The 42,934-nt window shown below is 64.0% G+C and carries 40 protein-coding genes, 1 other RNA gene and 2 pseudogenes; 18 read left to right on the top strand and 25 right to left on the bottom strand.

The features are described from left to right. Positions 1-633: 633 nt before the first annotated feature. From L0C60_RS11510 to L0C60_RS11500, 3 genes are all read left to right on the top strand, one after another. Positions 634-1,614: a tetratricopeptide repeat protein gene (locus L0C60_RS11510; RefSeq protein ID WP_243092810.1), complete on the top strand. Its 981-nt coding sequence runs from the start codon at positions 634-636 to the stop codon at positions 1,612-1,614. Beyond that, entirely contained in the window at positions 1,611-3,365 is a 1,755-nt protein-coding gene (locus L0C60_RS11505; RefSeq protein ID WP_234508693.1) for an HTTM domain-containing protein, read from the top strand. Before L0C60_RS11510 ends, L0C60_RS11505 begins: the two co-directional genes overlap by 4 nt. Before the next feature lie 293 nt (positions 3,366-3,658). Continuing rightward, positions 3,659-4,081 carry a hypothetical protein gene (locus L0C60_RS11500; protein WP_234508691.1) on the top strand — a complete coding sequence of 141 codons (423 nt, stop codon included), beginning with the start codon at positions 3,659-3,661 and terminating at the stop codon, positions 4,079-4,081. Here L0C60_RS11500 and L0C60_RS11495 read toward each other — a convergent pair. The 8 genes from L0C60_RS11495 to L0C60_RS11465 all read right to left on the bottom strand — a co-directional run bounded on the left by L0C60_RS11495 (position 4,067) and on the right by L0C60_RS11465 (position 10,937). Beyond that, positions 4,067-5,440: a CAP domain-containing protein gene (locus L0C60_RS11495; protein ID WP_243092809.1), complete on the bottom strand. Its 1,374-nt coding sequence runs from the start codon at positions 5,438-5,440 to the stop codon at positions 4,067-4,069. The two genes, L0C60_RS11500 and L0C60_RS11495, sit on opposite strands and share 15 nt — an antisense overlap. A gap of 1,080 nt (positions 5,441-6,520) precedes the next feature. Further along, entirely contained in the window at positions 6,521-8,089 is a 1,569-nt protein-coding gene (locus tag L0C60_RS11490) for a hypothetical protein (RefSeq protein ID WP_243092808.1), read from the bottom strand. 277 nt (positions 8,090-8,366) lie between these two features. Then, positions 8,367-8,927 carry a hypothetical protein gene (locus L0C60_RS11485; RefSeq protein ID WP_243092807.1) on the bottom strand — a complete coding sequence of 187 codons (561 nt, stop codon included), beginning with the start codon at positions 8,925-8,927 and terminating at the stop codon, positions 8,367-8,369. Beyond that, positions 8,921-9,226: a phospholipase D-like domain-containing protein gene (locus L0C60_RS11480; protein WP_243092806.1), complete on the bottom strand. Its 306-nt coding sequence runs from the start codon at positions 9,224-9,226 to the stop codon at positions 8,921-8,923. The genes L0C60_RS11485 and L0C60_RS11480 overlap by 7 nt, the downstream gene beginning before the upstream one ends. 40 nt (positions 9,227-9,266) lie before the next feature. After that, a complete protein-coding gene (locus tag L0C60_RS11475; RefSeq protein WP_243092805.1) occupies positions 9,267-9,848 on the bottom strand; it encodes a hypothetical protein in 582 nt (193 codons plus the stop codon). A 33-nt stretch (positions 9,849-9,881) separates the two neighbouring features. Then, complete coding sequence (locus L0C60_RS11470; protein WP_243092804.1) at positions 9,882-10,088, bottom strand: hypothetical protein; 207 nt, start codon at positions 10,086-10,088, stop codon at positions 9,882-9,884. Between the two features lie 18 nt (positions 10,089-10,106). Then, positions 10,107-10,229 (bottom strand): hypothetical protein, encoded by a 123-nt coding sequence (locus L0C60_RS12850; RefSeq protein WP_279231962.1) that lies wholly within the window; start codon positions 10,227-10,229, stop codon positions 10,107-10,109. Positions 10,230-10,505: 276 nt separating this feature from the next. Next, entirely contained in the window at positions 10,506-10,937 is a 432-nt protein-coding gene (locus tag L0C60_RS11465) for a VUT family protein (RefSeq protein WP_243092803.1), read from the bottom strand. Between the two features lie 463 nt (positions 10,938-11,400). Here L0C60_RS11465 and L0C60_RS11460 point away from each other — a divergent pair, with 463 nt between their 5' ends. Beyond that, on the top strand, positions 11,401-11,577 hold the full coding sequence (locus L0C60_RS11460) for a hypothetical protein (protein ID WP_243092802.1): 177 nt from the start codon (positions 11,401-11,403) through the stop codon (positions 11,575-11,577). Positions 11,578-11,873: 296 nt separating this feature from the next. On the opposite strand, the gene L0C60_RS11455 is transcribed toward L0C60_RS11460, so the two are convergent. Both L0C60_RS11455 and L0C60_RS11450 read right to left on the bottom strand, forming a co-directional pair. Then, positions 11,874-12,089 (bottom strand): DUF4926 domain-containing protein, encoded by a 216-nt coding sequence (locus tag L0C60_RS11455; RefSeq protein ID WP_243092801.1) that lies wholly within the window; start codon positions 12,087-12,089, stop codon positions 11,874-11,876. Next, entirely contained in the window at positions 12,068-12,415 is a 348-nt protein-coding gene (locus tag L0C60_RS11450; protein ID WP_243092800.1) for a DUF6883 domain-containing protein, read from the bottom strand. The genes L0C60_RS11455 and L0C60_RS11450 overlap by 22 nt, the downstream gene beginning before the upstream one ends. Before the next feature lie 322 nt (positions 12,416-12,737). Between L0C60_RS11450 and L0C60_RS11445 the strand changes: the two genes are divergently transcribed. The 6 genes and pseudogenes from L0C60_RS11445 (at position 12,738) to ssrA (ending at position 20,371) form a co-directional block, all read left to right on the top strand. Beyond that, positions 12,738-16,271, top strand: coding sequence for an ATP-binding protein (locus L0C60_RS11445; protein ID WP_243092799.1), 3,534 nt, complete (start codon positions 12,738-12,740; stop codon positions 16,269-16,271). Next, positions 16,268-16,867: a hypothetical protein gene (locus L0C60_RS11440; protein WP_243092798.1), complete on the top strand. Its 600-nt coding sequence runs from the start codon at positions 16,268-16,270 to the stop codon at positions 16,865-16,867. The genes L0C60_RS11445 and L0C60_RS11440 overlap by 4 nt, the downstream gene beginning before the upstream one ends. A gap of 65 nt (positions 16,868-16,932) precedes the next feature. Next, a complete protein-coding gene (locus L0C60_RS11435) occupies positions 16,933-18,153 on the top strand; it encodes a hypothetical protein (protein ID WP_243092797.1) in 1,221 nt (406 codons plus the stop codon). Further along, entirely contained in the window at positions 18,125-18,931 is an 807-nt protein-coding gene (locus L0C60_RS11430; protein WP_243092796.1) for a DUF7281 domain-containing protein, read from the top strand. Before L0C60_RS11435 ends, L0C60_RS11430 begins: the two co-directional genes overlap by 29 nt. An 849-nt stretch (positions 18,932-19,780) precedes the next feature. Next, positions 19,781-20,010 (top strand): annotated as a pseudogene (locus L0C60_RS11425) (IS4-like element ISTth2 family transposase); the annotation flags it as partial. A 20-nt stretch (positions 20,011-20,030) separates the two neighbouring features. After that, positions 20,031-20,371: a transfer-messenger RNA gene (ssrA, locus tag L0C60_RS11420) on the top strand. Between the two features lie 33 nt (positions 20,372-20,404). Here the strand turns inward: ssrA and L0C60_RS11415 are convergent. The 6 genes from L0C60_RS11415 to L0C60_RS11390 all read right to left on the bottom strand — a co-directional run bounded on the left by L0C60_RS11415 (position 20,405) and on the right by L0C60_RS11390 (position 22,867). Next, the gene (locus tag L0C60_RS11415) at positions 20,405-20,674 is read right to left on the bottom strand and encodes a PIN domain-containing protein (protein WP_243092812.1); all 270 of its coding nucleotides are present in this window, start codon (positions 20,672-20,674) and stop codon (positions 20,405-20,407) included. Next, a complete protein-coding gene (locus L0C60_RS11410) occupies positions 20,623-20,868 on the bottom strand; it encodes a hypothetical protein (protein ID WP_243092795.1) in 246 nt (81 codons plus the stop codon). The genes L0C60_RS11415 and L0C60_RS11410 overlap by 52 nt, the downstream gene beginning before the upstream one ends. A 24-nt stretch (positions 20,869-20,892) precedes the next feature. Beyond that, entirely contained in the window at positions 20,893-21,117 is a 225-nt protein-coding gene (locus L0C60_RS11405; protein ID WP_243092794.1) for a hypothetical protein, read from the bottom strand. 564 nt (positions 21,118-21,681) lie between these two features. Beyond that, a complete protein-coding gene (locus tag L0C60_RS12845; RefSeq protein ID WP_279231961.1) occupies positions 21,682-21,807 on the bottom strand; it encodes a hypothetical protein in 126 nt (41 codons plus the stop codon). A 662-nt stretch (positions 21,808-22,469) separates the two neighbouring features. Continuing rightward, positions 22,470-22,691, bottom strand: coding sequence for a hypothetical protein (locus L0C60_RS11395; RefSeq protein ID WP_243092793.1), 222 nt, complete (start codon positions 22,689-22,691; stop codon positions 22,470-22,472). A gap of 17 nt (positions 22,692-22,708) precedes the next feature. Continuing rightward, on the bottom strand, positions 22,709-22,867 hold the full coding sequence (locus L0C60_RS11390) for a hypothetical protein (RefSeq protein WP_243092792.1): 159 nt from the start codon (positions 22,865-22,867) through the stop codon (positions 22,709-22,711). Between the two features lie 149 nt (positions 22,868-23,016). Here L0C60_RS11390 and L0C60_RS11385 point away from each other — a divergent pair, with 149 nt between their 5' ends. Next, positions 23,017-23,352: a ParB/RepB/Spo0J family partition protein gene (locus L0C60_RS11385; RefSeq protein ID WP_243092791.1), complete on the top strand. Its 336-nt coding sequence runs from the start codon at positions 23,017-23,019 to the stop codon at positions 23,350-23,352. 243 nt (positions 23,353-23,595) lie between these two features. On the opposite strand, the gene L0C60_RS12840 is transcribed toward L0C60_RS11385, so the two are convergent. The 3 genes from L0C60_RS12840 to L0C60_RS11375 all read right to left on the bottom strand — a co-directional run bounded on the left by L0C60_RS12840 (position 23,596) and on the right by L0C60_RS11375 (position 24,398). Further along, the gene (locus tag L0C60_RS12840; protein WP_279231960.1) at positions 23,596-23,724 is read right to left on the bottom strand and encodes a hypothetical protein; all 129 of its coding nucleotides are present in this window, start codon (positions 23,722-23,724) and stop codon (positions 23,596-23,598) included. An 84-nt stretch (positions 23,725-23,808) separates the two neighbouring features. Beyond that, complete coding sequence (locus tag L0C60_RS11380; protein ID WP_243092790.1) at positions 23,809-24,102, bottom strand: hypothetical protein; 294 nt, start codon at positions 24,100-24,102, stop codon at positions 23,809-23,811. A gap of 140 nt (positions 24,103-24,242) precedes the next feature. Further along, positions 24,243-24,398 (bottom strand): hypothetical protein, encoded by a 156-nt coding sequence (locus tag L0C60_RS11375; protein WP_243092789.1) that lies wholly within the window; start codon positions 24,396-24,398, stop codon positions 24,243-24,245. 302 nt (positions 24,399-24,700) lie between these two features. Here L0C60_RS11375 and L0C60_RS11370 point away from each other — a divergent pair, with 302 nt between their 5' ends. Next, positions 24,701-25,150, top strand: a complete 450-nt coding sequence (locus L0C60_RS11370) for a type II secretion system protein (protein WP_243092788.1) — start codon at positions 24,701-24,703, stop codon at positions 25,148-25,150. A 1,044-nt stretch (positions 25,151-26,194) separates the two neighbouring features. Here L0C60_RS11370 and L0C60_RS11365 read toward each other — a convergent pair. Next, positions 26,195-27,199 (bottom strand): hypothetical protein, encoded by a 1,005-nt coding sequence (locus L0C60_RS11365; RefSeq protein ID WP_243092813.1) that lies wholly within the window; start codon positions 27,197-27,199, stop codon positions 26,195-26,197. Next, positions 27,196-28,173 carry a hypothetical protein gene (locus tag L0C60_RS11360; RefSeq protein ID WP_243092787.1) on the bottom strand — a complete coding sequence of 326 codons (978 nt, stop codon included), beginning with the start codon at positions 28,171-28,173 and terminating at the stop codon, positions 27,196-27,198. The genes L0C60_RS11365 and L0C60_RS11360 overlap by 4 nt, the downstream gene beginning before the upstream one ends. A gap of 307 nt (positions 28,174-28,480) precedes the next feature. Here L0C60_RS11360 and L0C60_RS11355 point away from each other — a divergent pair, with 307 nt between their 5' ends. From L0C60_RS11355 to L0C60_RS12835, 5 genes are all read left to right on the top strand, one after another. Next, positions 28,481-29,359, top strand: coding sequence for a hypothetical protein (locus L0C60_RS11355; RefSeq protein ID WP_243092786.1), 879 nt, complete (start codon positions 28,481-28,483; stop codon positions 29,357-29,359). 94 nt (positions 29,360-29,453) lie between these two features. After that, complete coding sequence (locus tag L0C60_RS11350) at positions 29,454-29,900, top strand: beta propeller repeat protein (RefSeq protein WP_243092785.1); 447 nt, start codon at positions 29,454-29,456, stop codon at positions 29,898-29,900. A gap of 2 nt (positions 29,901-29,902) precedes the next feature. Continuing rightward, positions 29,903-30,100, top strand: coding sequence for a hypothetical protein (locus L0C60_RS11345; RefSeq protein ID WP_243092784.1), 198 nt, complete (start codon positions 29,903-29,905; stop codon positions 30,098-30,100). Between the two features lie 10 nt (positions 30,101-30,110). Continuing rightward, on the top strand, positions 30,111-32,678 hold the full coding sequence (locus L0C60_RS11340; RefSeq protein WP_243092783.1) for a PD-(D/E)XK nuclease family protein: 2,568 nt from the start codon (positions 30,111-30,113) through the stop codon (positions 32,676-32,678). Continuing rightward, positions 32,675-35,725: a UvrD-helicase domain-containing protein gene (locus L0C60_RS12835; RefSeq protein WP_279231959.1), complete on the top strand. Its 3,051-nt coding sequence runs from the start codon at positions 32,675-32,677 to the stop codon at positions 35,723-35,725. The genes L0C60_RS11340 and L0C60_RS12835 overlap by 4 nt, the downstream gene beginning before the upstream one ends. 338 nt (positions 35,726-36,063) lie before the next feature. Here the strand turns inward: L0C60_RS12835 and L0C60_RS11320 are convergent, their stop codons facing one another. Beyond that, a complete protein-coding gene (locus L0C60_RS11320) occupies positions 36,064-36,240 on the bottom strand; it encodes an MBL fold metallo-hydrolase (protein WP_243092782.1) in 177 nt (58 codons plus the stop codon). Positions 36,241-36,487: 247 nt separating this feature from the next. Between L0C60_RS11320 and L0C60_RS11315 the strand changes: the two are divergent. Continuing rightward, a pseudogene (locus tag L0C60_RS11315) lies at positions 36,488-37,156 on the top strand (transposase). A 559-nt stretch (positions 37,157-37,715) separates the two neighbouring features. On the opposite strand, the gene L0C60_RS11310 reads toward L0C60_RS11315, so the two are convergent. The 3 genes from L0C60_RS11310 to L0C60_RS11300 form a co-directional block, all read right to left on the bottom strand. After that, positions 37,716-39,368, bottom strand: coding sequence for a restriction endonuclease subunit S (locus tag L0C60_RS11310; protein ID WP_243092781.1), 1,653 nt, complete (start codon positions 39,366-39,368; stop codon positions 37,716-37,718). A gap of 453 nt (positions 39,369-39,821) precedes the next feature. Beyond that, complete coding sequence (locus L0C60_RS11305; protein WP_243092780.1) at positions 39,822-41,471, bottom strand: class I SAM-dependent DNA methyltransferase; 1,650 nt, start codon at positions 41,469-41,471, stop codon at positions 39,822-39,824. Then, entirely contained in the window at positions 41,455-42,807 is a 1,353-nt protein-coding gene (locus L0C60_RS11300) for a type I restriction-modification enzyme R subunit C-terminal domain-containing protein (protein WP_243092779.1), read from the bottom strand. Before L0C60_RS11300 ends, L0C60_RS11305 begins: the two co-directional genes overlap by 17 nt. Between the last annotated feature and the right edge of the window lie 127 nt (positions 42,808-42,934).

Below are 42,934 nucleotides of genomic sequence, written 5' to 3'. Positions count from 1 at the left end.
CATAGCGGCCACTATTTTTTCAGATCCAGGGGATAGGTAGCAACTTGGGTTAACTGTAGCCAGGTAAGGCCGGGGGCGTATACCGCTCCTGGGGATTCCATCCTGCGGACCTGGACGGTTAGCGAGCCTGAGGATTGCCCGCCCGGCTACATCGGAACTCGGGTTTTCACGGAGTATTGGCGCACAGTCAGGTACTGGACGCCGAGCGTGGTGGGGGTGTCCTCGAGGGGAACGGGGCGGTTCACGAGCGCCACGCGGGACGAGATGTACGACCGCGCTTTGACGCAAAGCACGTGCACGCCTTCTAACCCTCCTGAGCCTACCTCCTCTACTTCGTCTAGTTCGTCTACCTCCTCTACCTTGACCTCCCCTACCTCCTCTACCTCGTCTACCTCTTACACCCCAGGCTCTCAGGTCAATATTGACATGGGAGTTAGTGGACCGGGAGGTATCTCAGGACCTATAGGCCCGGGAGCGTTGACACGGTGGAAGGGCCAAATAGAAAAGCTCCCAGAGATGCTTTACCGCTTGCCCGAGAGTGTTGGGACTAAGGGCTTCTTCTGACGAGGCCCTCTCATGGTCTGCCGGTACAATGCTCGTTGGGGTGATAGCGTGAGAAGGATCGCTTTTCTGTTGCTTCTGGCGGTTGGAGCTTCTGCCCTGGCCCTTTCCCCTCAGGAGGGCTGGGACCTCGTGGCCGCGGTGGAGAGCGGCAACCAAGAGGCCTACGCCCGCCTCGTGGAGGCCTACCAGGCGGGCGATCCCGAGGCAGGGGCGGCTTTGGGCGTCCTCTACCTCAACGGGGTTGCCTACCCCAGGGACCTGGAGAGGGCCCGGAGGTACTTCGAGTGGGCCCAGGCCAAGGGAAGCGGCTGGGGTAGCTGGGGGCTCGCTATTTTGTACGCCAACGGAATTGGCGTGGCGCAGGACGATCAAAAAGGCTTTCGGTACGCACGGGAAAGCATGGAGCGCGGCTACCCCGGGGGTAAGGCGCTGTACGCCATGTTCCTCATAGGGGGTGGTGCTGGACTGAAGCAGGACATAAACGAGGGCGTCAAGCTCATCCAGGAAGCCGCGGCCACGGGTGACCCTGTTGCCCTCAACGTGGCCGCCCGGTACCTCGCCTCCTCGGACCTCCCCGGTCTTTCCAGGGACCCCAAGAAGGCTCGGGAGTACTGGGAGCGGGCAGCTGCCCGGGGGTACTTCCTCGCCCGAGGCTTCCTCGCCTACGACTTCTTCTTCGGGATCGGGGGTCCACCCGACCAAAAGCGCGCTCTCGAGCTCGCCCGGCCCCTGGTGGGATTCGAACCCGCCGCCACCGCGGTCTGGGCCACCGCCCTCTACTTCGGCCAAGGGGGTCTCGTTCAGAACCGCCCTGAGGCGTGCCGCCTGGCGAAGGACCAAGCCAAGTTACAGGCAGGTGTAGCCACCATCTACGGCCTTTGCATCCTGGAGGGCGTGGCGCCCGGGGAGCGCGCCCTCGGCCTCGCCTACCTCGCCTTAGCCGCCGCTTGGAAGCACCCCCCTGCCCAAAGCCTCCTTTCCGACTGGCAGAAGCGCCTGACTCCTGAGGAGGTTAACCGGGCGAAGGAGCTCCTGAAGAACCTGCCATGACCCTCCGCGGAGGCTTAGGGGTAGATAGCGGGTGGCGGGCTCTTCTCCAGGGCCTCTCGCTTTCGCCCCTAGGCCTCACCGTCTTCCGCGTCCTCCTTGGGGGAACCCTCCTCGCAGACTGGTTCACCCTCGCCCGCTGGTACGAGGCGTTTTTCTCCGAAGGGGGGCTTTTTCGCCGGCACGAAGTCCTAGAGGTTGCGGACGTTTTTCTCCCCTTCTTCCTGGGCGGGGAGGTCTGGAACCGCCTCCTCTTTCTCGCCATCGGGCTCCTCGCCTTCCTCCTTCTCCTGGGGTACCGCCCTAGGACGACGGCATTCCTCCTCGCCCTTCTCCTCATCGCCCTCCAGCAACGCAACCCCTGGGTCTGGAACACGGGCCACAGCCTCATCCCCGTCTTCCTCCTCCTGGGAGCCCTCCTTCCCCTGGAGGCGGGTTACGGGCTCGCCCGCTTCCTCCTGCGGGATCCGGCGCCGGACCGGGTCTTCGCCCCCACCGTCCTCCCTTTCCTCGTTCTCCTCTTCGCCGCCTACTTCACCAACTCCCTGGCCAAGGACGTGGACGCCTACTGGCTCCAAGGGAAGGGGCTCTGGGCGGCGGTGGAGTCCACCCACGGCAAACCCCTGGGGGTGGAGTTCGTCCGGCGCTACCCCGAGTGGGCCACCCTGCTCTCCCGGCTCACCTTCCTCCTCCAGGCAGGGGGGGCTTTCCTCCTGATAGCGCCTCTTTGGCCCCTCAGGCTCCTCGCCATCCTGGGCTTCCTGGGGTTTCACTTCTTCACCTGGCTCTTCCTGGACGTGGGGAACTTCCCCTGGGTCATGGCCGCGGCCCTCCTTCTCCTCTTGCCCCCCGAGGTGGGGATCTGGCTCAGCGCCCGGCTGCGCCGCGGGCTCCCTCAAGCCGTGGTCCACTACGACGGGGGGTGCGGTTTCTGCCGCCGGGTGGCGCAGGCGCTGGTGAGGGCCTTCATGGCCGAGGCGGAGCTGAGGCCGGCGGAAGGAGAGGTCCGGGAGCTCCTGGAGGCGCGGCGGAGTTGGGTGGTGGAGGTGGAGGGAAGGCGGTACCTGGAGGGGGAGGGCTTTCTCGGCCTCCTCTTCGCCTCGCCCTTCCGCTCCCTCGCCTTCCTCTACCGCTTACCCGGCGTTCCCCGCCTCCTGCGTTTCGGCTACCGTTGGGTGGCGGACCGCAGGCCCTCCCCTGAGGCGACGCGCCGCTGGCTTCCCGCCCCCGCCTTCAGACCCTTCACCCGCCTCACGCTTTTTCTCGCTTTGGCGGTGAGCTTGGCCTATGGGGCGTACGCCCTCAACGGCCCGGACAACTACAACAAGGCCCCGGAGTGGCTCGCCTCGGGCTTGGACAGCGTGGGCCTGGCCGTGGCCTGGGGGCACTTCGCCCCTGTGGGCCCCGGGCGGCACGAATGGCCCCTGGTCCAAGGGGTAACCCTCTCCGGGGCCGTGGTGGACCCGTGGCGGTGGCTTATCTCGGGCGACCCCACCTACAGCGAGGCGGTACCGCGGTACTCCATTGAGCGCTCCGGCAAGGAGCATTGGCGCAAGGTCTGGTGGGGGGCGTGGGGAAAGGGAGAGGCCAACGCCCTCCGGCGCAAAGGAATGGCCCGTTACCTTTGCTCGGCGTGGAACCGGACGCACAAGGGGTTTGACCTCTTGGTGTCCGTGACCCTGTACCGCGCCTATGCGAACCCGGGCGAAGGGCGGGCTAGGCGTCTATTGATGGAGCACTACCTATGCATGTAGCCAAAAGGGTCCTGGCGGTTTTTTCCATCCTCCTCCTAGCGGCGGGCGTTGTCTTTGGCGGCTTCATCCTCGCCTCCTACCGACACCCGGGGCCGGGCCTCCCCGCCTGGAAGCTGGGGCGGGCTCTGGGAGTGTTCCCGCCCTTCGTGGCGCAGGCGGTCTGTAGGGGGGACGAGGCGCTCCTTTGCCTTAGGGGCTACTACCGGGCCCATTTGCGGGGGCCTCTGGTGGGGGATGCCACGGCCCCTTGCCGCGGATTGCAAGGCCCAGCAGCCCGCGCGTGCTCTGAAGTCATGGGGTTGCGGCTGTTGGAGGAAGGGGTTTCCCGTCCCCTCACCGTTTGCGGCCAGCTTCCAGACCCCCTGGCCTGCGCGCGCTACGTTGGCCGGGCCGCCTTCACGAGGGGCGGCTTTGAGAAGGGGGAAAACCAAAGCGCCGCCCGCGTCTGCGCCGAGGGGAGGGGGGAATACCTGGCCCATTGCCGCGCGGGGGCGGCCATGGAGGCGGTGGAGCGCTTTGGGAAGAGGATCGTCCCCGCCGCTTGGGAGTTTTGCTCGCCTTACGAAGCGGACCTCTGCGCCTCCGGCATCGCCTCGGCCCTTCGGGCCCACTATAGGGAGAATCCCCAGGAGGCCCTGGAGGCTTGCACCCTCCTTTCCCCCCTGGGGGCAGCCTACTGCGTTCAGTACCTCAAGGCTTCTTCAAAGGGGGACTAGGTTGGTGTCCACCCGGAAGCGCCAGGTCTTCTCCCAGGTGGCGCTCCCGATCTGCCCCCTCACGTAGACCTCGTACTCCGCCCCCGGGGTCAGGGGCTTGTGGGGAATGACGACCAGGGCTCCGTGGGCCTTTAAGTCATTAACTGCCTGTTCCCGCCTGGACTCGCGGTTTTCCCAGTACTGCCGGCTCCCGTAGGCGCAGACGGGGTTCAGGGCCCCGTCGGAGGTGCGGGTGAGGCGGGCTTCCAGGACCTTCGTGTCCATCTTGGCGAAGGTCATCACGGTGATGGGGAAGCCGATGGGGGTCACCACTACTCCGTTTCCGTCGTCCCAGGTGAGGCCCTCCTGGGTCAGGAAGGGGCGCTCGGGAGAAGCGCTGGGGTTGGAGCAGGGGTAGATGGGGTTGGGGTTCTCACTTCCTATGTACCGGTCCAGGGGAACCACCATTCCCGGGCTGGGGAAGAGAACCTCCCGGGTGGGCTTGTCGCTCGTCCAGAGGGAGAGGTTCGGGAGGGTGCTCCCGCTTCGCCCGTAGCTGCCCCCATAGCCAGGCAAGGGTCCGACATCCCAGTAAGTACCCGATCCCACGGTGAGGGGCCAGGGGTAGATGAGGTTGAAGCGGTGGAAGGGCGCGGCGATCCACCGATTGACCGTTTGCTCCTCAGGGGGGAACACGGGTTGCCCATTCAGGCGGTAGAACCGGAGCCATTCGTTGCCCCTTTTCCCCGCTTCCTTTCCCTCAGGGGTACTGAAAGGTTGGGACAGGTCCTCGTCGTGTGGCCGTCGGTCCGGGTAGCTTTGCACCATGTATCGGCTGTGCAGCCACCCCCGCCAGCTCCACTCGGGGTCCTCCTGGACGGGGGGGAGCCCCGCCCGGGTCCGCCAGTCGTTGAGGGCCTTGAGGGCGGACCGGCCCTCGGTGTCCCGGATCTTCAGGTAGAAGGGAAGGGTCCACTCCTTGCCCCCCTCGTCCCGCACCACCACCTCGTACTTGAAGGGCCCCTGGGGCAGGGCGTCCGGGGCCACGGCGAAGGTGAGGGTGGCCTGGGACCGGGTGCCGTCCAGGCGCACGGGCTCCGTGGGGTGGGTCACGCCGGGGTAGCGGCTAGCGTCCCAGCCGGGGCAACTGGTGGTGCCCTTGGCGCAGGGGTCAGCGAGGGCTACCCGCACTTCCACGGACTTTTTGGTTTCCGTCAGGGAGAGGGTCAGGGTGTAGGTGCTCCCGGGGTTGACGTAGGCCACGGGCTCGGAGGAGGTGGGGAGGGAGACCGGGTTGGGCTCGAGGCCCGGCAGGTTGAGGGTACCGCAGGCGGAGAGGGTGAGAAGAAGGACTAAGAGGGCGAGGTTTCTCCTACGCATTTGCCCAACATTCTAACCAATAATCTGAGGAGAAGGACGAGGCTATCTGGGGCAGCATGGGCCCATTCTTCTTTCTTGGGAGCTCTCCCTGACCAGGGGTTTCCACGACCAAGGAGGAATCCGTGCTAAGCCCTTGAAGGCTGGGGACTAGCCGCTGGCGAGCGCTCAAGGTTGGGAGCCTCGAGGCTAGGTGGGGGGCAAGGCCTCACCTTTCTTCATACGGGGGCGTTAACGTGCGAAATAAACCCTGCAGCTTTCCAAACAGGGCTTGGTATACCTTATTTTCGCGAAAGCTCTCTTTCGCGAAGAAGGCCTTTGCGTTTGCGGAGGGGGCTCCGGGCCCCTGAGGCGGGGGCGGTGGCTCCTACGCCTTACCGCCCCCATGCGCCCGTACGTCAGTAGAGGCTTACCCCGGCCCTTTCGCACGCTGCCCGTACCAGTTTCCCCGCGCTATCTATATCCTCACTCTCTAAGGGCCCCTAGCAGGGTTTCCAGCTCCTCGTCCGCCAAGTAGTCCAGCGCCTCCTGTACCTCCACGAGCCTGTCTCATGCGTCCACCCATCAGTCCGCTACCGCATCCCGGGCCGCCTCGAGGAGCCTTTCCCTTTTCACCGTCATGCGCACCTCCTTCTGCCCACGGTACCGGAGCATCCCGTCAGCCAATGTCGTTTTTGCGTGACGCCCATTTCCTTCTCACGCCATCTCCTGCCACCCGTCCACCCGCTGGGGGGTGCGCCTTTAGGCGGGCGAGCGCCCGCTCCTGGACTCCTCGCATTTTCCGAAGGGCGCTGGAAGCGAAAACTAAACCAATAGGCTTTGGGGCTTGGGGCGGGGCGTCTTGCCCCCACGACCGTTTTCTTATCAGTACCGTGGAGGCAAGACACTCTCACCGCCTCCCGCATCGCCTCAGCCTCATTATCAGCGCCCTGGCTTTCACTTCTTCCACCGCCTTCGGGTCCCCCACCTCGAGGGCTGAAGACCCTCCTTGGTCCTCGAGGGCTATTCCCTCTGTCCGCTTCCTTCTGCTTAAGGGAGCGGGTCAGGTCGTTCTTGGTTGTCGGTGGCGTACAGGGGGTCCGGCTAGGGAGAAACGAGGATGGTGCCATCTTCCCCCACCACCACGAACCGGCCTCCACCGTAGGCGGCGGCTTTGAGGGGGCTTAGCACTCCTGAATTCACAGGAAACCAACTCGCTCCGCCTGGGGAAACGAGGATGGTACCGATTTGGCCTACTGCCACGAAGTGCTCCCCGGTGTAGGTGACACCATTGAGGTTCCTCGTCGTTTCTGAACGTGCGTGGGTCCAGCTCACCCCATTTGTGGAAGTGAGGACGGTGCCCTTATCCCCGACCGCCACGAAGCGACTACCGCCATAGGTTACGGCGTTGAGGCGGTTTGCCGTTCCCGAGCTCGCAGGGAGCCAGCCGGTTCCGTCAGGGGAAACGAGGATGACACCATCATTTCCTACCGCTACGAAGCGGTTTTCGCCGTAGGCAACCCCATTGAGGTCCTTTTCTGTTTCTGAACGGGCGGGAGCCCAGTTCATCCCGTCCGGGGAGATGAGGATGGTGCCACCTTCCCCGACCGCTACGAAGCGACTACCGCCGTAGGCAACAGCGTTGAGGTGGTGCGCCGTCCCCGAACTCACAGAAATCCAGTTTGTTCCATCTGAGGAAACGAGGATGGCGCCGTCCTTTCCTACCGCCACGAAGCGGCCCCCGCCGTAGGTGACACCCCGAAGGCCGTTTGCCCATGTACCCACAGAGGCCCAGTTTTCTCCGTCCGGGGAAACCAGGATGCTGGCACCACCAAACCCAACCGCCACGAAGCGACCTTCGCCGTAGGCGACGCTTTCGAGGAAGTCTGTTGTTGCCACCCCAACGGAAACCCAGCTCGCTCCGTCCGGAGAAACGAGGATGCTGGTACCTGCTCCTACCGCCACGAAGCGGCCCCCGCCATAGGTGAGGCCAAAAAGGGAATTCCCCATCCCAAACCGCACACGGGTCCAGTTCACCCCATCCGGGGAAACAAAGATGGTGCCGAGAATCCCTACCGCGACGAACCAACCCCCGCCGTAGGTGACGTTAGTGAAGTAGCTTGGCGTTTCCAAACGTGCGGGGGTCCAGTCCGTCCCGTTTGTGGAGGTGAGGATGGTGTCCCTGGGTCCTACCGCCACAAAACGGCCGTCACCGTAGGCAATAGCGTTGAGATGGCTCGTTGTCCCCGATTTCACGGGAAGCCAGCTTGTTCCGTTTGGGGAAACGAGGATAGTGCCATTTTCCCCCACCGCTACGAAACGACCGTCGCCGTAGGTAACGGAGTTGAGGCTGTTGGTCGTCTGCGAACGCACGGAGAACCAGTCCATCCCGTTCGGGGAGAAGAAGATGGCACCGTCAAACCCCACCGCCACAAACCCATTTCTACCGTAGGCAACGCCGTTGAAGCCCTTTGCCCTTATCAGCCCCAACCTCGCGGGAGACCAGTTCGTTCCGTCCCTGGAAGTAAGGATTGTACCGCCTAACCCCACCGCCACGAAATGACCGTTGCCGTAGGTAACGCCCATGAGAAGAGCCGCCGTTCCCAAGGGCGTGGATACCCAGTTCACGCCATCTGTGGAGATGAGGGCGGTACCACCCCACCCGACCGCCACGAAACGGCCCCCGCCGTAGGCGACGGCGTGAAGCCGGGTGGATACCGTCCGCCATACCTGTCCCGCACCCGGCAGGGGGGTATCCCCCACGCCTCCACCGCCCTGGGCTTGTACCGTAAGGGCTAAACTTCCAGCCAAAAAGACCACCAACCTATGTGCAACCGAGCGCCACATTGGTCCCATGTCTTCACCTCTTGTTCATTAGACTAGCACCTGACACCACTTCCCCCCGTTATTTCCTCTAGTCCCTCCAAGTACGGGCCCGCCATCGCTTCGTTCACCCCTTCCACCACGCGATCCTCCTTCGCCACCAGGGCTTCGCCTCCCCGATGGCCTGAAGGAAGGCTTCCTTTTTCAGGAGGAAGGCCTGGCCGTTCCCGCTGAAGCCGTTGTCGAAGGACTGGAGGGGCACGAGAAAGCCCGCCCGTTCCTTGTCCACCACGAAGCAGGGGATGACTCTGCCGGTGGCGATGTCGGGGGCCTGGATCTCCCGGAACAGCTCCCGCTGCGTGTGGTAGAGGTTGCGCCAGCGGGCGAGGAGGTGGGCCCGGTAGTCCCCGTTAGGCTCCTCGGGGGCGAGGGGGTCTTTGGCGTGGAGAAGGGCAGCCATCGCTTCGGGGGTAGGGAAAGCCTCCTTCAGGAAGAGGAGGAGCAAGTCGGGGCGGACGGTCTTGAGGAGGTCCTCGAGGTCGGTGGAGGCTACCCCTTGGGGGAGGTGCTCGAAGGGGACGAACCAGGACCGGCGCAGGATCTGCTCCTCGCTTCTGAAGTGCTCCAGGTTGGCGGTGAGGACGAGGGCCCGGCGCACTCCAGGGTCGTCCCCTACCCCTTTCACCACCTGGGCCAGGCGGTTCTCCTCGGTGAGGTGGCGTGGAGGGACCTCGGGTCCGAGAAGGCAGCGATCTCGGCCTGTTCCCCCGTCCAGGCGTTCAGGGAAAGGTTCAGGCTCCCGAAAACCGTGCGCACCCCCGCGGGGCCTTCCAGGAGGTAGAGCTTGCTGTGGCTTCCGGGCAGGTACCGCACCTCCAGGCGCCGCTTTCCCCCCATGAGGGAGAGGAGGTCCTGGGCCTCCCGCCAGAGGGCGGAGAGGGAAAGGGCGGCGCTGTAGCCTTCTTCCAAGCCGAGGAGGAGCTCCACCTCCTCCAAAGTTCTCCTGGGGCCCAAACCCGAGGGGCCCTCACCCCAGGTGGAGGACCAAAGCCCTGGCCCTGGCCTCCTCCAAGGCGTCTGGGTCCCCCGCCTCGAGGGCCTCCGGCAGTTCGGGCAAGCGGAGGGCTTTGGCCAGTTTGTGAAGGATCTTCATCTCTCTAGGCCAAGGCACCCTATCGTGGAGCGCGGTGAGCAGGCGTTTCTCTTGGGGAGAAACCGCGGCCGCCTGCACCGCCACCGGGTCGCCCGGCGCCAGGACCTTCGGCGGGAAGCCTTTGGTGAAGGTCCACTCGGGGATGGCCAGGTAGAAGGGCACGGGATTGCCCTGGAGGGAGTAGGGCGGCAACTCGTGGTAGCGGTAGCCCCGCCAGAGCTTTTCCCCGGGCTCCCACCGGAAGACGAGGCCGTTGGCGAAAATCGCGGACCTCAGGAGGCCCGACCAGATCTCCCCGCTCAGGCCAAAAAGGTGGCGCGTCCCCCGCTTGCTCCGAGAAGCCCACCGCTCCCAAAAGAGGTCCCTGCGGAGGGGGTTTTCTCGGCGGGCCTCGTGGGTGTTTTCCGGGAGGCGGAAGCGGAGGGCGCTGGGGTCTAGGGTACCCCCGACCAGCACAGCCGGGACGCCCACGGATACGTAGGGGCCTATCTAGGAGGCCCTGGCGAGGGTCCCATTGGCGTCATGCGCGCTCACTCGCCCATGCACCTCCACCCACCCCGCCAGGGGAAAGCGCTCCAGGGCCCTCTTGGCCCCCTCGAGGAGGAAGTGGAGGAGCTCATCGGGGAGGAGGTTCTTCTTCCCTTCCCTCTGGATGGCATTGAGGATTTCCCTTTTCCGCTCTTGCCAGTTCAGCATGGCAGCCCCTTCCCCGCCCTAAGGGTGGTTTTTCACGGCGATGGGGCCCTTGGGGGTCAGGAGGGCCACCACCTTCCCTTCTCGCGTGAGGGCGTAAACGGCGGGCTCCTCGCCCAGACCCCGGTCAAGGGACCAGGCCATGGCGTCAGGATCGTCTAGCGGGAGGATTACCAGGCGGAAGCGGTCTGGGAGGCGGGCGACGATCTGGGGTTGAGGTAGAGGAAAACGGAAACCTCCGCCCCCGCTTCCATGGCCCGTTTGGCCGCCGGTTCTATCATCATCCTTTCTTCCCGTGGTTGGCGGTGCGGCCTGAGCGTACTAGGCCCGGGGTATGCCCCGGGCCCAGTCCCTAAGAAGAGGATAGCGCTTTTCCCGCGCTTGGGAAGCTCCCCCTCGCCGGGAAGAGGAGCTTGAGCCTCAGCCCGCTTGAGCTTCTTTGAGGGAAGCTCGGATGTGGTAGAGGAGCGGGATGAGGAACAGGCTCGTGGGGAATTTCACCGCGGCTTGGCTCCCTATGAGGGGGAGAAGGGGCGCTCCCGTGCCGGCGAAGGCGGTGGCGATGAAAACCGCGGTATCCAGGAGGATGGAGAGGTTGGAGGCCCTCACCCGCCCGGCCAAGAACCCCCGGGGGACAGGGAGCCCCTTCACCGCCTCCCGGTAGGCGGGCGGGGCCAGGTAGGCCACCCGGCGCTCGTAGAGGCCCAGGAAGGGGATGAGCCTCTCCCGGATGCGGGCGTAGCTGGCCTCGTCCCCCTTTTGCAGGAGGAAGTCGGAGGGGAGGAGGGCGGGGTGCTCTGCGTCCTCTATGGGGACGGGATCGTAGAGGCCGCAGAGGAAGGCGATGTCCACGGGGAGGTGGCGGACCGCCTCTTCCCGTGCGGCAGCGAGCTCTAGTAGTGCAGCAGGCGCGCGAACAGCTACCCTGGCTTGACTTCCAGCAAGAGAGCATAGCCAAGCAGATTCCACCGGAACGTATCCGGGGGATCGCGGGTTCGGGCAAGACAGTGCTGATTTGCCAAAAGGCAGTCCTGATGCATCTCAGACACCCCGACTGGGACATTGCGGTGGTGTTCTTTACGCAAAGCCTTTACGAGCTCATCCAACGTGGCCTCGACCAATGGCTGAGGCGTTTCAGCGGGGGACGAGTCGGCTATAGCCCTGACAACCCAAAACTGCGTGTCCTCCGCGCATGGGGGCCAGACCCGTGAGGGTTTCTACCGTGAAGTAGCTCGCCGCATGGAAATTAAACCTAAAGCTGTGGGGTACGTTCCCGTCGGTGAAGCAGCTTCGCCACTGGAAAAATACGGTTGGGTTGAAGGACCTGCTTCAAGGCCTCGAGGCCCTGGACCTGGCCCTTTTTCCCGGCCGGGAGGTGGGGCGGGTTGAGGAGCAGACCTACGACCCCACGCACTCCAGGCGGTTCTGGTACGAAAGGCGGAAGGACCTCGAGGCATCTCTTCTTAGCTCCAAGAACGATCGCGAAATCTAAACATGTAGCTAGGAAAGCCGGGATGCGATGGAAATCTTAAGCAGAAAGGCGGCTACCCCTCCTCGGCAAGCCCCTCTTCCGGGGCCCTTTCCACCGGCCCATGTCCTGGGAAAGCGGGATGCTCCGGCTCGCTCAGGTGATACGGCTAGAGGGGGCCCCCCTGGGGCACGAGGTGGTGGGCAGAAGCTCGTGCTCCATATGGTGGAGCTCCGGTTGTGAGGGGCGGTAAGTTTCGGGCTTCCGGGCTTCCACGAAGCAACCCCCCCAGCCAAGGGAGCCGGGCGGCGGGCGAGGGCTCAGGCGCTTTTGGCCCGAAGAAGGGCGGGCCCCGTGAGGGGCGCCACCTCCTCCTCGGATAGGTCCAGGAGGGCCAGGGTGTTACCCTCGTGGTCCACGAACTCCACCAGGTAGCCCCCGTGGGGATACACCAGGACCACGGTGCCCACATCCCCCGCCTTCAGGCCCCACGCCTCCTTGTCCCGCTTAAGAACTACCAAGTCGTGCTCCCGCATCCCTTCCCCTTCCAAGGGTACGCCGTTACCAAACGAGCCGCTTCCCCTTCCTCCTCAAGGTACCAGACGCTCTGTACGCACGCCTCCCCTCCGGGGCCCAGTAGGGGTCCCCTCAGGACCACCAGCACGCCTTGACCCTGGAACCCGGGCCGGCGCTCCACCTCCTCCGCTTCCCGGGCATGGCCCAGAAGGGCCGCCTCCAGGACCTCGGGGCGCTCAGGGGCAAAGCCCAAGCCCACGAAGAAGCGGGCCTTGCTCCCTCCCGCCGGGTGCTTGGGGTTGAGCAGGTACTCTGTGAGCTTGGCCCGGGGTACCTGGAAGCGCACGGGGCCAGTATAGTGCCTCGTTTGCCTCCCGTGGGTGACCTTCTCCTACCCCTAAAGGAGGTAGGGTTTTCCCTTCACAGAAGGGAGCTTTCGCGAAGAAGCATCCCCCGGGAAACCTAGCGCCTTTACCCTTCTTCTTTGGAAAACCATCGGCGTTAAAAGCCCCCATAGCCCCGCTATCTCCCCTATCCCCGTTTCCCTCTTACCCCAAAGCGGGCTGGCGCTTGAAGGCTTCGCCCCTTGGGTGGGGGCCTCGAGGCCCGCTTCGCCCACCACCCGGCCTAGGGAGCGCTTCTCATTAGGGGAGAGTAAAGTGAAATGGATGACGGAATCTAAAGCCTTTTACGGCTTGCGAAAACTCTTCTGGGTCCTCCCCCACCCCGACAGGCCCGGGAGCGCCGTCCTCTCGTCCTTGTCCCTGGAAAGCCCCACCGTTTTGGTGGGAAGCAACGGCGTGGGCAAGACGAGCCTCCTGCGCCTCGTGGCCTTTCTCTTCGGGCATCCCGACCCCGACCGCCTGGTGGGAGGCGGGGGGAGCTTCCGGGAGCTCTACCTGGCGCCCCCTTCCGGGGATGGGGCCCACAGGCGTTTAAGCGGGTACCTGGGGGGGCACTTCTTGGGACGGGAAGGGCCCACCACCGTCATCGCCTACGCCCACGGCAACCAATACCGCTACCTGGTCCTCCCCGGGCACGTGGAGCCCGACATCCTGAGGGAGGGGCGCCGCTTCCTCACGCCCAACGAGCTGCACGAGCGCCTGGCGGCCATGGGGTTGGTGGGGGAAAGCGTGGTGGAGGTCCGCAGCCCGGAGGCTTACGCTCGGCTTTTCGCCGAGCGCTCCCGCTCCCCCCTGCGGGGCCACGCCTTCCCCTCCGGGGGGAAGGTTTCCCTCGGGTGGTTTCTCGGGCTATCCCTTGGGGAAGCCCTGAAGGAAGAGTGGGTCCGCCAGTTTCTCGTGGACCTGGCCCTGCCCCCTTCGGAGGGGGAGGCCTACCCCACGGCCAACTTCCAGGAGCGCCTGCGGGAGATCCGGGAGGAGCTGGAGGAACTGGGCGAGATGGCCAAGACCATGCCCGAGGTGGAGGAATATAGGAGGGCCCGTGGGGACCTGGTGGCGAAGTTCAAGCTCTATGGCGCTACCCGCCTCTTGGCGGAGGAAGCCCTGCCCCGCCTCGAGGAGGAGGTGAGGGGACTAGAGGCGGAGGCGAAGGAGTGCGAAGATAGGTTGCAAGAGCTCCTAGAGAGGCGGGAAAAGGACCTCGAGGCCCTCCAAGGGGAACTGGAGGAGCTGTCCATGAGGAAGGGGGAGCTTTCCGGGCAGATCCGCGCCCTCCAGGAAGCCCTTCGCCGGGCCCAAGCGGCCATGGCCCCCTGGTCCCACCTGGACGGCGCCCATCTGCCCTTGCGCCTAGAAGAGGTGCGGCGGGAGCTTCGCCTTCTGGAGGGGGAGATAGCCCAAAAGGGGGCGGCGTGGGAGGCGGAGAGGCAAAGGAGGCGGGCGGAGCGGGAGAGGGAAAGGGCCGAACGGCTTCAGGAGGTCGGCCGGCGGAAGGAAGCGCTCCGGGAAGAGATGGAGCGGGCGGTGGAGGAGGCCCGGACCCGCCTGGAAACGGCCTGGAAGGAGGAGGAAGCGCGCCTCGAGGCGGAGCGAAAGGAGCTTGAGGAAGAGAGGCTGAAGCTTCGGGAAAGCCTGGCCCGCCTCGAGGCCCAGAACGAGCCCCAAGACGACGAGTGGCGCCGGGCCAAAGAGGAGATCGCCCGCCTCAAGGAAGCGCTCGGGAGTTTCCGGGAGGCGCTCCTCAAAAAGCGGAACGAGCTGGAGGGGGCGAAACGGGAGTTGGAGCGGGAGAGGCGGGGCCTTGAGGAAAAGCGGGAGGAGGTCCTCAAGCTCCGGGAGGCCTTGGGGCGCTTACGCCAGGAAGGCTCGCTCCTCGGCTTCCTGGACAAGAACGTGCCCTCCTGGCGCCAAGGGGTGGGAAGGGTCCTCTCCCCTTCCCTATTGGAGCGGAACGACCTCGAGCCCGTTCTCTTCTCCCCGCCTTCCCTCCCCCCGGACCGGGTGGGGGTGGGCGAGGTGGCCTTGCGGGTATCGCACCTCCCTGTCCCCCCCGACCCCTTGGCGGACCTGGAGGTGAAGCTCCACCAGGCGGAGGAGGCCCTAAAGGGCAAGGAAGAGGAGGTCCGCCGGTCCGAGGACTGGGTACGGGCGCTAGAGGAGGATGTCCGAGCCCGGGAAAGGCGGGAGGAGGAGCTTCGGGAAAGCCTCCTGCGCCTCGAGGGGTGGCTGAAGGAGCGCCGGGAGCGCTTCCTCGCCGAGCGGAAAGAAGCCCTCGCCCGCCTCAGGAAAGGCCTCGCCCAGGTGGAGGAAGGGCTAGCCTCCTTGGCGTCGCGCCGGAAGGCGATGGAAAGGGAGTGGAAAGGGCGCTTGGAAAAAGCCCAGGAGGAGGCCCGCAAGCCCTTCGCCGAGGCCCTGAAGGTGCTTGCGGAAGAGGAGCGGAAGCTCCGCCTCCCCGTGGAGGACGAGCCTCCCCCAACCGAACTCCTTCCCCTGGAGGAGCGCCGCCGAGCCCTAGAGCGGGAGGCGCAAACCCTGGGGAAGGCCCTTGAAGCCTGGCAGGCGTTGCGCCGGGCGGAAGAGGAAGCCCGGAGGCTCCCCGCCCTAGAGGCGGAGCTCGCCCAGGTGGAGGGGGAGATCCATACCCTGAAGGAGAGGGAAAAGGCGCTGAAAGCGGCGTACGAAAGGGAGGAGAAAGCCCTGAGGGAGGAAAGGGATAGGGTGCGCCAAGAGGCTTCGGCGAAGCGGGCCCGTTGGGAGGCGCTCAAAAGGGCCCTCAACGATACCCCCGCTGTGGATGACTTGCGGAAGCGGCTCAGCGACCAGTTTCCCAGCTCGGCCCCCGAGTGGGAGGCCCCGTTCCCCGAGCTCCCCCCAGACCCCCCAGAACCCGAGCGCTTGCGGCGCCTCTCGGATGAGGTGGAGAAGCTGGAAGAGCGGGTCATTCGGATGCGCCAGCATCTAGGGGTCCCCTTCCGGCGCCTGGATCGGGGGAAGGACCTCCTCCCCGAAGACTTCGAGACGCACTACGAGCACAGGGGGCTGGCCCTCTCCCGCAGCCTAAGCGCCCAGGTCCACGCCCTGGAGGCCAAGCTCACCCAGGCGAGGAGCGCTAGGCTCCGCTTGGCCCAACTGGTGCGGATGGTGGAGGATCGGCTTAAGACCTTCGCCTTCCCCACCGTCCGCTGGGCGGAGGTGCGCCTGGAGGGGAACGTGGAGCGGGAGGAAAGGGAGCTGGAAGAGGCGCTCGGGCGCCTTAGGGAGGATGTGATAGCCGTGGTGGAGCACTTTCAGCGTCCGAACCTTCAACCCCTCTTCCCCGCAGGCGACCTCGAGGCGAGCCTCCATTCCCTGGAGCGGGTGGGCAGGCGGTACGCCGAGATCCCCCTGGAGAAGCTCCTCGCCGATAGCTTCCGCCTGCGCTTTGTCCTGGAGCGGGGAGGGAGGCGGGTAGCCCTCTCCACCCTCGGCGAGCTCAGGGGGAAGGTGTCCACGGGCCAGGGGGCGGCCATGGCCCACGCCCTGGCGGCCTCCTTGGTGAGCCTCCTGGATGGGGGCTCCGGGGTGCGCCTTCCCCTTTTGGTGGACGAGCTAGGGCGCCTGGACGGGGAGAACGCCGCCGCCCTCTTCCAAGGGGTAGAAGCCCTGGGGCTCGTCCTCCTGGGGGCGACGCCCAGCAAGGAAACCCTGGTGGAGGTGGCCAGGCGGGCGGTCTTTAAGGTGGTGGAGGTGCGGGGCATGGCGGTGAAGCCCCAAGGGGATGGCCCCATGGAGGGCGTGGTGGGAAGGAGGGAAGGGTGAGCGCGGAGTGGGCGGAAGCTCTTTTCCGGCTAAGGCGCAATGGGTTCGTGCGCCAAGACGGGGACCGGGAGGAAAGGGGAGACTTCGCCCTCCTGAAGCGGCATCGGGCGGAGGTGGAGGCGCACCTGGAGGCGGAGGGCCTCCTCCTCCGGGCCCTTCCTCCTGAGGAGCCCATGGTCTTCTTTCTCGTTCCCACGCCCGCCTACTGGCGGTTTATGGGAGGGGACCAGCGGGGGCGCCTCCGGGAGCGGGCGGAAGGGCGCCTCAAGGAGTACCTCTTTCTCAAGCACCTCCTCCTGGGGGCGGGCCTGGAGGTGGCGCCTGGCTTCCGCTTCCACCCCCGCTCCGATGGGGTGCGCCACCTCCTCCTCCTCAGCGGGGACCGCTCCCGGTACGAAACCTTCCTGCGGGCGGAGGGGTACCTTAAGGGCGAAGGGGACGAGGATCTTCTCCAGGCGTGGGACGGGCTTCTGGAGGGGCTCGTGAAGGGAGGCCTCCTTTACCGGGTGGAGGGGGAGGCTTACGCCTTCTCCAGCCTGGCCTTGGTCTACGAGGAGCTTGCGGGGCGGGCGGGGAGAGAGGAGGTGGGACCATAGGGGAAGCCATCCGCCTCGCGCGCAGGCGTTTTGAGAGGGCCATCCGCCTCCTGGCCAAGCCCGAGGTGCAGGAGTTTCTCTTTGGCCTCCTCCTCCACCGGGAGGGGAAGCGGGAAGCGCCGCCTCCCCCTCCCGGGGAGGACCTCCTCAAGGAGCTCGAGGCCTACGGTTTCCTCATGGGCGGGGACGAGGGGGAGTTCCGGCCCACGAGCGCCCTGGCGAACTTTTTCCACGCGGTTTCGGGGGGCATCCTCCAGACCTTTGTTCAGGCGGGGGAGCGGGCCCAGGAAGCCCTGGAGGCCTTCGCCCGGGCCGAGGAGAGCCTCTCCTGGTTCGAGGACGCCTTGACCAAGGGCCTCCTCAACAACGCCCTGGCCTACTTGCAACGCCACCACCAAACCCTGGAGGAGCTGGCCGAGTTTCTGGTCCGAACCCCCGAGAGCCTGCGCCAGCTCGTGCGCCTTGACGTGGAAACCAAGCTGGCCGACGGGAAGATCACCCTGGCGGAAGCCTGGGCCAGGCTGGGGGAGGTGCAGGAGAAGGCGGGGCTTATCCTGAGGGCGCTAGAGCGCCTGGACGGGGAAGAGGACAGCCTGGCGGCCAAGAGCGCTCGGTTGCAAGCGCGTTTGCCCCTTCTCCTCGAGGGGCTTCCCCTGGAGGCGGAGGGGGCGGTGCGGGCGGAGATGGAGCGGGCGGAAAGGGCGCTCTTCAGGCTCAGAACGAGCGTGAAGGCGAGGGCGGCGAGGAGCATAGACGAGGCGATCCGGTTCTTCCAGCGCCTGGGCGAGGGGCTCGTGCGCCGGATGCAGGCGCGGCGGGAGATCTGGGAGCGCCTGGAACGCCTGGCCCAGGAAGGCCTGGAAGGGGAACTCCCCCTCCTCTTTGCCCCTGAGCGCCCCCACCTCCTCCTCCCGGCGGACGAGGAATGGGGGGCCTTGCGGGGGGAGTGGGGGGAGGTACCGGAGGAGCCAGCTCCCCTCGAGGTCCTGGAACCGGAGGAGGTCTTCGCCGAAGGGGAAGAGGCCTCCGAAACCCTCCGAGAGCTGGAAGAGGCGTTCTTGGCCTCTCCCCACGCCACCCTGTCCGGGTTCGCCTCCGAGCGGGGCCTGGGGGAAACCACGCACACGCTCCTCGCCCTCCACCTGTACGAGAGGCGGGAGGAGCTCCCCGGGCTTCGCTTTGACCTCTGGAGCGACGGCTGGACCCTTTGGATCCGGGAGGTCTTCCGTGAGGAGGTTGCGGGCTATCCAGAAGAGGTTGCGGGAGAAAGGGCGGTGCGTCCTTAGCGGGGAGGAGGCCAAGGCCTTGGCCCACCTCCTCCCCCGCCTGGTGGGGGAAGGGGGTGCCCGCTACCGGGAGGGGTGGTGGGAGCTCACCGCCCAAGCGCTTCCCCTTTTGGAGGCTTATGCGAGCGAGAGCCCGCCCCCTTCCAAAAGGGAGGCGTACGAGCGCTTGGGCAACGACAAGCGCTCCGCCCGGCCCTCCGGGGTGGAGGTGGCGGTGCGGGGGGTGGGCGAGGGGCGGAGGGCTTTGGGCCTCGCCCCGGACTTTCCCGAAGGGGCCTACGCCGTCTTCCCCTTAGAGGTCCTCCTTTCCCGGGCGGAGGGGCTTCCCCTGGTGTTGGTGGAGAACCTCGAGGCCTTCCTCCGTTACCGGGGGGAGGGCCTCGAGGTTTTGGGGGAAAGGGAGCGGCGGGAACACCCGGCGGACTACATCCTCCTCTACCGGGGCGACGGCGCCCGGACCCGCCCCCTGCCTTGGGGGGAGGCCCTAAGGGGCTATGCGGGGGAGGTCCTCCTCGCCTTTGACCTGGACCCCGCCGGCCTGGCCATGGCGGAGGGGCTGGTGGCGGAACTTCCCCGCTGGGGCCTGGTGGTGCCCGAAGGCCCTGCCCGCCTCGCCCTCTACCGGGAAGCCATGGCCAAGCCCGAGATGCGGGAGCGGTACAGGAGCCAGGTGGAGCGGGTGGACGTGGGGCGCTTCGCCCGGGAGCCCTTCGCCTCTCTCTGGGAAGAGATGGCCGAGATGGCGGTGGCGGTGCCGCAGGAGCGCTACCTGGCCTGATGGGCCATGGCCTTCTCCCCTATTGCGCCTCGAGCCTAACGCTTCTTCCTGCCTTGAATTCCTCAGTTTGTAACGAACCTATGAGGAATCCAAGCTGCTCCAATTGAGGTAGGGGCTAGAGGGGGCTACAAGGGGGTGGCCTCGAGGGGAGGTCGGAAAGTGGCAAAAGCTTGCCATGCGCCGTGGGCGCCGAAGAGCGCCGCCACTCCACGCGAGGCCCCTAAACACAAAACCTGGCAGGCTCCTGCCAGGGGTGTAAAGCGAGGCAGGAGCATCTCCCACCGGTTGCCCGTAGCGGTGGGCTCGCGTTCCCAGGGCGGCGATTTCGCAGGGGGAGGGGATGGACCGCAGGATCTTGCCTTGGTGGGCTTCCCCTTTTACAGGGGGAAACCTACGCGGGCATGGGCGGCTCCCCAGTATCCGCGCAACAGCCTCCCTCTCCAGAGGCTTCCCTTTGGGCCGATCCCGTTCTACGGCCTGTTTAGGGTCCAGGCCAGGACCTTTCTAAGACGCCCGGCCTTCCTCCCATCAAAAGAGGGGGCTTTCCCGGCAAAGCTCGTAATAGGCGTTTTTCTCCTAGGTGGGAACCCGTCGTTGACCACCTGGCCTCCCCTGAACTCGGGCAACGGATCAAGCAGGCCAAGGACCGCGTGGAGAAGACCCGCCCCCCTCGGACAGAAGGGGGCGGCTCAGGGCGTTCTTGGCTGTCGGCGGCGTACGGGTAGGCCCGGCTACGGCTAGGGAGAGGTGGCGAGGATACCCTCCCACCTCACCACGAAGCGGCCCGCGCTGTAGGTGACGCTGTTGAGGTCGTTCGTCCCCCCCGAACGCACGGGCATACACCGCCTGCGGATGGGGATAGAGGAGGCTTTTCGGGACCTGAAGGGGCGGGGGTTTGGGTTGGACCGGCACGGGCTGAGGAGGGAGGGGAGCCTTAGGGGATGGCTTTGGCTTTTGTTCCTGGGGATGGCTGTTTTGGTCCTTTTGGGGGCCACTTTGCGGGGCAGGGGGTGGTGGCGCATCCTGAGGGGCAGAGCCTTTTCCGCTTGGCCCGCCACCTTCTGGCGGAGGGTCCTCCTTCCCTGCAGGGCGTGGCGGTGGGGGTGCTTGGGGGTCTTTCCCGGCAACGGGTACAGGGGTGGGGAAAGGGATGAGAGCTCAGCTCCCCATCCCCACGGCCGGGCGCTAGCCTCACCCTCCGCGCCACAAAGTAATGACCGCGACCTTGCCTAGGCGCCCTGCCGGTGGGACCTAGCGCGGGGACACAAGATCGGCTAGCTGATGGCCAAGCTCCGTAGCTTTCGGCGAAGCGCAACGGGGCTTGCTCCTGGCCGCCCGTCCGTGGGCCAAGCCAGGAGGACACCCAAAACGCGGACTACGCGTGTAGACGCCCGCCGTAGGTACCTTCGGACGGGGGTTCAACTCCCCCCACTTCCACCAAACCGGACGGGGTTTCCCCGGTCCGCATCGTTTTTATCGGGGGTCAACCCCGAGCCACGCCGCCAGAACCTCGGTGTGCCAAAGGGGGATGTCGCTCCCGCAGAAGTCCCCGTCCGTAGACCATATGGCGGCACGGAGCGAGAGGGCTAGGGCCGCCACGGGCCAGTCTTGGGGATCCCGTGGAACCCGAAGCCGGGCCTCTTTCTCCATAGGGGCGTAGGCCTTGCGCGGCACCGTTCGGATGGAAGCTTTCAGAAGGCGGAGCGCCCTTTCCTGGAGTGCTTCGGCCTCGCCTTCCGCCAGTCCCTTTCGCTCGGCCAGGCGCCTGATACGCTTGGCGAGCTCGTGGCGGATCTCCCCTCGGCCACGAAGAGGGCCAGGTCCTTGTGGGTCAGGAGAGCCTCGCCCCGTTTGCGCAACACCTCCCCCACCGCAGCGCTGGCGTCCAGCACGAGGATAAGGGGCGCATGGACAAGCTCTTGCGGCGTCTCCGGCAAGAAGCCCCTCCTCTTGGAAGACGCTCAGCGGCCCGCCTCTTCCCAGGCCGCTTCTAACTCGCCCCGGGAAAGGCCTTTGCGGGCTAAGAGGTCCTGGAGGAAGGCTTCCAGTTCCTCGGCCCGCCGGCGCGCCTCCGCCTTGTCCGTGGGTTCAAGAGGAACAGGGATGTGGAGGGTGCGCCGACCACGCAAAACCCCCAAGGGCGCCAGCAAAAGCTTCCGGCCCTTGGACTTCGCTTTGACACGCACCCTCCGCTCCATGACACTTTGAGCGTAGAAGTATTAGACAACGGAGTCAAGCTGGGGCGGAGCTGACCTCTTGTTCTGTAGGGGCTTGGCAAGGGGAAGCAAGGACGGGAGGTCGGTCAGGTACGCGAACCCCAAACCTCCTCCTTCAGGCTCCCACAACCTAGGTCCACACGGTCTTCCGGCCCCTCAGAAAATCCCGTGCACACCAGCGCCCTTCTCCATCCAGAACCGGATGGAGGAAGCCTTCCTCCACCGCCTGGGCCGCAAGGTCCAGGCCCTGGGCTATGTCCCTGAACCGGGGCTTTGACCGAGTCCCCCTGGGGCACGACGGAGGGATGGATAGAGGAGAACTTCCGGGACCTGAAGGGGCGGAAGTTTGGGCAGGGCTTTCCCTGACCCACACCCGGGGCCACTCCAATGTAGCCGTCCGTGCCGCGGACCCAAGCGGTGAGTAAAAGGCTCGGCTGAGGTGTTAGGGATCCCGGTGCAGTGGGGTTTGGGGGAGGGTGTCTTGCCCCCACGATTGGGGTGAAGGAAGGGTCGTGGGGGCAAGACACCCCGCCGCTACGCCAGTCCCATCACCACCACCCTCGCCACCGCTTCCTCCACTACGCTTTGGTCCCCCGCCTCGAGGGCCTCCGGCAGTTCGGGCAAGTGGAGGGCCTTGGCCAGTTTGTGAAGGACCCTCATTTCTCATAGGTGCTTCACAGCTTGTTCGGTCGGAGAAGCCCACCGCTTCCAGAGCAGGTTCCTGCGGAGGGAGTTTTCTCGGCGGGCCTCGAGAGTGTTTTCCGGGAAGTGTAGGGTCAAGGGGTCCACAGGGTTTCTGACCGGGAAGGTGAAGGTGTACACGGACACGTCGGAGCCCATCCAGGATACTTTGGCCAGGATCCCCTTGGCGCCCCATACCCCTGCCCATCCCGCTAGGGGGAAGCGTTCTAAGGCCTCTTTGGCCCCCATGAGTGAGGAAGCGGTGGAGTTAGGCGCTTCTCCCCTTTCTCCTGAATGGCATCGAGGATTCCCCTTTTTCGCTTTTAGCAGTCCAGCTTGATGGCCCCTTTCCCGCCCTGAGGAGGATGGCCTGGACCACCGGGTATAAGGATATCCTCAATAGGCGAATGGGGCCTGAGGACCCGCCGCACCGTCCCCGCCCCCCTCTCACCCTTCCCGCACCCGGAAGAGAACGCAAGCGGAGTCGGCTTCCCATTGGGACCTTTGGGGCAGTCTTGCCCCCACGAATGAAGCCAGAAGGGAACCGTAGGTGCAGGACCCCAAATCTTCCGATACCTACCTAGAAGGGAAGCACCCGGTCATGCGCCACCGCCAGGAGGATGGGGCCCTCCGTTCCCTTTCTACCTTCCCCGCACCTCCACCCAGGCGGGGTAAGGGTGGTCCGCCTGGGCCGCCAGGCGCTCCCGGAACCACACCTCCGGGTCCGCCTCCCGTGGCGGCGTCAGGTCCGCTTCTACCACGTCGTAGGCGTTCACCCCCACGCAGGCCCGTAGCCGGGCCTTGTCCCTCAGGCGGTACTCCACAAGCCGGGTGATGGCTTCCTCCACCAGTGGCCACACCATGGGATAGCTTCCTTTCCCTATTCGGCCTCTTGGGCCAAGGCCCTCTTCAGAGCCCCCTTACGCCGGGCTCCCCGCCTCCTGTCCCTGTGCGCTCCGGCCCCCGAGCGGGTCTTGAGCCGGGTCAGATCACCCTGATCCCACAAGGAAAGCCTCTTCGGGACGAGCTTCTTTGCCATTTTACCCCCCCATTTTTTGGACTCATGGTACGAACTGAGTATGTATTTCCCAGCCCCCCTCCCTCCCCCTTCCCGCTCGCTTTTCCGCCCTCTATTTGCTCCATAGGTTTGCCTTGCCTCTGTTCCCCCTCTTTTCTTATACTGCGGTCATGAGCGAAGGAGAGCGCACGAAAGAGGTGGGTGGCGGGGAGATCTACGGTACGGGAGATGTTGTGGAGCTTCCCCTCGAGGCCATCCGCCCCAGCTCCATCCAGCCGCGCCTTGAGGAGGACGCCGAGCAGATCCAGGACTTGGTGGCCTCCATGCGCGAGCATGGGCTCATTCACCCCATTCTGGTCCGCCCCGTGGAGGACGGCACGACTATATCGATGTCCAGCGCATTAGGGAGAAGCACCGCAAGAAGCCGCCCTCTTGGCTCCGGCCCGTCTTGGTTTTGGGGAAGGTATGGGCGGCGAAGGAGCGGGGTAGCGTGGCGGGTGAGGTAGCCGAGGGGAATTCCGAGGGCGGGGCGGAGGAGGGAGCCAGGGACTAGGGAGAGTTGAGCTTCCTGGGCGGGGCCGTGGGGCCCCGTTTTCCTTGTCCCGCCCTGTAGAGTCTTCCTTTCCCCCCTCTCTCTAGAGCCTAGGGATTTGCCTTTGGTTTTGGGCTTTCATGAGAGCCGGAGGGGGGTTAGGGGGGATGTCGGGCCATTTGGTACGGTTTGGGGGTGGTTTTTGGGTGGGAGGGGGTTACTCTTCCAGGGAGAGGGCTTCGTGGAGCGCTTGAGCTTTGGCGAGGGCGAGGGCTTTGGCTCCCTCCAGGTCTTGGGCCCGCCTGTGGTAGAGGACGATCCCGTGGGGGTCCTCGAGGTCTTCCACCACTTCTACCCCGTACTCCCGGTCCTCGTTGCCTTCTTCGTCCCGGACATAGGCCCGGAGGTACGCGTCCCCTACCCGGCCTATTTAGGCGATGTGGGCGCCTTCGCCCAAGTCCACGTAGGTGTTGGGGTGGGTCAGGAGGAAGCGGCCGATGGGTTCGTTCTGGGCGGCTTTGAGGGTTGCCTGGACGATGCTCCTGACGGCAAGGAGAAGCTTCCGGGCGTCTATAAAGCGCCCGCGAAAGCGCTTTTCGAAGTCGTCGTACTCCTCCACAGCTGCGGTTAGGGCTCTCGCTTCTTCCTCCGTCAGAAGGACCAGATGGGTGATGGGGTTGAAGTCTTTGGTGTTCGGGTTCACGCCGTAGAGGATGTATTTCATGGCGACCTCCTTTCGTGAGATGGGGGGGAGGCGTGGGTGGTGTGGGGCGGCATCTTGCCCCCACGAAAGCTAGCTAGATGGGTTCGTGGGGGCAAGAGCGCACTCCGCAATCCGCACGCCCGCCCCAACCCCTTGAAGGCCTACTTTTTCCGCTTGAGCAACCGGTGCCACCACCGGTCGTACTTTTTGGGGTCCGGGGTGGTGGTTGGGGGGGCCTTGCTGGCGAGCATGTCCAGGATGGCGATGGCCTCTTCCGAAAGCAGGGGAATGTCCCTCAGGTTGCCCGTGGCCCGCACGTAGCCTAGGGTGGCGTCCTTCAGGAGATGCTGGATGATTACCTCGTGGACAAAGTCGGAGAAGATGTGGAGCTGGTCCCTCAGCGCGGCGATTTCTTGCTCTTGGCGGTCCAGGCGTTCCGCCGCTTCTAGGACCTGGTGGACGCCTTTAGGTTCTCTCCGCCCTCCTCAGCCTGGCAGTCATGGGCCTTTCCTTCTACTTCCTATACCGCGCCGTGCGCGCCCTCGAGGGCATCCGGGAAGCCCTGGAAGCGCTGAAGGAAACTTCGGGAGGAGGCCAAGAGCGGTAAGGAGGATGGAAGATGCGGAAGAAGGCGAAAGGCTTGCAGTCCACGGCGGGCTTCACCCTCATCGAGCTGGTGGCGGTGGTGGGCATTCTCCTGGTTCTCATCGTGGCGCTCTTGCCCCGGATGGAGGCTAACCGCCGCTCCAGCAACGACACGATAGTGCAGGGGTACCTGCGGGAGATCCAGAAGTACCAGGAGATGTACTACGGCTTCAACCGGCAGTATGCCAACAGCCTGAACGCCTTGCGGAGCCTCGTTCCTCCCATCGACAACCCGCCCACCAACCCGCCGGTCACGGTGAACTTCATCACCACGGGCGTGGACTACAACCGCGAGTACTGCGTTATCGCCGGGACCACGGCGGGGCAGTACTGGTACCAGGCCACCTCCAAGGGCGTTCGGGCCAGGACGAACAGCCCGGTTACCGGCGCCGCCCCCACGAGCTGCGACTTCACCCTCTACTGAGCGGGGTGAGCGAAGGAGGGGAGCTTAGAGCTCCCCTCCTTTCGCTTGGGCCTCAGCGCAAGGCGAAGAGGGTAACCCGGGCGTAGGGGGCAACGCCTTTGATGCCGCCCTCTACGTACCCCACGCTGTAGACCAGGTACCTGCTCTCTCCCAGGGGGGTGAGGTTTTGCGGCCGCCGGTCACGCGAACCAGCCCCACGGTATCCGCTTCCTCCCAGTAGGACCGGGCTCGAGGGTGAAAGGGATGCTCCGGCACCAGGAGAGCAAACCAGACGTTAAGGTCGGGAAGATCCACCCTCTAAAAGCTCCCAGAGATCGGCTTCCCGCACGGCGGAGATGTGGCGACCCTTGGCCTCTACCAGGGGAAGAGGACGGGAACCCTTGGGGGCCTGACGGCTCAAGGCCTCCTCCAAGAGGCGCACCACCAGCTCCTTGAGGTCTTGCCCTCCTTAGCGGCCCGGAGCTTGAGATGCCGGTAAAGCGGGTCGGGGAGATCCAGGGTGGTGCACATACGGCCATATTATGCGTAATCCCAAGGATAAACCGGAAAGTTGAACTGCAAGGGTATGGGGTGGGGGAAATCCACCAGCCTTGGTGGCTTTCGATGAGAAAGACGTGGACCCCGAGCCTTCGGTTTCAGGTGAAACCTAGGAAGCCAGCCTTCGACTTCACGACCCCCCTTCCCCGTAGGGCTCCTCCTTGGGTTCCGCTTGCGTCCGGTGTTCCAGGAGGGCGCGCCACAAGCAGAGAGGAAGTGCGCCCAGCGCCCTCCGCGTTTGGAGACCAGGGGGCGCTCTTGAGGCCCGCTCTCCTAAAGCCGTAGCGGCGACCTACCCGGGCCTATCCCCGCCGATGTCCACGCAGTCCCGGCTTGGTCGTCGCGCCGCCCGGTGGAGGCCTACCTAGGCCAGTAGGCCCGCTTGCGGGAAGCGGCAGAAGGAACGCATCCCCATCTTTCCTTCACCCCGCGTCGGCGGCTAGGAACGCATTGGGGAGGAGGTTTCTCTTGCGCCCTCTTCCATCGGCGTGGGTACGGGACCTAGGCCTACGGCTCACCGTTTCCTAAGAGGTATAGGACCCTCACCCACTCCCCGGGGTCGGCCTGGCCCCTCATGAAAGCCTCAAGGAGCCACGCGGCGAGGAGCTCCCGGGAGTAGAAGGTCTTCCGGTCCTCGAGGAGGGCCTCCAGGGTTTCGGGCGTCAGGTGCTCCCAGGTCCAGACCCAGGCCTCCAGGTCCTCCCCCGGCCTTCCCGGCAGGGGGATGTGGAGGCGGTAGCGGGGCCCAGCCTCCTCCCAGGGGAGGGGCACGAGGACCCTCCCCCGGCTCCCCACGAGGGCGAGGAGCCCACCCCAGGCCCGGAGCCGGTCCAGGCGCACGGTCAGGCGGCCCCCCTCGTCCAGGTGCAGGGTGTCTCCCTCAGAGCGCCAGGTACCTGGGCGGGGAGGGGTAGAGGGGAGGAAGTCCATCTGCCGCAGCATCTGGAGGGAGCGCACCGCCCCTTCCCGCCCTTCCCCCCCCTCCGGGCGGTGGCGGAGCGGCAGGCGGAGGGTGGGGCGGATGGGCTCCCGCCTCCGGCGGGGGGAAGGAGGCCTCCTTTCCGCCCCCCGGGGCCTCTCCCCTGCCCCGTCCTCCAGGAAGGGCCGCCAGAAGGGGGCGGGCACCTCGCTGAGCGCCTTTAGCAGACGCAGGCCCCAGGGTGCCTCTTCCCAAGCGCGGTGTTCCCTCTCCCTGAGGGCGCGGTAGGGTTCCACCTCCAAGCCCTCCTCTTCCCCAAGCCGCACCAGGAGCTCCAGGGCAAGCCCCCCGCCCAGGCCGGGATAGCTTTCCACGGCCTTCTGAAGGTGGCGGTGGGCTCCCTTCCTGTCCCCTTCGGCCAAGGCCACGAGGGCCCGCCGCCCCAAGGCCAGGGCCCGGGCCACGGGGTCCTCCCCCGAGGGCCCGAGCCGGGCCTGGGCCAAGGCCTCCTTGCGGAACGCTTCCCCCAGGGAGGGTTCCCCGGAGGCCAGGGCCTCCAAAGCCTCCCTCAAGAGCTCGCGGAAGGGCCTCACGTCCCCACCCCCGCCCCCGGGGCAAACAGGAAGGGGCACCGCCCTTCCCGCAGCCCACGGAGGATGGCCTCATGGTACTCCTTCACCAGGTCCCAGTCGTATCCCGAGGAAGAGTCCTTAGACGGGTAGAGGGGCCCGCCGTGCGCCAGGTAGGCGTTCAGGAGGGATTGGGCGAAGGCGTACCAGCCCTCAAGAAGGCTCCGAAGGTTTGGGGAGGGGAGGAGGACTTCTTCTTCAGGACCAAGGTACGCCCGCAGGCGCACTTGGCTCAGGTTGCGCTTCCTTTCGGCCTCCAGGAGGGTCCCCCAACGGTCCGCAAAGAGAAAGGCTTGGCCGTCCTTGCAGAGGGCGTGGAGGGGCTTTGCGGGCCGGAAGAACCCGCAGATGTGCCCCTCGTAGGGAAAGGCCTCCCCATAGCCCAGGAAGCCAAAGACGAAAAGGGCGCTGGTGGCCCGTTCCAGGAGGGACCGGCTCCCAAGGGAGTTGCCCTTCTCCACCGTAGCGAAAAACGCCTCCCCCATGGCGGGAAGGGGGATAAGGGCCAGGGCAAGCTCGGGATTTTGGGGAAGGCAGGGGGAGTCCCCGCATACCCAAGAAAAGGCCCCAAGAGTACCCGGCCATCCCCTCTCCACCGCCCGGAGGAGCTCCCGCCAGAGGTCCCGGGGCCGGTAGCCCGTGGCGCTCCTCACCAGGTGGCGGCGCAGGGCCTCGGCCCGTTTGGGCGGGGGCTCGTCCCGGACCTCCTCGGGCGCCCAGGGGAGGAGGAGCTCTAGGTTTTCCTCAAGCGCCTGCCGCAGGGCCTTCCCGAACCGGCTCCTCCCGTCCCGCAAGGCCCGGGCCGCCTTGGCGAGGTCGGGGGCCTTCGGGCGCTTGCCCTCTAGGCCCATCTTCCAGGTGGCCTCCAGAGCGAGGAAGAGGAGGATGAGGGCCGCCCTGGCCCCGGGGCCGAGGCCGGGAAGGCTCCCTTCGCGCATAAGGTGGGTCAGGGTTTCATAGACCAGGTGGTTGGGCTTTCTCCCGCGGCTTTCCATGCTCTAAGGAACACCTTAGCACGGTTCGCAAATGCGAAGGCGGGATGGAAGAAAGGGGCGTCGCAGAGGGATTTCCTTGCCTTGCCCTTCGCGATAAAAAAGCGCCGTTTCCTTGCCACCACTACCTTGACCATTGAGGTGATGCGGTATGGCAAAGCCTCTACCAATCGCACGGGCGAACCTCGGCTCCAGGGAAGCGGGGAAGATGGACTTCTCCAGGGAAACCCTCTGGCGGCGTATGGACGGGCCCATGGGAAGGAAAGCGGTCCAAATCCCGGTCTTTCTGGTCAACCGCCGCCAGATGGACTACCTCAACCCCCCTGAGCGCATGCGCTTTCTCCACCCCGAAGCGGTCCGCCGCTGGGCAGAGGAGAGGCGCAGGCGGAGGGAGGAGGACGAGGGCGAACCCCTACAGGGCCTAGACGTAGCGCCGTGGGACAGTTACCAGGAAGTGGTGGCGGTGGGCCTCTACGTGGCCCAACTGGATGGGGCGCAAAAGCAAGAGCTCCTCCGGTTGGCGGAAGGGGACCCGGAAGAAGAAGTCCTCCGCCGCCATAACGGCCCCGCCATCTTCCTCTGCCCGGAACGCATCCTCTCCTGGGCGGGGCGGGAAGGGGTGAACCCCAACCTGGTCCTGGACAAGGTCTACTACCACGAGCTGGGCCACGCCCTCATGGACACGGGACCGACCCCCTACGGGGAGCTATGGGGCCGCATTGTTGAGGAAAGCCTGGCCAACTGGGTGGCCTACCGCCGGTTCCAGGGGCAGGAAGCCCGGTGGGTGCAACGCCTGATCCAGGGAGAGCCCGCGGAATACCAGGGGTACCTGGCGGTGGAGGAGGGCTTCGTATTCCTAGGGGACAGGAAGACCCTGGCAAAGTGGGACTGGTATACGCGGCACTTGTGGCGGCACCTTTGGTACAAACTCTGGGAGCGGGGCTACGGCTTTCTGGACCGCGGTTTACCACCCCTTCTCCCAGGCCTCCCTCTCCCGATGCAAGGGGAAGCGGGCGCGTACAACTTCCGCCTCTGGCGGGAGGCGAAGCGCCAGAAGTGGTTCAGGGACCCAGATGTGGTGCGCACCTATGCGGGCTTCGCCGAGGAGCTCCTCCTTCGTGCGGTGGACTAGGGGTTGGGCCCTGGTGGGCCTCCTCCTTGCCGCCTGCGCTCACGCGCCTGAGGTAGAAGTCCGGGTGCACACGGTGGACGAGGCTGGAGGAAGCGTGGAAGACGTAGCCTTCGGCCAGGGAGTCTTCGTGGCGGTGACCCCCTACCGCCTCCTGGTGTCCCCGGATGGGGAGGCGTGGCGGGAGGTGCGCGCCCCGGCCCGCATGTATGCCGTGATCTACACGGAGGTGGGCTTCCTGGCCGTGGGCAACGCCGGGGTACTCATGCGCTCCAGGGATGGCCTGAAGTGGGAAACCCTCCACCTTAACCCGGAGTGGGACCTGTTCGGGGTCGCCTACGGAGACGGCACGTATGTCTTCGTATCCGGCCGAAATGAGCTCCTGGTGAGCCGGGACCTGCGGCGTTTTCGCCGCCTCCAGGTAGAAGATGGCTCCTACGACATTCTCATCCTCGGAGGGGATTTTGGGAAGGGGCGGTTTGTCTTTGGCGCTGACGTCTTTCGCACCGTTACACTAGAATTGAGTCAAGAAAGGGAGAGGTAGCTATGAAAATCGCATCCGTGCGCAGGCGGGGAAACATCTTGGACGTGTTTGACGAGCGGGGACGGATCATCGGCCACATCAGCATCTCAAGCCAGGACGAGGTCCTGGGCTGGACAGCGGACACGGTCATGGTCCGTCGGGGACAGCGGGTCTACCACTACGACGCCCGGGGCCGCATTAAGGGGTCTAGACCCCTTTAGGAGGGGAGGAATGCGCCCCCTCCTCATCACGCCCAACCGGGCGGTGGCCCGGAGGCTAAAAGTCCGCCGCCTCAGTCTGGAGGACCTCGCCCGAAGCCTGCTCTTGGCCCAGGGGGTAGAGGTGGCCTCGCCCTTTCGCGCCCGTCGTCTCCTGGTGCAGGCGGTGCGGGAAACCGTGGGGCCTTCCGACCCCGAGGGGTTTGCGGCCGCCATCTCTCCCGCCCTGCGGGCCCTCCTTCGGGCTGGGGACAGGGAAGTCCTAGAGCAAGCCCTGAGGAAGCTAGGGGAAAGCGGTCCGGATAAGCGGGCCGAGCGGGTGGTGCGTGTGGCCTTGGCGTACCTGGAGCTCCTGGAGAAAAAGGGCTTTGTAGACCCGGCCTCCCTCCTGGTGCGGGCAGGGCAGGTGGTGGGCAAGGCCAAGCAGTTCCTTCGGGTGGAGGGCTACCCCTACCTCGGGGCTGGGGAGCGGTTCTTCCTCCAGAGGGTAGCGGCCCCGGGGAGCACGGTAACCCTCCCCCTACCCTCAGGCCCCATGGGCGAGGCCAACCAACAGGCGAAGGAGCTGTTGGAGAAGGGGGGCCTCGAGGTGGTGGAGGCCCCCCTTTCCCCCTTGGCCCAAGCTTTCCTAGAGGCGAAGCGGGAGGTTCCTCCAGGGGTCCAGGTCCAAGCCCTCCGCTTCCCCGATAGGGAGCAGGAGGTGCGCTACATCCTGGCCCGGATCAAGAACCTCCTGGCGCAAGGAGTCCCAGCAGAGCGGATCGCCCTAGTGGTCCGGGACGACCGCCTCTACGGCCCCCTAGCGGCAGTGGTGGTCTTGGAGCAGGGAATCCCCCTCCGCCTCCTCTACCGCATCCCCGTGGGGGAAACACGGGTAGGAAGCCTCCTCGCCCTCCTCTCCCAAGCCCTTTCCGGCTTCCCTTACGAGGCCACCCTCCGCCTCCTCTTCCACCCCCTTTTTCCCCTGGAAAGAAGCCTGGACCTGCGGCAGGCCCGCACCCTTAGACCCCAAGGGGAGGTGGCGTGGAAAGGCCTCGGGCTTCCCGAAGCCCTTTGCGAAATATCCCGCATGGCGAAGGGGAGGGAGTTGGTCCAGGCACTCAGAGGCTTCCTAAGCCCCCTAAGAGGACGCCTCCGTAGTTGGCCCCGGGAGCGAGCTGCCTTGGAGGCGGTCCTCAGGGGGCTTCCCGAGCTAACGGAAGAGGAAAAGGAGGGATTTTTCTCGGGGCTATCCGAGCTCCTCTTTCACCTCACCGTACCGACCCAGCCGGGGTATCGGGGCCTCGAGCTCAACACCCCGCTCGCCCGTTACGGGGGAAGCTACCGCTACCTCTTCGTCCTAGGCATGGCCGAAGGCCTCGCCCCCGCCCCGGTCACGGAAGACCCCCTTCTGGGCTTCCCCGAACGCCAACGCCTTCGCGATCTTGGCCTCTCCTTGGAGGAGCCCTGGGAGGAGGCTACCCGAGAGGCCTTGGTGTTTGCCGCCCTTCTGGGGAGCGTGGAGGAGGGGGGCCAGGTGGTCCTGGCCTACCCCGAGGTGGTGGGCCAAGACCCTGTGCCTCCCAGTCCCTACCTAGCCCGACTTGGCCTGGAACCCGAGCCCCCAAAGGAGCGCCTCCTCGGTAGCCGTGTGGAGGCGAGGCGCCTGGGCCGCTGGGAAGGGGACCCGCTCGCGGAGCAAATGAAACGAGCCTTGGCCGCAGAAAGGGAACGGCAAGGGAGTAAGGCTACGCCCTACAACGGCCAGGCGGGAGCGCCCTTCCATCCTCCCAAGCTTTCCGTCAACGCCTTGGAGGAACTCCTCCTCTGCCCCTTCCGCTTCTTCCTGCGCTACGTCCTCCGTCCTCAAGGGGCCGAAGAGGCCGAGGACGGGGAGTTGGGAAAGGAGGGTGAGTTCCTTCATGCAGTCCTGGCAACGCTCTTTTGGCAAGCCAAGGCCGCAGGGAAAACCCGAGGCGCTGAAATCCGCTCCTGGGCCTTACAAGAAGGCGGGCTCGAGAAGGCCTTTGCGGAAGTGGAAACCCAATGGCGCAGCGAGGCCCACTTTCTCCGGTGCCGGGACTGGCCCCACCGCAGATCCCACCTCTTACTGGCCTTAGCCTTGGCCCTGCAGAAGCCCAATTTCCTCAAAGACGATGCTGAGGTGCAAGCGGTGGAAAGAGAAGTAAAGGGGTCTACTCCCGAATTGAAGGACATTGTGATAACGGGCCGCATTGACCGCTGGGACAACCGGAGTGGCTCCACCTTTCTGGTGGACTACAAACGGACGAGCCATGGCGTGAAGGAAGTGCCCCTGGGGAATGGCCTTCGCATGGACTTGCAGATCCCCCTCTACCTCAGGTTGGTGAACGAGGGACGGGGGCAGGGGATTTACTATGGCCTGCTGGATGGGAAACTAATCCATTCTCCAAGAACAGGCAAGGGTTATCCCCCAAACAGGGAAGAGGTCTTAAGCGACCTACTCGCACGGGCGGGAACCCTCCTGGAGAAGGGCACCTTCCCCGCTGCCCCCGGGGAGATGACGCAGGTCTGCCGGGGGTGCTGGGCTAAATCGGTTTGCCGAAAGGAGGTTAGGGCATGAACACGGCGTCCAAGGTGCGAGGGCTGGCCTACCGGGCGGGAGCGGGCACGGGCAAAACCCACCAGCTTGTGGAGCGGTACCTGGAGCTCTTGAATACTGGGCTTAGGCCCATTGAGATCGTCGCAGTGACCTTTACCGATCGGGCCGCCCTGGAGTTCCGCAACCGCCTCAGGGAGCGCTTGGGGCAGCTGCCCCATCCGGATCACCTCGTGGCCGAATTGGAAGCCGCTCCCATCGGCACCATCCACAGCCTAGCCGCCCGCATCAGCCGGGAGTTCCCGGAAGAAGCGGAAGTGCCTGCGGACTTCCAGGTTCTGGACGACCTCGAGGCCACCCTCCTCCGGGCAGCGTGGGTGGAGGTGACCCTCCAGGAGGCCCTGGAGGATGAAGGCTACGCCCCCCTAGTGGAAGCGGTGGGCTACGAAGGGCTCCTGGACACCCTAGAGCGTGCCCTGCAAGATCCCCTCGCAGCCCGGAAGCTCCTGGAGGAGGACCCCGTGAGCTTGCGAGAGAGGCTCGCTGCCCAAGCCTGGTCCTCCTTCGCCAGGAGGGTGGAGTACGCCCTGATCCAACTGGAAAAGGAAATGGCAACCCCAGAAAGCGCAGACGGCTTGGCATCACTCCAGGAGGCCCTAGAAAGGGTGAGGGAAATCTTGAAGGAAGGCCCTTCAGCCTGGAGGGAACTCGCCTCCCTGGTAGAAGACATGCGACCGCAGACTGGAAAGGGGCAACCCCAGTCCCCTTCCCTGCAAAAGGCGTTAAACGAGCTAAAGACGCTTGTTAAAAGGGGGAAGGACACCTTCTCTTCTTCGGATTCGGAAACGCCTGCCAAGCTCCCGCCGAACGCCTGGTCCCTCCTCTTGAGGCTCTTTGACACCGTCTGGGCGAAGGTGGAGGAGCGGAACCGCAAGGCCCGCCGCCTGGGGTATGCGGACCTCGAGGTCCACGCCCTGCGCGCCCTTGAGCACGAGGCAGTACGGCATTACTACCAGGAGCGCTTCCACCACCTCTTGGTGGACGAGTTTCAGGATACCAACCCTGTTCAGGAAGAGCTTCTCCGAAAGCTCTTCCCCAACCTAGACGCCTGGACCGTAGCCGGAGACCCCAACCAGTCCATCTATGGCTTCCGTCGGGCCGATCCCAAGGTGTTCCAGGGGCTTCTCGAAGAGATGGGCGAGCGTGTGCGGATCCTCCCGGAGTCCTATCGGTACCATCGGGAGCTGGCCCAGTTCCACAACGCCTTTTTCGGCGAACTTCTCGCCGAAACCTACCTGCCCGTCCAGGCGGTAAGGGACCCCTTGAATCCCGGCCCTGCGGTGCTTTACGCCACCCCAGGGGAGGAAGCCTTCCGGCTCATCGCCCGCGAGGTGCAAAGGCTCGTCGCCCAAGGCTTTCGCGTGCGGGATGGAAACGGGGAGAGGGGCCTTAGGTATGGGGACGTGGCGGTGATCGCTCCCAAATGGAACCTCCTCGCCAAGGCCGCGGAGGCGCTCCATGAGGCAGGGATCCCAGCCGTGGAAGCAAAGGGGGGAAACCTCTTGGAAACGCGGGAGTTTGAGGACGCCTTCCTCGCCCTCCGCTTCCTGGCGGACCCCGAGGACGAGGAGGCCCTGGTGGGCCTTCTGCGCGCCCCCTTTTTCGCTCTCTCGGACCCCGAGCTTCGCCAGCTCGCCGAAAAGAGGGGAAAAAGCCTCTGGGAGGTGATCCCCCAAGGGGTAAAGGTGGTCCTGGAGGACCTCCGCAAGCGCAAGTCTTGGGAGCCCCCGAGCCACCTTCTCCAGAGGCTGGACATGGCCACGGGTTACACGGGGGTACTCTCGGCCCTGCCCCGGGGACCCCGGCGGGTGAAGGACTGGGAAGGCGTGTTGGCGCTGGTGCGCCAACTGGAGCGGGGGGACGAGGACCCTTTCCTGGTGGTGCGCAAGCTCCGACTCTTGCGCCGAGAAGGAGTGCAGGTGCCCCGTCCCCCCATGGAGGCGGGCAACGCCGTCACCCTCATCACCGCCCACTCCGCCAAGGGGCTGGAGTGGCCCGTGGTGTTCCTTTTGGAAGTGGGAAACTGGAAGGGAAACGCTCCCTGGAAGACGCGGGCCTTCTTCCGCCCGGGGCTCGCCCTTTTTCCTCCCGTCTTGGACAGGGATGGCAACCCCGGAAGCCTCTTCCATTTGGCCAAGGCGTGCTTGGAACAAGAGGAAGAGGCGGAGCGCCGCCGCCTCCTCTACGTAGCCGCCACCCGGGCAGCGGAGCGGCTTTACTGCCTCTTGGGAGGAGAGGCCAATGCGGAGCTTAAGGAAGCCCTGGAAAGGGCTGGGGCCAGGCCCTTGGAGGAGTCCAAGGAAACGGCAGCTCCCCTGGGGAAACAGGAGCCGGAGGCCAAAGCCCCGGGGACGGAAGGAAATTTTTGTCTCGAGCCCCTTTCCCGCCTTCCCTTGGAATCCCTCCCCATCTCCCTCCTCGCCCTGGCGGCCAAGGACCTGGAGGCAGCCCGAAGGCGGCTTTGGGGAGGACCCCCGGAAGGGGACCTTCCCCCACTCTTGGAGGCAGACGATGAAGAAGGGGCAGGCGGGCCTCTGGTGGGCACCATGGTGCACGCCCTGCTGGAGAAGTTTGACCAGGAAGATGCGCTGAATGAGGGTGGGCGGGCGTTTTTGGAAAGCCATTACCCTGAGGCCGAAGAGGAAGAGTGGGAGGAGGCCCTCTCCTTGGCGCACACCTTCCTCATCCACGAGGCCTTCGCCCCCTATCGCAGGGGGGAGAAGGAAGTGCCCGTGGTCTATTACTTGGAGCTGGAGGAGGGGGAAACGGTGGCCCTCGAGGGTAGGGCCGACCGGGTGGGTCCTGATTGGGTTTTGGATTACAAGACGGACCTGGCTCTGGACCTCGAGGCCTATCGCCTCCAGGTGGGCCTGTATGCCCTCGCCTTGGGCAAGCAAAGGGCTTTTGTGGCCGACCTACGCCAGGGTAAAGTGGAAGAGGTTTCCCTCGAGGAGGTAAGGGAGGCTACCGCCTGGCTCATCCAGGCTTTACGGCAGCTCCCCAAGCCTTAAGGTTGATCCAGGGTCCACACCTTTGGAAGAAGGCAATTGGGGAGGTCCGCGGTAAACCGGCCCGGATCCTGAGGGTGTTCCGCATCGTCCTCCCTCGGAAAACCCTAATGCACAAGTCCGCCGAGCACATTCTTCCCTTGGACGCAGAGATGATAGAGGCTAGAGGAGCTCACCGGCCAGGGTCTACGGGAGGGGAGGTCCATTTTCCCCCTAGACGCCATGCCGGCTGCCACGGCCTCATCCCAGTTACCCGCAACACCGCCCACGTTCGGGGTGTGCCCAAGCGGGTGGTAGACCCCTGGAAAGTTTGATCCTTTCTTGGAGAGCCGAGCCAAACCTCAGGAGCCGCCTTCGGGGAGGAACCCGGTGAAGAACCGCCCCCAGCGGGCGAAGGGCTTGCCGAAGTCCAGAAGGACCGCCCCATCCGCCGCCTCCAACAGGATCTGGTTGCCCCCGATCTCCCCCCATCCGCCGAAGAGGGTGAGGCGGAGCGGGTCTAGGTCAAAGCGTTTCATAAGATGCCTCCTTGGGAAAAGTCTAGGACGGCTTGAGGGCGCATTGCCACCCGCCCAGTTTTGGGCGTAGAGGGGAGCAGAGGGTAGCCCTAGGAGCTACCTATTTTTTAGGCGCCGGTGGCTTACCCAGAACGGACCACTACTGCGATGTGGTTAGGGTTTTGCGGGGCACGCCCCCTGGTTTCAAACATAAGTGGGGGACTTACCCCCAACCACCCTCAGGCACCCCTCGTTTCCGGAACGATCCATGGTGGGACCAACATGTCCAGGCACACTAGGGCGTTTTGGCCAGAAACTGCCGCCCCATACCCCATTTGTCGAGTACCCTGGGCACCCGCTCCTCCTTCATGAGAATCCTGAAAAGGATCGGGAGGGAAAGGGTGTCCCTGAGATCATCAGCGCCATCACAGACGGGGTGTTGGTGAAGGCGGAAGCCTTCCGTGGGAGGCTCTTACCGAAGGAGACGGCCTCCCTTTGTCTGGATGGCCTCTTCTCAAAGGTCCTGAGGGAGGGGCTTCGGGTGGAGCAGGAGGCGGTGTACATAGCCCTGGGAGTCACCCCTTCAAGGGAGCGGCAGCTCCAGGGCTTCTGGCTTTTGCCCACAGAGAGCGTTTCCCTCTGGGAGGGGACTTGCGGGAGCTGGGGGAGAGGGGCCTGTGGCGGGTTTTGCTCTTCGTCACCAATGGCTTACCGGGGATAGTTACTTTGCCCGATGAACAAACATCTTGAGGAGGCCATCCCGCGGGTGTACCCCCAGGCGGGGTGGCAGCGGTGCGTGGCGCACCCGGTGAGGGAGAGCCTAGGGCAGGTGCGGTGGCAGGACCGTGCTTCCTTGGTGCAGGACCTGACGGGGGTTTACATGGCGGGGGGCCGGAGGGAGGCACTGGCGGCGTTGGAGAAGTTCAAGGAGCAGTGAGGGTCCAAGTACCCTGGTTTGGTAGCGGCCTGGTGGGAGAATTCTGGGTCGCTATTGCGCTTTTACGACTATCTGGCGGTGCTCTAGCCGTATTTGCGGAGCACGAATCTGATGGAGCGGTTTATTCGCGAGGTGAGGTGAGGTACGAAAGTGCGGTGCCACAACTTTCCCCGGCCGGAAGCGGTGTTCGGGCTCTTGTGCTTGGAGGGGCAGCGTCAAGAGGGGAGGGGGGCGGAGCGTAGGCTTAAGGGTTTTGGCGAGGCGCGGGAGGTGTTGGAGAGGATGCTTCGGGACCGGTATGCCCCTCTTACGTCCTACCGTATTGCCGAATCTTGCCAGACCCTTAAACATAACTCCTGACACGACCCACATCGCGGCTACTCAGACGGTTGCGATGCATCGCCAGCCACTTGGCTTTGAGCAGGAGAGGAGTTCCTCTGCATTGAGTGCGAGGATGGCAAAGCATTTGGTGCGGTAGCGGGATTCGGGCTGTTGTCCACATCAATAAGCGGCAATCATGGCTGCTATTGCCTGGTCCAGAAGTTCTCGAGAGTGGATTTCATTGCCCTTCGCCCTGCTTGCGACGCAGTCGGCTTTTGCGGGCGTAAGCGGGATACTTCTCGTAAACAATTTTGAGAAGATTGTTGTGGTCGAGGTCGCCGTAGGTTTTCACAATGGTCGCAACGTCTTGCTTCAGGTCGTCGGGGAGCTCGGCAAGCTCCTCGTCAATCCTTGCCGGATCAGTCAAGGTTATCTTGGTCTTCTCTTCCTCGGGATTGCTTTCCACACGTACCAGCCCCTCGTCTTGCAGTTTTTGGAGGTCGGTGTAGAGCTCCTTGGCGAAGGGGCCATAGTCGTAGGGGACGAAATGGTAAAAACGTCTGCGAGTGCTGGAGCCTTCCATCTGGAGGAGGAAAAGGTACTTCATCAGTGCGGTCACCAGCACCTCAGCTGAGCGGCGCGCGCTCCTGGCCTCCTCAGCAACGAGCGCCAGGGTCACCAGCCTGGGGAGCCGCTCATAAAGCACCTGCTGCTTGGCGATCCACTCCGCATTGGCCACCTCCCATTTGGCAGTCAGCTCGCCGGTGAAAGCGCGGGAGAGGAGTGATCGAAAAGTTGCTTCGGCATCTGCCGAACCATCGCTTAACCGAACTCGTTGCTCGGTATATTGTTGCACAATACGCGCAAAGTATTTTTGAGCAGTTAGGGGTGCAGCCATAAAGCGCAGTTCACGGACGAATTTGAAATGTCGTTCATATCCACGATCAGGCAACCGGGCTAATCGAAGATGCCAATAGATGTATTCAGGCTCATATCCTGCTTTAGCGCAAAGAACCTTTGTTCCATCAGCGCCCAGTACAAATGGAAAATCTACAAACTTGAATCGGCGTGTATGATCGCCAAACAAGATGACGGGTAGGGTTCCTTGATAGAGCAGTTTTCTGTCATCAATATAGCCACCAATAAAGTCCTCTCCTTGGTCAATAACTGGACATGCTCCGGATGTATTGTTCCTGTATTCGTGTTGCTGCACCTTGTTGCATTCTCGTGTGACATCGAGCAGACAATCCCCAAACTGAACGGTTTGCCACCCCTTCGGATTCGTTGCTGGGTCGCCGAACATCTCCAGAAACAGCGCTGTCAGTATCTTGTCCGCCAGTTCCAGCGCCTCTTTGCGCTTGCGCCGAATCTCGTCGGCCTTCTGCAGGATCTCCACGATCCGCTCCTGGACGGGGAGCGGGGGGAGGGGGACTTCGAGACGATCCCAAAAAGTTCTTGGAACCCTTTGGCGTCCAGACGTACCGGTAAAGCTTTCCACGGCGGCGTGGATCACTCGATCTTGCCGGATGAAGTAAAACAGGTACTCTGGCCTGACACGCTTGCCAGGCCGTAAAACATAAAACTCCGATGAACCGCATGCAAAGTTTCCAGGAAGGCCATTTACTAGGGCAGATTTGCGATTCTGTACGCAGGGCGTTATCTTCGCAAAGAGAACATCACCATTCTGGAATTTTGTCTTGCCCGTGCGGCAGTCTCTCAGATGTACGATAGCGGCGTCTCGAAGCTTGCCACTGTACTCATCAATTGCTGCCATGTTATAAAACGGTACGGCCAGATCATCGAGCTCTGGACCAGGGAGCGCAGTAACAGGGTTGACTTCAGCCACCTTAGAGATTGGCTCGCGAATCCATCCATTGATTGCGGTCACCATTCTTCTTGTGCTCATCGCTGACTCTCCCATCCGAGAACGTTGTTGGCCTTGTCGAGGAATTGCTGTGTTTCTACCGGCTTGAGCAATCTGGCTTCACCGCCCTCACAGAGGAGCTTGGTACCGTGTGGTGCGCTGCAGACTGTCATCGTTCACCGCAGGGTGGATTGTATTGGCGTCGGATTTCCTGCTCGATCGCGGAGCGCCCGGGTTGCTGCAGATTCGGCGTATACAAGACTGCCACATACAGCGCGCCCCCGCGGTGGCGCCGCCAACAATCCGTGCGGTCGTGCGTTTCCACTCGGGTCTTGACCTGAGCAGATTCGCCCACATCTAAGCAATAGTATCCGTCCGGATGTAGATCTAAAATCACATACACGCCCGAGCGGTCTTGCAGCCGCCAGGTTTCGCCTAACGGGTAAGGGCCTTCGAATGTCCATCGGACGATTGTGATGCTCATAGTGCACCTCCGTTTAGGTTTGCTTGTGAGACTCCTTCAAGGTTAGTGCTGGACACCATCGCCAAAAGCTGGCGCAGGTCTTCGGTGATCTCCTCCTCCAATTCCAACAAGCGATTGATGAGCACTTCCGGCTTTTCGTGCTCGACGGCTTCCGCCTGGTGCGGGCAGTAGCGGCCAGCAGTAAGGTTGTAGTCGGTGGCGCGAATCTGGTCTATGGTCGCCCACCAGGATTTTTCGCTTTCAAACTGCTTGAGGTCATCGGCTTTGAGGATCGCCCGCACACCGCCGTCTTTTTCGTGCCGCCAGGTGTAGGGAAAAAGCGAAACCATGTGATCGAGGTCACCGTCGGTGGCAAAGTCCGGCAGCGGTCTGCGGGTCGCCCCCAGGTCGCGGCCGTCGCTGTCCACCCGATAGAACCAGACCTTAGAGGTGTGCACATCGTCCCTGCCAAGGGGCTTGCGGAAGACTACGATGCTGGTCTTAGCACCGCTGTAGGGGTTGAAGACCCCGTTCGGGAGGCTGATGACGGCTAGGACCTCGAACTGCTCCACCAGCTTGCGGCAGATGCTACGCAGCATCTTCTTGGAGTCGAAAAGAAGCCCTTCCTTGAGCACGACCGCCGCCCGCCCGCCAGGCCGCAAGGCGTTCATCATGTGCTGGAGGAAGAGCGCTTCGTAGAGCTTGATGTGATACTCGAACTGTGCCAGCCGCTCCTGTTTGGTGGGACCAAAGGGCGGATTGGCGAGGATCACATCGTACTTGTTTTTGTGAATGTCTTGCGCCTTGTTGGAAAGGCTGTCGTCGTTTTGAAGCTGGCTCGAGCCGTCTTTGTGCAGGATCATGTTCATGAGGGCAAGCTTGAAGACCAGCGGCACATGCTCCACGCCGATGAGGTGCTTTTCCTTCAAACTGCGTAGGAGCCGCTCCTTTTCGGTTGCGGAAATGTTCTTGCGGTTAATTTTCCCTTTGACCCACTCGAAGGCCCGGACGATGAAGCCGCCGGTGCCGCAGGCCGGGTCGTAAATGGTTTCGCCAATCTCCGGGTCAATGATTTGCACCATGCGATCCACGATGTGGCGCGGGGTGAAGTACTCGGCAAACTCTTTGTTTTGCCCGAATTGCTGAAGGAGGTACTCATAGGCGCGGCCGAAAATATCGAACCGTTCACCGGACTCGCCAACTCCGCGCATCATGATTTCGCGCAAGTTCAACTCGTTGAGCTTGTACACGAGTGCCCGGATAGTGGTGGTGTAGCGCAACCGGAACACAGTCCCCCCAAAGAGGCGGCGAACATCGAAGGTAATATCCTTGCCGTACTGGTCTACAACTTTTCGGGTGGCAAGGTCATCGAACATACGCCGACAGAAGTCCACGCTATCCTCGTAGCCGTTCTGTTTGGCGTAGCCGTCGGGATCGCCTGCCCACTTGTGGAAGCGATACTTGTTTGGGATAGCCAGCTCTTCGTCCTTGAGCGGCCTACCAAGGGCTTCCTCTTGTTCCAGGGCCATCTCGTCCCAGAGCTTGAGAAAGAGAAAGAGGCTAAAGGTCTCTAACCGCTCCGTGGCATGGAGCGCATCGTCCCGAAAGACGTTGGCGATCTCCCAAAGCTCTTCGCCAAACTGGTTAAAATCAGGCGTCGTTGCCATGGTTATCCTCCTCTAAGGGTGATCCGGTTTCTAAACTCATGGCTTCATCGGCCAGCGCGAGCAACTTGGCCAGGCCGCCAAAGAGCGCCTTGATGCGGGGCAGTCCGCCGACCTGATCGAACAGGTGGCTTCTTAGGATCTGCTCCGGAGTAATCGCGGGATTTGCCCGTTTGAAGTCCATGACCATGAGCACCATCTCCCGCTGGGCGGCATTCAGGTTCTTTCCCAGCGCCCATTTCTCGAATTCCCGGCGACGCCGGAGGGTATCGAAGTCTGCTTCACCCATGGCAACAGCAATGAAGTCTTCGAGGGTCGCCTCAGGTTCGCCATAAAGATCCCGGAGGGTGGATAGGTCAAAGCCCATGGTGGCAAGAAACGAGTGGTCTGGCGGCGCAGCCCCTTTGAAGTAGCGCCAACAGAGGAGTGTCTGCGCGAAACGGTGCTTCATGCCTTCCCGCTCCATGCCTCCCTTAAGCTGGGCCTCGACCTGGCGCCGCAGCTCTTCCAAAACAGCTGGCGAGATGGTCTCGGAGAAAACCAAACGGACCGGCACATCCGCAATGACCATCTGCTGCTCCGTGCGCGGCTTTTCTTCAGAAGGCTGCTCTTGGATAGTTTCCGCGCGCTCGCGCTGGACGAGGGTCTCTTCTTCTTGCTCGACCGGCTCATCCACGACGCCCGGGGTGTCGTTGGTCACCACAGGCTCCAAACGCGTGATATCCACGAAATCCACGAGCTTGTAAAACTCCTTGCCCGTATCCCGGCACTTTCGGGTGCCCCGTCCCTTCATCTGGACATAGAGCACCTTAGATTTCGTAGGCCGTGCCATGAGGAGGACTTCCACATCCGGGGCGTCTATGCCGGTGTCCAGCATGCCAACTCCCACAAGAACGATGGGCCGGGGCGCCATGTTGGGGTCTTTGTGCGCCTGGTCGATGATGGCTTTGCGTTCCTCGGGGGTTGTGATTTTCTGGAACTCCTCGATCAGCTCTCTCGCCCCCGGCATTTGGTTGTGCACCGCCACAATGAACTTTTCCGCGGCGGCATCGTTGGGCGGTAGGTTGTTGCGGCGGTTGTACTCTTCGATGAGGGCGTAGCGCAGGTTCTTCGCGTGGGCAATAGATGCTGCAAAGACGATCGTTTTCACGGGCTGCCGGGTGCCGAGGATGTCTTCAAAGTATTTCTCGGCAATTAGTCGGTTGCGTTGGGGCACATCCACGGCACGACCCAACTGCTCGGGCTCAAAGTCAAAGCCCATGTCGTGCACACCTTCCAGATCAACATTGGTGTGGAACTTGAAGTGAATACACTGGGCAAGTCGCTCCCACTCCGGCACCTCGGGATTGGTCTCAGCCTGGCGGATCGTGTAGCGGTAGATGGGACCCGGATACTGGCCAGGGTCAGTAAAAAAACCCAAGTTGCTACCTATCCCCTGGATCTGAAAAAATAGTGGCCGCTATGCT

The sequence above is a fragment of the Thermus hydrothermalis genome (assembly GCF_022760925.1).
Lineage (GTDB): Bacteria > Deinococcota > Deinococci > Deinococcales > Thermaceae > Thermus > Thermus hydrothermalis.
Note: the sequence above shows the minus strand (reverse complement) of the source record. Positions and strands in the feature narration are given on the sequence as shown.

Excerpts from the sequence above, each read along its gene's own strand:
- L0C60_RS11505 (WP_234508693.1), top strand. The coding sequence starts at position 1,611 with ATGACCCTCCGCGGAGGCTTAGGGGTAGATAGCGGGTGGCGGGCTCTT.
- L0C60_RS11500 (WP_234508691.1), top strand. The coding sequence starts at position 3,659 with ATGGGGTTGCGGCTGTTGGAGGAAGGGGTTTCCCGTCCCCTCACCGTT.
- L0C60_RS11495 (WP_243092809.1), bottom strand. The coding sequence starts at position 5,440 with ATGCGTAGGAGAAACCTCGCCCTCTTAGTCCTTCTTCTCACCCTCTCC.
- L0C60_RS11470 (WP_243092804.1), bottom strand. The coding sequence starts at position 10,088 with ATGCTGAACTGGCAAGAGCGGAAAAGGGAAATCCTCAATGCCATCCAG.
- L0C60_RS12850 (WP_279231962.1), bottom strand. The coding sequence starts at position 10,229 with ATGGCCTGGTCCCTTGACCGGGGTCTGGGCGAGGAGCCCGCCGTTTAC.
- L0C60_RS11455 (WP_243092801.1), bottom strand. The coding sequence starts at position 12,089 with ATGCGGGAGCACGACTTGGTAGTTCTTAAGCGGGACAAGGAGGCGTGG.
- L0C60_RS11445 (WP_243092799.1), top strand. The coding sequence starts at position 12,738 with ATGACGGAATCTAAAGCCTTTTACGGCTTGCGAAAACTCTTCTGGGTC.
- L0C60_RS12845 (WP_279231961.1), bottom strand. The coding sequence starts at position 21,807 with ATGAGGGTCCTTCACAAACTGGCCAAGGCCCTCCACTTGCCCGAACTG.
- L0C60_RS11395 (WP_243092793.1), bottom strand. The coding sequence starts at position 22,691 with ATGGTGTGGCCACTGGTGGAGGAAGCCATCACCCGGCTTGTGGAGTAC.
- L0C60_RS11390 (WP_243092792.1), bottom strand. The coding sequence starts at position 22,867 with ATGGCAAAGAAGCTCGTCCCGAAGAGGCTTTCCTTGTGGGATCAGGGT.
- L0C60_RS11385 (WP_243092791.1), top strand. The coding sequence starts at position 23,017 with ATGAGCGAAGGAGAGCGCACGAAAGAGGTGGGTGGCGGGGAGATCTAC.
- L0C60_RS11380 (WP_243092790.1), bottom strand. The coding sequence starts at position 24,102 with ATGAAATACATCCTCTACGGCGTGAACCCGAACACCAAAGACTTCAAC.
- L0C60_RS11370 (WP_243092788.1), top strand. The coding sequence starts at position 24,701 with ATGCGGAAGAAGGCGAAAGGCTTGCAGTCCACGGCGGGCTTCACCCTC.
- L0C60_RS11360 (WP_243092787.1), bottom strand. The coding sequence starts at position 28,173 with ATGCGCGAAGGGAGCCTTCCCGGCCTCGGCCCCGGGGCCAGGGCGGCC.
- L0C60_RS11355 (WP_243092786.1), top strand. The coding sequence starts at position 28,481 with ATGGGAAGGAAAGCGGTCCAAATCCCGGTCTTTCTGGTCAACCGCCGC.
- L0C60_RS11345 (WP_243092784.1), top strand. The coding sequence starts at position 29,903 with ATGAAAATCGCATCCGTGCGCAGGCGGGGAAACATCTTGGACGTGTTT.
- L0C60_RS11340 (WP_243092783.1), top strand. The coding sequence starts at position 30,111 with ATGCGCCCCCTCCTCATCACGCCCAACCGGGCGGTGGCCCGGAGGCTA.
- L0C60_RS12835 (WP_279231959.1), top strand. The coding sequence starts at position 32,675 with ATGAACACGGCGTCCAAGGTGCGAGGGCTGGCCTACCGGGCGGGAGCG.
- L0C60_RS11320 (WP_243092782.1), bottom strand. The coding sequence starts at position 36,240 with ATGAAACGCTTTGACCTAGACCCGCTCCGCCTCACCCTCTTCGGCGGA.
- L0C60_RS11310 (WP_243092781.1), bottom strand. The coding sequence starts at position 39,368 with ATGGTGACCGCAATCAATGGATGGATTCGCGAGCCAATCTCTAAGGTG.
- L0C60_RS11305 (WP_243092780.1), bottom strand. The coding sequence starts at position 41,471 with ATGGCAACGACGCCTGATTTTAACCAGTTTGGCGAAGAGCTTTGGGAG.